Genomic DNA, 55,118 nt, shown 5'->3' with positions numbered 1-55,118 from the left:
GCCGAGGTCGCCGCCGCCTGGGCCCGGATGACCGAGCGGCTCGCGCCCGGGGGCCTCCTCGTCGAGGGCACCTGCGACGAGCTCGGGCGCATCTCGAGCTGGGTCGGCGTCGATGCCGACGGGCCGCGGACGCTCACGATCAGCCTGCGCCTCCGCGATCTCGACCGCCCGTCCGTCGTCGCGGAGCGGCTGCCGAAGGCGCTCATCCACCGGAACGTCCCCGGCGAGCGGGTCCACGAGCTCCTCGCCGCCCTCGACCGGGCGTGGGCGCAGGCCGCTCCTCTGGGGGTCTACGGGCCGTCGCAGCGCTGGATCGACGTCGTCGGCCGCCTCCGCGCCGAGGGCTGGCCCCTCCGCGACGGGGTGCGGCGGTGGCGGCTCGGCGAACTCACGGTCGACTGGGCCGCGGTCGCCCCGCTCCCCTGAGCCGGCGGGAGGAGAATCGCGCACGCGGAGGATGCCGCACGGCGCAGAGGCCTCCGCAGCGGCAGTTCTCCTCCGCCGCGGCGGCCGGGGTCGGGCGCCGGGACCGGGCGCCGGAACCGCTCCCCCGAGCCGGCCGCTAGGGGCGGACGCCGAGGCGGGGCAGACGCGGCACGTCCACCGCGGAGCGCGCGTCGGCCGGGACGATCTCGACCTGCGCGGCCGCCACGTCGATGCCGTGGCTCTCCACGATGAGCTCGAGCTCGGCGGGCACGGCCCGCTTCACGACCGCGAGCGCGATCGGGCCGAGCTCGTGGTGCATGGCGCTCGAGGTGATGCGGCCGACGACGCGCCGCTCGGGAGCCTCGCCCTCGGCGGGCTCCGGCCGCACCTTCAGCGCGACGACCTCGTCGCCCGCGGCGGGCAGCACGGTGTCGCTGCCGTCGAGGTGCAGCAGCACGAGGCGGCGCGGCGGCCGGCCGAGGTTCAGCACCTTGGCGACGGTCTCCTGGCCCTTGTAGCAGCCCTTGCCGAGGTCGACCGCGCTGCGCAGCCAGTCGAGCTCATGAGGGATCGCCTTCTCGTCGACCTCGGTCGCACGTCGCGGACGCCAGGCGGCGATGCGGAGGGCCTCCGCGGCGAGCGCGCCGGCGGCGGCCACGCGGCCCGCGGCGACCGACGCCGCGGCATCCGCGAGCGCGGCGCGCGGGACGATGCGCTCGACCCAGGTCCAGGATGCCGCGGGGTGCCCGGCCTCGGGCGCGTAGCGGTGCCCGCCCGCGCTGCCCGCGGCCCAGGGGTCGCGCCAGTCGAGCGCGACGCCCGCCGGCGCCGCGGCAGGCACCGCGGCGTCGAGCGCCTCGGTGGACAGGGCGCCGAGCACGGCGAACTCGGCGCTCGCGTCGGCGACCTCGACCCGCAGCATGAAGCGCATGCGGTCGAGGAACGCGGCGAGCGCGGCGGCCTCGTCGCCCTCGACGACGAGCCAGGTGCGCTCGCCGTCGTCGAGGACGTGCGCGACGTGCTCGATGTGGCCGTTCGCGTCGAGGAACAGGGCCTCGGCGCTGTCGCCCGGCGCGAGCCGGTCGAGCGCCTGGCTCGCCATGGAGTGCAGCCAGCTCAACCGGTCGGGGCCGGCGACGGTCACGACGCCGCGGTCGCCGAGGTCGACGACGGCCCGGCCCCGTTCGAGCGAGCGCTGCTCGCGCATGGGCTCGCCGTAGTGGCCGGGGACGCCGGCGTCGACGCCCTCGGCGACGACCGCGCCGGGCAGCGAGAGGAACAGATCGCCCATCACTCCGCCTTCGCGAGGCGGGCGGACGCGTGGGTGCGCAGGTCTTGACCGAGGGCCGCGATGTCCCACGCCCAGAGCAGGTGCCCGTCGACGAGCCCGTAGAGCCGGGTCGCCGCGGCGTACGGCTTCGCGCCGCTCGTGCGGATGACGGCGTCGGTCGCGAGGTCGATGCGCGGCCCCTTCACCTGACCGAGGTACAGCTCGGCGACGCCGTCGGGATGCACGATCGGCACCTCGAGGTCGAAGCCGCCCTCGGCGTTGCGGAGCTGCTCGACCTGTTCGGCATCGGTGTAGGCGGCCTCGGCGGACGCCGGCAGCATCGCCGGCCCCGGGTCGCCCTCGCCGCGCGGCCTCGCGAGGCGCCAGTAGCCGGACTCGGTGGTGAGCGGGACGGGGTCGCCGCCCTCCTCCTCCGGGAAGAGCCAGGTGTAGGAGGTGTAGTTCAGGTGCGGCAGGCCGTCGTGGCTGAAGCTCACGCGCTGGCCGAACTCGCGGGTGACCGACTCGTCGCCGATCTTGTAGTCGATGACGCCCGAACCCTCCCAGACTCCGAGGAGCCAGGAGAGCGGGACGAGCTCGGCGGGCAGGCCGACGGGCAGCTCGATCATCGCGATGCCTCGGCGCCTAGCGCTGGCCCTTGAAGAGCTTGTAGACGACGACGCCCGAGATCCACGCGATCGTGACGGTCGCGAGGCCGAGCAGACCGATGAAGAGGAGTTCGAGAGCGACCAGCTGATCCATGCGTCGAAGTCTACCCGCTGAGACCGACCGCGAGGGGCACGACGGCGATGCCCGCGAGGGCGATGAGCACGGCCGCCCCGCCGACCGAGGCGCTCGCCCGGGCGACGTAACCGGCCGGGCGCCGGGTCGCGAGCTGCACGAGCAGGGCGCCGAGCACGGATGCCGCGAACACGACGCCGAGCGCCCGGTACACGCCGAGGGCGCCGCCGTCGCCGAACCAGACCCGCTGGCCGCTGTACGCGAGCGCCACGACGAGGATCGATCCGGCGAGCGCGACCGCCCAGATCAGGACGATGCCGAATCGTCCGCCCTCGGCTTCGCTGGTGTCCATCCCGCTCCGTCTCCCGCTCGCGACGACCGCTCGCCGTTCCCCGTAGTATTGACCGCACCTTACTACTGGAGGGTGTGCGTGGCGCAGCTGCTGATCTTGTCGCCGGCCGCCGACGATGACGTTCTTCCGGCCCTGGCGCTCCTGGCGCATCGGACGAGGGTGATCCCCGCCTCGCCCGAGCAGCTGGTCAACGCGCCCGAATGCGACCTCATCCTGCTCGACGCGCGCACGAACCTCGCCGGCGCGAAGGCGCTCGCCCAGATCCTCCGCACCACCGGGCTGTCGGTCCCGCTCATCCTCATCGTGACCGAGGGCGGCCTCATGGCCGTGACGCCGGAGTGGGGCGTCGACGACGTCGTCCTCGAGGGCGCCGGCCCCGCCGAGGTCGACGCGCGCATCCGGCTCTCGCTCGGCCGCAGCCGGGACGCGCTGCCGAACGAGAAGATCCAGACCTCGGGCGTCATCATCGACGAGGCGAGCTACTCGGCGAAGGTCCACGGGCGCCCGCTCGACCTCACCTACAAGGAGTTCGAGCTGCTCCGCTTCCTCGCCGCGCACCCCTCGCGGGTGTTCACCCGCGAGCAGCTGCTCAGCGAGGTGTGGGGCTACGACTACTTCGGCGGCACGCGCACGGTCGACGTGCACGTCCGGCGGCTGCGGGCGAAGCTCGGCGAGCTCGAGAGCCTCATCGGCACCGTGCGCAACGTCGGCTACCGCTTCAACGTGCACGAGGACGACGAGCCCGCCGGCGAGCAGGTCACCGCCCGTTGACCCGCGGGATGCCTGGCGGACACCGCCCGGTGGCATGATGGCGGGATGACGGACATGATCGACGAGGACCGGACGTCGAGCGACTTCGACGACGACTTCGAACCGTTCGACCTCGAGGGCGCCCCCGAGCTGCCCGCCGAACGCTACCTCGATCGCGAGCTCAGCTGGCTCGCCTTCAACCAGCGCGTGCTCGAACTCGCCGAGGACCCGCTGGTGCCGGCGCTCGAACGGGCGAACTTCCTCGCCATCTTCGCGTCGAACCTCGACGAGTTCTTCATGGTCCGGGTCGCCGGCCTGAAGCGCCGCATCGACACCGGACTCGCCGTGCCGACGAACGTCGGCCGCTCCCCCGTCGACGTGCTCGACGACATCTCCCGCGCCGCGCACGAGCTGCAGGAGCGGCACGCCGCGGTCTACCAGGAGCTCGTCCGCCCCGCGCTCGCCGAGCACGGCATCCGCGTGGTGCGCTGGACCGAGCTCGCCGACGACGAGCGGGCGCGCCTGCGCGAGTACTTCTCGCAGCAGATCTTCCCCGTGCTGATGCCGCTCGCGGTCGACCCGGCGCATCCCTTCCCCTACATCTCCGGCCTCTCGCTGAACCTGTCGGTTCGCGTGCGCAACACGAAGACGGGCCGGCAGGAGTTCGCCCGTGTGAAGGTCCCCCAGATGCTGCCGCGCTTCGTCGCGATCGGCACCGGGGACGGCGCCGACGACGGCCGCTACCTCACCCTCGAGGACCTCATCGCGAACCACCTCGGCGACCTCTTCCCCGGCATGGAGATCGTGGAGCACCACGTCTTCCGGGTCACGCGCAACGAGGACGTGGAGGTCGAGGAGGACGAGACCGAGAACCTCATCCAGGCCCTCGAGAAGGAGCTCCGCCGCCGCCGCTTCGGGCCGCCGATCCGGCTCGAGGTCACCGACGACATGGACGAGGTCACCCTCGGGCTCCTCGTCCGAGAGCTCGACATCACCGACCGCGAGGTCTACCGGCTGCCCTCGCCGCTCGACCTCGGCGGCCTGTTCGACCTCGCCCGCATCGACCGCCCAGAGCTGCACTACCCGCCCCGGGTGCCGACGACGCATCCGCAACTCCAGCCGACCGAGCCGAACCGGCCCGCCGACATCTTCAAGGCCGTCGCGAGGCGCGACGTGCTCCTGCACCACCCGTACGAGTCGTTCTCGACGAGCGTCGTCGCCTTCCTCGAGCAGGCCGCGACCGACCCCGACGTGCTCGCCATCAAGCAGACCCTCTACCGCACCTCGGGCGACAGCCCGATCGTCGAGGCGCTCATCGACGCGGCCGAGGCCGGCAAGCAGGTGCTCGCCCTCGTCGAGATCAAGGCCCGCTTCGACGAGCAGGCCAACATCAGCTGGGCGCGGAAGCTCGAGAAGGCCGGCGTGCACGTCGTCTACGGGCTCGTCGGGCTGAAGACGCACTGCAAGCTCGCCCTCGTGATCCGCCAGGAGAAGGGCGGGCTCCGCCACTACAGCCACATCGGCACCGGCAACTACAACCCGAAGACGAGCCGGCTCTACGAGGACCTCGGCCTCCTCACCGCCGACGACCAGGTCGGCAAGGACCTCACCCGCCTCTTCAACGAGCTCTCCGGCTACGCGATCGAGAAGAAGTTCAAGCGGCTCCTGGTGGCGCCGCTGCACCTGCGCAAGGGGCTGCTGAAGCTCATCGCGGCCGAGACGAGCGCGGCGGAGGCCGGCCGGCCCAGCCGCATCCGCATCAAGGTCAACTCGATGGTCGACGAGGCCATCATCGATGCGCTCTACCGGGCCTCGAACGCCGGCGTCCCCGTCGAGGTCTGGGTGCGCGGCATCTGCAGCCTCCGCCCCGGCATCCCCGGTCTCAGCGAGAACATCACGGTGCGCTCGATCCTCGGGCGCTATCTCGAGCACTCGCGGATCTTCTCCTTCCTCGGCGACGGCGACCCGCAGGTCTACATCGGCTCGGCCGACATGATGCACCGCAACCTCGACCGGCGCGTCGAGGCGCTCGTGCGGCTCGTCGACCCCGAGCACCTCGTCGAGATCGAGTCGCTCTTCGACCGCGCGATGGACGAGCGCACGAGCTCCTGGCACCTCGACGGCGAGGGGGTGTGGACGCGCCACTCCCTCGACGCCGACGGGCGACCGCTCGAGGACCTGCAGAATAGCCTCATGCAGCAGATGGCCCAGCGTCCCCGCTCCGGGAAGCGCCGGTGAGCCCGGCCGTGCAGACGGCGGTGTACGCGGCGGGCGCCGTGTGCTGGCGCCTCATCGACGGCAAGGTGCACGTGCTCGTCATCCACCGCACCGTCTACGGCGACGTCACGATCCCGAAGGGCAAGGTCGACCCCGGCGAGACGCTGCCGCAGACCGCGGTGCGCGAGATCGCCGAGGAGACGGGGCTCGGCGTCGCGCTCGGCGTGCCGCTCGGGATCTCCCGCTACCCGCTGCCCTCCGGCCGGGAGAAGATCGTGCACTACTGGGCGGCGGAGGTCACCGAGCGCGCCGTCCAGCGCTCCACCTTCCGGCCGAACGGCGAGGTCGCGGCGCTCGAATGGGTCACCATCAAGCGGGCGCGCGGCTACCTGAGCTACCAGCCGGACGTCGAGATCCTGGATGCCTTCGCCGCACTCGTCGAGCAGGGCGTGCTCGGCACCGTGGCGCTCACGGTCCTGCGCCACGCGAAGGCGATCGGACGCGGCGACTGGGACGGGGCCGACGAAGCCCGACCCCTCGCGGAGCGCGGCGTGCAGCAGGCGGCGGGACTCGCCGAGACCCTCGCGGCCTGGGCGCCGAAGCGGATCGTGTCGAGCCCCGCGGTGCGCTGCGTCACGACCGTCGCCCCGCTCGCCGCGGCGACGGGCGTCCCGATCAAGCGCGAGCCCGGCCTCAGCCAGGACGCCTGGGAGGCGGGCACCGCCGAGATCCGCCGCGTCGTCGGCAAGCGGGTGCGCGTCGGGAAGTCCGCGGTGCTGTGCACCCATCGGCCGCTGCTGTCCGAGGTGCTGCGCGAGCTCGCGCTCGCCACCGGCACGCCGATCGGCAGCTACGCGAGCGACGCCGCGCAGCTGGAAGCCGGCGCGTTCAGCGTCGTGCACCTCTCGGCGACGAACCCGTCGTCGGGCATCATCTCGATCGAGACGCACACGCCGCGCGCCTGAGCCGCGACGTGCGTTGAGGTCCCGTTCACCTGCCGTTCACCAATGGGGCGGATGCTCGTCATCCGAGGCGCTTAGCGTCACCAGCATCGGGCCGGAGCACCGACCCGGAACCTGCAAACGATCCCTGAAGGGAACACAGTGAACGTCTCACGTCTCGGCCGCGCCGCGGTCGTTGCCGCTGTCGCCGCCGTTGCGCTCAGCTCCTGTGCCGCGAACGAGGGCGGCTCCAGCGCCCCCTCCGAGTCGGCCTCGTCGCTCTCGGGCACCATCAACGCCGCGGGCGCCTCGTCGCAGGGTTCGGCCCAGGAGGCATGGGTCGCCGCCTTCCAGACGGAGAACCCCGACGTCACCATCAACTACGACCCCTCGGGCTCCGGTGCCGGCCGCGAGGCCTTCATCGCCGGCGGCGTCGACTTCGCCGGCTCGGACTCGTTCCTGAACGACGACGAGCTCGCCGGCACCTTCGCCGCGTGCGCCCCCGACACCAAGGCCATCGACCTGCCGGTGTACATCTCCCCGATCGCCGTGATCTACAACGTGGAGGGCGTCGACGAGCTGAACCTCGACGCGGCCACCCTCGCGAAGATCTTCAAGGGCGAGATCACCACCTGGAACGACCCGGCGATCGCCTCGCTCAACCCGGGCGCCACGCTCCCGGCCGGCAACATCACCGCCGTGCACCGCTCGGACGACTCGGGCACCACGAAGAACTTCGCGGACTACCTGAACCAGAACGCCCCCGAGGTGTGGGACCAGAAGCCCGCCGACACGTTCCCGTACCAGGCCGGTGAGGGCGCCCAGGGCACCTCGGGCGTCGTCGACGCCGTCACCAACGGCGTGAACACCATCGGCTACGCGGACGCCTCGCGCGCCGGCGACCTCGGTGTCGCGAAGATCAAGGTCGGCGACGAGTTCGTCGGCTACACCGCCGAGGCCGCTGCCGCCGTCGTCGCCGAGTCGCCCCTCGTCGAGGGTCGCGAGGCGAACGACCTCGCCATCGCGCTCGACCGCAAGACCACGGACCCGAGCCACTACCCGCTCGTGCTCGTGAGCTACGCGATCGTCTGCCAGGAGTACGCGGACGCCGAGAAGGGCGAGCTCGTGAAGAGCTACGTCGGCTACCTCGCCAGCGAGGCGGGCCAGTCGACGGCCGCCGAGCAGGCCGGTTCTGCCCCGCTCTCGAGCGAGCTGGCCGACAAGGTCGCCGCCGCTCTCGAGTCGGTCAAGTAACGCCACAGCCGGTCCGGCCGGAGCAGACGCTCCGGCCGGGCCGGCTCGCCGCGGTCACGCGGCACCTCCCCCGACGGCCCACATCCTGGAAAGAACCCGGCCATGACGACAGCCCCCGCGGCCCCCGCCATCGCAGCGAAGCAGCGCCCCGGCGACCGTGTGTTCTCCACCGCGACCGTCGTGTCCGGCAGCCTCATCCTCGTCACGCTCGCCGCCGTGGCGATCTTCCTCGTCGCCCAGGCGCTCCCCGCCTTCACCGCGGAGCCCACCGCGTTCAAGGGCGACGCCGAGAACTTCTGGCAGTACGTCGGCCCGCTCGTCTTCGGCACGATCTGGGCGGCCGCGCTCGCACTGCTCATGGCGGTGCCGGTCGCGATCGGCATCGCGCTGTTCATCTCGCACTACGCGCCGCGCCGGCTCGCGCAGGCGCTCGGCTACGTCATCGACCTGCTGGCCGCCGTGCCCTCGGTCGTGTTCGGCCTCTGGGGCATCACCGTCCTCGCCCCGGCCGTGCAGCCGTTCTACACCAGCCTGACCGAGTGGTTCGGCTGGTTCCCGCTCTTCGCCGGCCCCGTCTCGGGCACCGGCCGCACCATCCTCACCGTCGCGATCGTGCTCGCGGTGATGATCCTGCCGATCATCACCGCCCTCAGCCGCGAAGTCTTCCTGCAGACCCCGGTCCTGCACGAGGAGGCGGCGCTCGCGCTCGGCGCGACCCGCTGGGAGATGATCAAGCTCGCGGTGCTGCCCTTCGGCCGCCCCGGCGTCATCTCGGCCTCGATGCTCGGACTCGGCCGGGCGCTCGGCGAGACGATGGTCGTCGCCATGGTGCTCTCGCCCGCCGCGGTCATCAGCTTCGCGGTGCTGCAGTCGCAGAACCCGACGACGATCGCCGCGAACATCGCCCTGAACTTCCCCGAGGCCCACGACATCGGCGTCAACATCCTCATCGCGACGGGCCTGATCCTCTTCGTCATCACCCTCGCCGTCAACATGCTCGCGCGATACATCGTCGAGCGCCGCAAGGAATTCTCGGGAGCCAACTGATGAGCCTCACCGTCACCCCGCAGCAGGCGCCGACGGGCCGGAGCACCGGCCCCATCGCCAACACCCTCACGGCGGGCAAGCTCCCCCGGTTCGCCCCCCTGTGGGTGCTGATCGGCTGCCTCGCGGTCACCACGGCGTTCTTCGTCATCATCGCCGCGGCGAGCGGCGCCGACTTCAACATCGCCGCGGCCGTGTTCCTCGGCGTCGTGCTCTACGGCATCGTCATCTGGGTGCTGTCGCGCGTCGTGGAGGGAACGCGGAAGGCGAAGGACCGCCTCGTCACCGCGCTCGTCTCCACCGCGTTCACGATCGCGCTGCTGCCGCTCATCTCGGTCGCGTACACGACGATCGCGAACGGCCTGCCCCGCTTCGACGTCCAGTTCTTCAGCGAGTCGATGCGCAACGTCGTCGGCGCCGGCGGCGGGGCGCTTCACGCGATCACCGGAACCCTGCTCATCACCGGCATGGCCGCGCTCATCTCGGTGCCCGTGGGCCTCCTCACTGCGATCTACCTCGTCGAGTACGGACGCGGCAAGCTGAAGCACGGCATCACCTTCTTCGTCGACGTCATGACCGGCATCCCCTCGATCGTCGCCGGCCTCTTCGCCTTCGCCCTCTTCGCCCTCTTCACCGGCGACCCCGGCATCCGGATGGGCTTCGGCGGCGCGGTGGCGCTGTCGGTGCTGATGATCCCGGTGGTCGTGCGCTCCTCCGAGGAGATGCTGAAGCTCGTGCCGAACGAGCTGCGCGAGGCCTCCTACGCGCTCGGCGTGCCGAAGTGGCTGACGATCCTGAAGGTCGTGCTGCCCACCTCGATCGCCGGCATCATCACCGGCGTCATGATCGCCATCGCCCGCGTCATCGGCGAGACCGCGCCGCTGCTCATCATCGCCGGCTTCACCACGAGCATGAACTACAACCTGTTCGACGGCCGGATGATGACGCTCCCCGTCTTCGTCTACACCCAGTACATGAACCAGGGCACCGACGTGCAGGCGTACATCGACCGCGCCTGGGCCGGCGCCCTCACGCTCATCCTGATCGTCGCCCTCCTGAACATCATCGCCCGCGTCGTGTCGAAGTTCTTCTCGCCGAAGACCGGCCGCTGACCGACCGCCCGCAGCCCTCCGCCCGAGCCACAGAGAGAATCGAAGCCACGTGTCCAAGCGCATCGAAGTCAACGACCTGAACGTGTACTACGGCAGCTTCCGCGCCGTCGAGGGCATCACCCTCGAGATCGAGCCGCGCACCGTGACCGCGTTCATCGGCCCGTCGGGCTGCGGCAAGTCGACCTTCCTCCGCACCCTGAACCGGATGCACGAGGTCATCCCCGGCGCCCGCGTCGAGGGCGAGGTGCTGATCGACGGCAACAACCTCTACGGCCCGGGCGTCGACCCGGTGCTCGTGCGCCGCCAGGTCGGCATGGTGTTCCAGCGGCCGAACCCGTTCCCGACGATGTCGATCAAGGAGAACGTGCTCGCGGGCGTGCGCCTGAACAACCGCAAGATGAGCAAGTCCGACGCCGACGAGCTCGTCGAGAAGTCGCTGCAGGGCGCGAACCTGTGGAACGAGGTCAAGGACCGCCTGGACCGTCCGGGCTCCGGCCTCTCCGGCGGCCAGCAGCAGCGCCTCTGCATCGCCCGCGCCATCGCGGTGTCGCCCGAGGTCATCCTCATGGACGAGCCGTGCTCGGCGCTCGACCCGATCTCGACCCTCGCGATCGAGGACCTCATCGAGGAGCTGAAGCAGGAGTACACGATCGTGATCGTGACCCACAACATGCAGCAGGCCTCGCGCGTGAGCGACAAGACCGCGTTCTTCAACATCGCCGGGACCGGCAAGCCGGGCAAGCTCATCGAGTACGCCGACACCACGACGATCTTCTCGAACCCGAGCGTCAAGGCGACCGAGGACTACGTCTCCGGCCGCTTCGGCTGAACCGGCCGGCAGGACGAGCGAACGGATGCCCCGGTGCGAATCGCACCGGGGCATCCGCCGTCTGCGGCCGCGCTCCGCTCAGTCGCGCGGGCTCAGCAGATAGGCGTTGAACGCCCGCGTCTCCTCCGCGTCGAACGCGACGGGCGCGCCGTCGAGCGCGGTGACGCCGGCGGCGAGGCGGACGCTGGACACCAGCCAGATCGCGTCGGCCGTCGCGAGCTCGGCGACGGGGATGTCCCGGTACTCGGTGCGGTGGCCGAGCTCGCCGAGGTGCTCGAAGAGGCTCAACTGGGTCGTGCCGTGCAGGATGGCCCCACTCGGCGCCGGGGTCGAGTAGACGTCGCCGTGCCGGAGGATGACGCTCGACGTCGGCCCCTCCATGACGAAGCCATCGGAGGAGACGAAGATCGCGTCGTCGGCGCCGCGACGCCTCGCCTCGCGGAGTGCGGCCATGTTCGTCGCGTAGCTCAGCGTCTTCGCCCCGAGGAGGAGCCACGGGGCGGTCGCCGCCGCGTCGTGCGCGAGGCCGCGGTCGAGGGTGACGGCGCGGATGCCCTGCTCGCGCGGGACGGTGAAGTCGGCCGCGGGCGATGCGGAGAGCCAGGCGGTGGGCGCCGGACCGCGCTCGACGCCCCGGCTCAGGACGAGCTTCATGGCGAACTCGCCGGTGCTGGGGAGCGCCGCGGTCGCCCGCTCGACGGCCGCGTGCCACTGGGCGAGGTTCGGCTCGGGGAGCTCGCAGATCGCCGCGGAGTTGCGGAGTCGCTGCAGGTGCGCCTCGGCCTCCTGCGCGTGCCCGTCGACGACCGCGAGGGTCTCGAAGATGCCGTCGCCGCGCTGCGTCGACAGCTCGCCCACGCGGAGCGCGGGCGCCGAGGCGTCCACTTCGCGGAACGTCGAGGCGAGGTCGGAACTGAGGTCGTCGGCGGCGAGCGGCTCGATGAGGAGCGTCACGGTGGCGGGCATGCTCCGATCGTACGCGCGTCGCCGCCGCCCTGGACGCGGACATGAGAATGCCGGGCCGCAGAAACGCCTCTCGGCGCGAGGCCGCTCGAAGCGGCGAATATTGGAGCCCGGGGTTACTGCGGCCCGGCATATCGAGTGTAACGGACCGCCCGGGGTGGATATTCCGTGCGGCCGCGCGCTCGCGTCGGATCCCGCGCGGGCTCAGTCGAGGGCGTCGCGGCGCCAGAGCTTCGCGCACGCCGTCAGCTCGTCGGCCAGCTCCGTGAGCCGGAGGGCGCGGCGGGTGAACGACGCCGGGCGGTCGGGATGCACCGCGTCCGCGGCATCCGCGTCGTCGGCGAGACTCGCGAAGCCCGCGGCAGTGACGCGCGCGAACGCCGCCGCCCGATCGAGCGCGACCGCGAAGTCCCCCGCGAAGACGCCGTGCAGGATGCGGTCCGCGAGTTCGATGACCTCGCTCGGTCCCGCCGGGACCGCGGCACCCGCGACCACCTGGTCGATCGTGTGGGAGACCTCGGTGCCGCGACGGTAGGCGAGGCTCAGCGCCTCGGGATCCTGCCGGATGAGGGTGCGCAGCAGGTAGATGCGCCAGAGGGCGCCGGGCAGGCTCTTCGCCGAGGATCGCGACCAGAGCTCGGCGATCGCCTCGATGCCGTGCCGGTCGGTGTACGCCACGAGCCGCGCGACGATCTCGGGGTCGGGGTCGCTCCGCACGCGGGCGAGGATCGCCGCCGCGGTGTCGTGCGCGACCCGGTTCAGCTGCGCCGGATCTTCGCCGCCCATGAACCCCTCGAACATGCCGGGAGGGAACTTCGTGGGGCGGTGGAAGCTGGAGGCCATTCCGGCAAGGATACCCGCCGGCCTCGGCCGCTCACCCGGATTCGGCGAAGTCGCCCGGCCCGGATTCCGCGACGCGGCGCATCAGCGCGGTGCGCCAGTCGGTGCCGAGCCGCTCGTAGGTGATCTTCGCGTGGCAGTTGCGGCACCGCACCTCGCACATCGCGACCTCGACCATGACCCGGGCGACGGAGTAGCCGTTGCGCACCAATCTCATGACCTCCGCCGATTTGCCCGAACCCGGGCGATGATCGAAGTCGAGGACTCGGACGTCGCCTTCGCCGCAATCGACGCACGGGTTCGCCAGCAGATGCTGCCCCACCACCAGCACCGCCGCACGCCGGGCCTCGGCTCGCCGGCGGACCATGAGCTGCACATGCTCGTCGCGATGCTCGCGGTAGTACCGCTTCGCCCTCGCACGATTGCAGGCACGGCAGACGTTCTGGAGGCCGTCGCGGGAGGCACGCCGCACGTTGAACTCGGCGAGCGGCAGCTCCGCCCGACACATCGTGCACCGTTTCATGACCCGACGCTCTCAGCAACCACTGACAGTCCCGAGCGGCCGAATCGACCGTCGGATCGGCGTGCGGAGTCCGCCTGATAGGCTGGCCCGGCCCCCATAGCTCAGTTGGTTAGAGCAACGGACTTCAACAGAAAATAGGAGCGCCGGCGCCGAAATGCGCCGGATGAACGCCGCTGTATGCTGGGACACCCTGAGAGCCCGAGGTACTCGCCGAGAGGCAGTGACAATCCGAGGGATTGGGCAATCAGCAGGTAACCGCAAGGGAACCTCAGAGACTATACGCGGCGCACCTGACCGGCTCGGCCGAAGGTGGTGAGATAGTCCAGACTGCAAGCCGCGCGAGCGGTGGCTGGGGAAACTCAGTGCAGCAGGTTAATCCGTGGGTCGAGAGTTCGAGCCTCTCTGGGGGCACCACAGCACCGCTCGTCGGCGACCACCGCGCGAGTCCGCGACTGGCGGGGCATCCGTGCCCGACGGGGTACCCGTGCCCGACGGGGCATCCGTGCCCGACGGGGCATCCGCGCCCGCCGAGGCGTCGCTAGTCGACGAGGCGCCGGAAGCCGGCCATCAGCGCGACGCGCTCGGCGGAGTCCCGCGCCAGCGGGGTCACGGTGAGCGTCGTCACCCCGGCCTCGGCGAACGCGGCCACCCGCTCGGCCACGTAGGACGCCGGCCCGATGAGCGAGATTGCGCGGACCAGTTCGTCGGGCACCGCCGCGACCGCCTCCTCCTTGCGCCCGGCGAGGTAGAGCTCCTGGATGCGCGCGGCCTCCTCACCGAAGCCGTAGCTCGCGACGAGGTCGTTGTAGAAGTTCTTGCCCTTGGCGCCCATGCCGCCGACGTAGAGCGCGAGCTGCGGCTTCACGAGGGGCAGCACGTCGTCCGGCCGGTCGGTGATGGCGAGCGCGGGGCTCGCGAACACGTCCAGCTCGCCGAGCTCCGCAGCCCGGCGGGCGCGCCCCGCGGCGAGCGCCTCGCCCCAGACGGCCGCCGCCCGCTCGGGGTGGAAGAACATCGGCAGCCAGCCGTCGGCGATCTCGGCGGTCTGCTCGACCGACTTCGGGCCGAGCGCGGCGACGGTGATCGGGATGCGCTCGCGCACCGGGTGGTTGATGAGCTTCAGCGGCTTGCCGAGCCCGGTGCCCTCGCCCGCCGGAAGGGGGATCCGGTAGTGGCGCCCCTGGTGTACGACGGGCTCGCGGCGCCACGTCGCCCGGCAGATCTCGATGATCTCGCGCGTGCGGCCGACCGGGGCGTCGTAGCGCACCCCGTGGAAGCCCTCGATGACCTGCGGACCGGAGGCGCCGATGCCGAGCTCGAAGCGACCGCCGGACACGTAGTCGAGCCCGGCGGCGGTCATCGCGGTGAGCGTCGGCGTACGGGTGTACAGCTGCAGGATGCCGGAGGCCAGCGTGATGGTCGAGGTGCGCGCCGCGAGGAAGCCGAGCTGGCTGACCGCGTCGAAGGAGTACGCCTCGGGCACCGCCACGAGGTCGACGCCCGCCGCCTCGAGCGCGCCGACCTCATCGGCCGCCTCCGCGAACCCGCCCGCGTAGTTCAGGAACATGCCGACCCGCATCGAAGCCTCCTCGCCGCTCGCCCCGGTCGCTCCGGCGCGCGCCCGCCGCACCGGGCGCGGGCATCACGACGATAGCCGAGCGGCCCGGGCGGGGCATCCGTGTTGTCGACCGCCGCGTCCTCAGCGGTTCCCGAGGCGGGTGCGAGAGGGTGGAATCCACAAACGCGCCGTGCGCGCAACGGAGGTGTCGAATGGGCTGGAGCCTGGTGCTCGACGTGCTGCTCGTCGTGATCGGGATCGGTGCGCTCGTGAACGGCTGGCGGGCGGGGCTCCTGCGCACGGCCGCGGGGCTCGTCGGGCTCGTGGCGGGCGGCGTCGCCTCCTGGTTCGCGATGCCCTGGGTCGGCTCGCTCGTCCCGGCGCCCGAGTGGCGGGCGCCCGCCGTGATCGCGACGGCGGTGCTGCTCCTCGCGATCGGCGCCTCGCTCGGCGCGGCGCTCGGCCGGCTGCTCCGCCGGGGCGCCAGGGCGGTGAAGCTCGGCGTGATCGACCGCATCCTCGGCGCCGTCGGCAACCTCGTCGTGACGGCCTTCGTCGTCGCGCTCATCGGCTCGAGCGTGCAGTCCATGGGCGTGCCCGTGCTCTCCCCCGCCGTCGCGGGCTCCCAGCTGCTGCGCGGGCTCGAGCGGGTCACCCCGGAGCCCGCCCGCGCCCTGCTCGCCGAGATCCGCACCGCGGCCCTCGGGCAGGGCGTGCCGTGGCTCGTCGACGTCATCGGCGGACCGACGGCCGCTCCGGCGCTGCCGAGCGACGGGCCCTCGGGCGACGCGGTGACGGCCGCGACGGCCTCCGTCGTGCGCATCACGGGCACGGCGTTCCAGTGCGGCAGCACGCTCACCGGCTCCGGTTTCGTCGTCGCGCCGGACCGGGTCGTGACGAACGCCCACGTCGTCGCCGGCATCGACGAGCCCATCGTGGAGGCGCCGGGCCGCGGCGCCGTGGCCGGCCGGGTCGTCGCCTTCGACGCCGAGGCCGATCTCGCGCTCATCGCGACCGATCCGCTCGACGTCGCCCCGCTCCCGCTCTCCGGCACCCCGTCGCCGGGCACCGCGGTCGGCGTCGCGGGCTACCCCTTCGGCGGCCCGTTCACGCTCCGCTCGGGCTCCGTCATGTCCACCGGGCCGCTCACGATCGTCGAGGGCGACCGCACCGCGACCCGCGAGGTGACGACCTTCGCGGCGCAGGTCGACCACGGCAACTCCGGCGGGCCGCTGCTGACGGAGTCGGGCGAGGTCGCCGGCGTCGTCTTCGCGAAGTCGGAGTCGGTGCAGAACGTCGGCTTCGCGGTCCCGATCGACGTGCTCGAGCCGCTCGCCGACGCCGCGCCCGCTCTCGACCAGGCCGTCTCGACGGGCAGCTGCGCCCGCTGAGGCGGGCGGCGGACGCATCAGCGCCGCACGCGTCAGTCGGCGGTGAAGCCCCGGAAGCGGATGCCCCAGCTGAGCTCCCACTGCTCGCCCGGCCCGAGCCAGCGGAGCCCGCGGCCGGAGTTGAACGCCTCCGCCGGGGCCGTCATCGGCTCGATGGCGATGGCGAGCTCCTCGCCCGGGAACCGGTCGGTCGTGTACGCCTGCACGTAGGCGAAGTCGTCGTCGGCCCAGACGGCGACGCTCCGGCCGTCGGGGGCGGTGAGCACGTGCTCGATGACGCCGTCCTCGTCGGAGGCGAGCTCGCCGAAGGCGTCGTCGAGCGAGAGCTCGCCGACCCGGCGCCCGTCGCGGAGATCCCAGACCGTGCCGTCGACCGGCACCTCGCCGGTGGGGAGCTTCCGCTCGTCGACCTCGATGTGGCTGTCGGCCTCGATCCGCAGCTCGAGCTCGGCCGTGGGCACGCCGCCGATCTTCACGTACGGGTGGGTGCCGAGCGCGACCGGTGCCGGCTCCGCGCCGACGTTCTCGAGCCGGTGGGTCACCCGCAGCCCGTCGGAGACGAGCTCGTAGTGCACGGCCGTCTCGATGAGGAACGGGTATCCGGTCTGGGGGAAGATCGTCGCCTCGAGCGTGACCGAGTCGCGCTCCTGCGCCACGATCCGGTACTCGGTGAAGCGCAGGAGGCCGTGGATGGCGTTGCCGAGCGCGGGCTCGGTGATCGCGAGCTGGTGGTCGACGTCGCCGTGGCTCCACCGGCCGTCGCGGATGCGGTTCGGCCAGGGGGCGAGCACGATGCCCGCGGCGGCCGGCGGCGTGCGGTCCTCCGCGAAGGCGGGGACGAGGTCGACGCCGTCGATGCTGAGGGCCCGGAGCCCGGCCGCGACGGTGGTGACGACGGCGGTGAGCTCTCCGCTCGACGTCGAGGTCTCGAGGACGAGCTGCGCGCCCGTGGGGAGGGTCATGCTTCCACCATATGCGGAGCCGCCCGGCCGCGCCCGATCGTTCCGCCTCCGCCGAGCCGCTCAGCCGGCGAGCTGCACCGGGAGCCCCGTCTCCTCGAGCTCCGCGACGAGCGCGGCCGGCGCCGACGCATCCGTCACGAGCGCATCGAAGGCGTCGAGCGGCGCGATGCGGCCGAGGTGCACCTCGCCGAGCTTCGAGGCGTCGGCGAGGAGGATGCTCCGGGCCGACGCCCGCACCATGAGCATCTTCACCTCGGCCTCGGGCAGGTTCCGGTTCGTCGCGCCGCGCGCCGGATGCACCCCGTTGCAGCCGACGAAGGCGAGGTCGACGTGGACCTCGTCGAGCATGGAGCCGGCGAGCGGATGCACGAGCGAGTGCTGCCGCGGCCGGAGCGTGCCGCCCGTGACGACGACCGAGAAGCGCGGGATCTCCGGCTCGAGCTCGAGCGCGATCGCGAGGCCGTTCGTGAAGATCGTGACGTCCTCGAGCTCGCGGCGGGCGCGGAGCGCGCGGGCGAGCTGGAGGCCGGTCGAGCCGACGTCGACGATGATGCTCTGGCCGCTCGCGACGAGCGCCGCGGCCGCCGCGCCGATGCGCTGCTTCGGCCCGATCGAGGTCTCGAGCGCCTCCTCGAGGCTCGGCTCCCGCGCGGGCCGCGCGGCCTCCCCGCTCGGCACGGCCCCGCCGTGCACCCGGCGCAGTGCGCCGCCGCGCTCCAGCACGTCGAGGTCGGTGCGGGCGGTGACGCTCGTCACCCCGAAGGCGGCGGCCAGATCGGCCACGCCGACGAAGCCGCGCTCCTCGACGAGGGCGCGGATCAGCTCGCGGCGCTCGACGGCGTCGTGCCGGGCGGCCACCTCGTGCCGGGCGGCCGCGTCGGGGCGGAGGCCCGGATCGGGGCGGGTCGCGGCGTCGGGGCGGGTCGCGGCGTCGCTCGGCTCGGCAGGCATGGAGGCATTCTCCCGCCCGCGGCATCCCTTTGCAATACGAAAGCTGCTTGTTTGCCGAACGAAAGTCTCGTAGGGTGGCGCTGTGACCCCCCTTCCCATCGCCGAGCCGCGCATCGCCGTGCGGCGCAGCACCCTCGCCGACGGCCGCGAACTGCTCTACTTCGACGACGCCGACACGACCCTCCCGCCCGGCCGGGCGATCGACGAGCGCGAGCTCGCCCCGCGCCCGCCCACCGCCGAGATGCGCCAGGACCCGCTGAGCGGCGAGTGGGTCTCGATCGCCGCGGCGCGCCAGCACCGGGTCGTGCTGCCGCCCGCCGAGCTCGATCCCCTCGCCCCGCAGACCCCGGGGAACCCCTCCGAGATCCCGAGCCGCTACGACGTCGCGGTCTTCGAGAACCGCTCCCCGTCGTTCGGACCGGCGCTCGCCGGTCCCGACGTCGACCCGGCCGCCGCCCTCGCCGCCACCCGGGACGTCGGCATCGAACGCACCCTGCCCTCGCTCGGCCGTTGCGAGGTCGTCTGCTTCAGCCCCGAGCACGAGGGCTCCTTCGGCACGCAGACCGTCTCCCGCGCCCGCACGGTGATCGAGGCCTGGGCGCACCGCACCGCCGAGTTGTCGGCCCTGCCCGGCGTGCAGCAGGTGTTCCCCTTCGAGAACCGCGGCGAGGCGATCGGCGTGACGCTCGGGCATCCGCACGGCCAGATCTACGCCTACCCGTACGTGACCCCGCGCACCCAGCGACTGCTCGACGCCATCGCGAGCGCCGGCCCCGGCCACCTGGCCGACGTCGTCGCGCGCGAGCTGGACGGGCCGCGCGTCGTCCTCCGCGGCGCGCACTGGAGCGCCTACGTGCCGTTCGCCGCGCGCTGGCCGATCGAGGTGCACCTCGTGCCGCACCGGCACGTGCCCGACCTCGCCGAGACCTCCCTCGCCGAGCGCGACGAGCTGGCCGTGCTCTACCGCCGGCTCCTGCGCGGCGTCGACGCCCGCTACGAGACACCGACCCCGTACATCGCCGCCTGGCACCAGGCGCCCGTGCACGAGCACCGCGACGAGGTGCGGCTGACGCTCCAGCTCACGAGCCCGCGCCGCGCGGCCGACAAGCTGAAGTTCCTCGCCGGCTCGGAGGCGGCGATGGGAGCATGGATCGGCGACGTGCCGCCGGAGGCGCAGGCGGAGGCCCTGCGCGCCGCGATCGAGGGAGTGGATGCATGACCGGGACCGATCTCGCCGAGCGCGCCGCCGCCAGACTGAAGGACCGCTCCGGCCGGCTGCCGGCCGGCGTCTGGAGCGCGCCGGGCCGCGCGAACCTCATCGGCGAGCACACCGACTACAACGACGGCTTCGTGTTCCCCTTCGCGATCGACCGGCGCACCGCGGTCGCGCTCGGCGACCGCGACGACCGCGTCGTGCGGGTGTCGAGCGCGTTCGCCCCGGACCCGGTCGCGGTGCACCTCGACGAGCTCGACCCCGACGCGATCGGCGGCTGGTCCGCGTATCCGCTCGGTGTGGTGTGGGCGCTCCGCGAGTTCGGCGCCGACCTCGCGCACGCGCGGGGCGTCGACCTGCACCTCGAGTCGGAGGTGCCGGTCGGGGCCGGCCTCAGCTCCTCCGCCGCGATCGAGTGCGCGGTCGCGCTCGCCCTGAGCGAGCACTGGGGGCTCGGCTTCGACCGCCCCACGCTCGCGAAGGTCGGCCGGCTCGCGGAGAACCGGGTGGTCGGCGCACCGACCGGCATCCTCGACCAGTCCGCCTCGCTCCTCGCGGAGGCCGACGCGGGGGTCTTCCTCGACTGCCGCAGCCTCGACGCCGAGGTCGTGCCGCTCCACTTCGCCGCCGCCGGGCTCGCCGTGCTCGTCGTCGACACCCGGGTCGAGCACGCGCACGCGACCGGCGGCTACGCGGCCCGGCGCGCCTCCTGCGAGGCCGGAGCCCGCGCCCTCGGGGTGCCCACGCTGCGGGAGCTCGGCCCGGGCGAGCTGGACCGGGCGCGCGCGATCCTCGACGACGAGACCTTCCGCCGGGTGCGGCACGTCGTGACCGAGAACCAGCGGGTGCTCGACGTCGTCCGCGCCCTGCACGAGGGCGGACCGGCCACGATCGGCGGGCTCCTCGACGCCTCGCACGCCTCGATGCGCGACGACTTCGAGATCTCGACGCCCGAGCTCGATCTCGCGGTGGAGACGGCCAGGGCGGCCGGCGCGATCGGCGCGCGGATGACGGGCGGCGGCTTCGGCGGCTCGGCGATCGCGCTCGTGCCCCTCGCCTCGGTCGACGCCGCGGCCGGCGCGGTGCGCGGGGCGTTCGCCGCCGCCGGGTTCGGGGAACCCGGCGTCTTCACCGTGGTGCCCTCCCCGGGCGCTCGGCGCGACCGCTAGCCGGAAGACCGGGCACGACCCCGCGCGACCGCCGGGGCCGCGGGGCCCGGCGCGGCCGCTCGGCGGATGACCCGGCGCGACCGGTGGCTCAGCCCGCGGTCGGCTCGACGGCGTGCGGGGTGCCGCCCGTGATCCGCACGAGCTCGTCGAACGTCGTCGGGAAGACGGTCTTCGCGTGACCGGCGGCCGCCCACACCTCCGGGTACTCCGCGAGGTGCACGTCGACGACCGTGCGCACCGGCGCCGGGTGCCCGACCGGGGCGACCCCGCCGATCACCTGCCCGGTGGCCTCCTTCACCGTCTCCTTCGAGGCGCGCCGGATGGTGCCGCCGAGCGCCTCGCCGAGCCACTCGGTGTCGACGCGGTGCGCCCCCGAGGTGAGCACCAGGATGGGCTCCTCGTCGATCGTGAAGACGAGCGAGTTGGCGATCTGGCCCACCTCGATGCCGAGGGCGTCGGCGGCGAGCTGGGCGGTGGTGACGGCGTCGTCGAACCACTGGATGCGCGGCTCGACGCCCTGGGCGGCGAGCGCGGCGGCGACGCGGTCGACGGCGGGATGCGTGGGGTCGGTCATGGCACGATCCTACGGACGCCGGACATCCCGTGGACACCCGGGTGCACTAAGGTGCGAGCGTGACCGCCCCAGCCCCACTCGCCCGCCGGCTCGGCCTCCGCGACGCGGTCGTGATCGGGCTCGCCTCGATGATCGGCGCCGGCGTCTTCGCCGTCTGGGGGCCGGCCGCCCGCGCCGGCGGCGACTGGCTCCTCCTCGGGCTCGCGCTCGCGGCATTCGTCGCCTACGCGAACGCGACTTCCACGGGGCGGCTCGCCGCCCGCTACCCGGAGTCGGGCGGCGCCTACCGCTTCGGGCGGGAGGAGCTCGGCGCCTGGCCGGGCTTCCTCGCGGGCTGGGGCTTCGTCGTCGGCAAGACCGCGAGCTGCGCGGCGATGGCCATGACCGCCGCGGCGTACCTCGTGCCGCTCGACTGGCAGAAGCCGGCGGCGATCGGCGCGGTCGTGGTCCTCTCGGCGCTCAACCTGCTCGGCATCACCCGCACCGCGCGGGCGGCGACGGTGATCGTCGCGGCCGTGCTCCTCGTGCTCGGCGTCGTCGTTGCCGCGGGCCTCGCCGGACTCGTCGCCGGCGACGCCGCGCCGCTCGCCGCCGCGCCCGCCGGGCCGTACGGGGTCCTGCAGTCGGCGGGGCTGCTGTTCTTCGCCTTCGCCGGCTACGCCAGGATCGCGACCCTCGGCGAGGAGGTGCGCGCCCCGGCGCGGACCATCCCCCGCGCCATCGCGATCGCGCTCGGCCTCGTCGTCGTGCTCTACGCACTGCTCGCGCTCGTGCTGCTGCAGGTGCTCGGCGCGGGCGGACTGGCCGCGGGCGACGCCGCTCCGCTCGCGGCGCTCGTCGTGGCGGGCGGCTGGGAGTGGGCGGCGCCCGTCGTCGGGGTGGGGGCCGGACTCGCCGCCCTCGGCGCCCTGCTCGCCCTCATCGCGGGAATCGGCCGCACGGCGCTCGCGATGGCCCGCGACGGCGAGCTGCCGCGCCGGCTCGCAGCGGTGCACCCGCGGACGCAGGTGCCGTACCTCGCGGAGCTCGTCGTCGCCGCCGCGATCGTCGTCGTCCTGCTCCTCGCGGACCTCCGCGAGGCCATCGGCTTCAGCTCCTTCGGCGTGCTCGTCTACTACCTCGTCGCGAACCTCGCCGCGCTGCGGCTCGACGCCGCCCCCTCGGTCACCGCGGGCGCCACCGGCTCCCCGGCCGCCCGCCGAGGCCGCCGCGGGCTCGCGATCGCGGGCGCGATCGGCTGCACCGTGCTCGTCGCCACCCTGCCGCCGCTCGCCGTCGCGGGCGGGGTCGCGGTGTTCGCGCTCGGGGCGCTGGTGCGCGGCATCCGGCTCCGTCTCGCGCGCCCGGCCCCGTAGGATTCGAGCATGCCCGTCGACGCCGCAGCCCACATCCGCCCGCTCGCCGGAATCGGCAGCCCCTCGATCGACGAGACGGCCTTCGTCGCCGCCGGCGCCGTGATCGTCGGCGCCGTGCACCTCGAGGCCGAGTCGAGCGTCTGGTACAACGCGGTGCTCCGCGCCGAGGCCGAGCCGATCGTGCTCGGCGCGCGCGCGAACCTCCAGGACACGGTCGTCTGCCACGTCGACGCCGGCTTCCCGCTCACCGTGGGCGAGGGCGTCTCCGTCGGCCACGGCGCGGTGCTGCACGGCTGCACCATCGAACGCGACAGCCTCATCGGCATGAGCGCGACCGTGCTGAACGGGGCCGTGATCGGCGAAGGTTCGCTCGTCGCCGCCGGCGCCGTCGTGCTCGAGGGCACCGTGGTGCCGCCCGGCTCGCTCGTCGCGGGCGTGCCGGCGAAGGTGCGCCGCGAGCTCAACGAGGCGGAGCGCGCCGGCATCCGCCGGAACGGCGCGGCCTACCTCACGCACCTCGCGGAGCACACGGCGCCGACCGCGTGACCGCCGCGCGGACGCGTCTGACCCGACGCAGCAGCCACCGCGCCGGCAGCGCCACGACCATCGCCACCGCGCCCGCGGGCGTCCGGTCGTAGTCGCCGAGCATCCGCTTCCGCTCGTACGCCCGGCGCAGCGCGCCCCCGACGAGGTTGTGCCGCCGCACCGGCGCCGGGAGCGGTGCGCGCGCCCGCGCGTCGACGAGCCGGGCGAGCTCGGCCTCCCAGTCGTCGTGCTCCTCGCCGTGGAAGTAGTTGTCGCCGAGCCATCCGGGCGCCGGCTCCCGCCACCGCCCGGCGACGAGATCCGCCGCGCCGCCGAACAGCCCGCTGCCCTCGAACACGGTGTTGATCTGCTTCGGCCCGATGCCGAAGTCGTCGAGGAGGAGCACCGGGACGCCGACCGCGATGGCTTCGAGCACGGCCGTGGAGCTCACGGTCACGAGGGCCGCCGCCGACTCGAGGTGGCCGGCCATCGGGCCGTCGCGGACGACGAGGTTCGCCGGCAGCTCGCCCCCGGTCATCGCCAGGAGCTCCGGAGGCGGGGCGGCGACGAGCTCGCCGAGGTCGAACTCCTCCGCGTGCGTCTGCGCCTCCCCCGGCCGCGCCCGCACCTTCAGCACGACGCGGTGGTCGGGGTGGGCGCGCGCCGCCCGCGCGAGCATGCCGAGGAGTCGCACCCGATCCTCGAACCCGGCCGGCACCTTCGCCTGCGCGGCGAAGACGAGCTCGTCGCGCTCCGGTCCGACCCAGGCGCTCGGCGGCACGGCCGCGAGGAAGGGCAGCGTCGCGAGGCCGAAGCGCACGCCGACGTCGAGCGCCGCCGCGTTCGCCCGGAACTCCCGCACCTCGCGGCGGCTGTGCAGCACGACGAGGTCGACGAGCTCTCGGTAGACGACCGCCTTCGGCTCCGCCGGGATGGTGAGCCCCGGGAACCCGGAGACGAGCACGGGGCGGTTCGGGAGGCCGGCGATGCGGCCCGCGACGACCCGCACGAGGGGCCCGCGGAGGGCCAGCAGCACCGCGTCGGGCGGGTCGGCCGCGAGCTCGGCGAGGAGCGCGTCGAGCTCGATGGTGCGCACCTCCGCGGGGACGAATCCGGAGCCGGCGAGTGCGGCGTCGAGCTGGCGGGCGCTCGGCAGCACTGGCGAGGCGAGCAGCGCGAACTCCGTGTCCCAGGCTCCGGCGACGCGGCCGGCGAGGGCCGCGCCCCACTTCGCGTAGGAGTCGCTGTCGGCGACGACGAGCAGCCGGCGCCCGGGCGCCGTCCCCTCGTCGCGGCTCACACGAGCACCCGGCGCAGCTTCGCCTTCGGCGCCTCCTCGCCGGGGAAGACGCGCTTCACGCCGTCGCCCATCGCGGTCTCGATGATGCGGATGTCTCGGACGAGGTGCTCGAGCCCCTGCGGCTCGAGCGACGCCGCGTGGTCGCTGCCCCACATCGCTCGGTCGAGCGTGATGTGCCGCTCGACGGCGACCGCGCCGAGCGCGACCGCGGCGAGCGAGATCTGCAGACCTCGCTCGTGCCCCGAGTAGCCGACCGGCACCGGGTAGCGCAGCGCGAGCGTGTCGATCGTGCGGAGGTTCGCCTCCTCCGCGGGCATCGGGTAGCTCGAGGTGGCGTGCAGGAGCAGCAGCTGCGAGGTGCCGAGCGTCACGACGGCCCGGTCGATCTCCTCCAGCGTCGACATGCCGGTCGAGAGGATGACGGGCTTGCCGGTCGCGGCGATCGCGCGGAGCAGCGGCAGGTCGGTCACGGATGCCGAGGCGACCTTGTAGGCGGCGACGTCGAGCTCCTCGAGGAACGCGACCGAGGGCTCGTCCCACGGCGAGGCGAACCAGTCGAGCCCGCGGAGGTCCGCGTAGCGGGCGATCTCGAGGTAGTCGTCGCGCGACAGCTCGACCCGGCGCCGGTAGTCGAGGTAGCTCATGGTGCCCCACGGCGTCTCCCGCGGCACGTCCTTCATGTGCTCGGGCGTCGCGAGCTCCGGTGTGCGCTTCTGGAACTTCACGGCCTGGCAGCCGGCCTCGGCGGCCACGTCGATGAGGCGCTTGGCGAGATCGAGCTCGCCGTTGTGGTTCAGGCCGATCTCGGCGATGACGTAGACGGGCAGGCCGCTGCCGACCTCGTGACGACCGATGCGCACGCTCATGCCGGGACTCCTTCGGTGACGGTGACGGTGACGGGCTTGGCCTCGGCGGCCGCCGCGTCGGGCGGGATGGACGGGGTGGGCGGGGCGGCGGGGGCGTCGGCGGCCGCCCCCACGGCCGCGCGCCCAGCCAGGACGGCGTCGGCCAGCTCGCGGACCGCGCCGTCACCACCCCGCCGGCTGAGGACGAGGCGCGCCCGGCGGCGCACCTCGGGGATGGCGTCGGCGACCGCGACCGGCCAGCCGGCGAGGGCGAGGGCCGGCAGATCGCCGAGGTCGTTGCCGAGGTAGGCGATGCGGTCGAGGCGGATGCCGCGGCGCTCCGCCCAGTCGGCGAGCGCGGCGCCCTTGTCGGCGATGCCCTGGAGCACCTCGACGCCGAGCTTCGCGGCGCGGGCGCCGACCACGGGGTGCCGCTCGGCGGAGAGGATGAGCACCGGGATGCCGGCCGCCCGGAGCCGGGCGACGCCGGCCCCGTCGCGGCGGCTCACCCGCACGAGCTCGACCCCGTCGTCGCCGACGATCGCGGTGTCGTCGGTGTGCACGCCGTCGAAGTCGGTGACGACCGCGTCGACGTCGAGGAGGGGCTGCCAGGCCCGGCCGTCGAGGGTCGGCGCGAGCGCCTCGGCGATGGCGAGGTCGGCGGGCCGGTCGATCTCGAGCGCGTGCGCCTCGGGGACGAGCTGCACCTCGACGCGGCCGAAGAAGCGGTGGCCGGCCTCGCGGAAGCCGTCGACCCGCAGCACGTAGAACGCCCCCGTCTCGCGGTACTCGGGCTCGCGGTCCTGTCGGCGGGGCCGGTGGGCGGCGTCGTGGTTCACGCCCGTCGTGCCGGCCGAGGCATCCCGCCGCCAGAGGAAGGCGTGGCTCTCCACCGCGGAGAAGACGACGTCCGCCTCCCCGTCGAGGACGCGGGCGACGGCGAGGTCGAGGTCGCGCGGGTCGATGAACGGCGAGGTCGCCTGGAGGAAGACGAGCACCTCGGGGTCGCTGCCGGCGAGGGCGAGCTGCTCGAGGGCGTGGAGGAGGGCGCTCTCGGAGCTCGCGGCGTCGCCGGAGAGCTCGATCGGCCGGGCGATGATCTCGGCTCCGGCGTCGCGGGCCGCCTCGGCGATCGCCTCGTCGTCGCTCGTCACCGCGACGCGGTCGATGCGTGCGGCCGCGCGGGCGGCGCGCACGGCGCGGGCGATGAGCGGGATGCCGCCGACGGGCGCGAGGTTCTTGCCCGGGACCCCCTTGGAACCCCCGCGCGCCGGCACGACGGCGACGACCGGCTGGCGGCCGGCGGGGTCGTCGGGGTGGCTGCGCTCGGGGTCCATGGGGCGACCGTACGTCGCCGTCGTGGCGCAGGGGTGGCCGCCGGGTGAACACTCCGCGCCGGTGGCCCGCTGAGGTCGTGGTTCGCTGAGCCCGTCGAAGCGGGCCGCCGCCCTCAGCCCGTCGGCAGGCTCCGCTCGACCGCGTCGAGCACGGCGTCGTACACCTCGTCCCAGGAGGTGCCGTGGCCGGCCATGCCGGTGAGCTCGAGGCTCACGGCGCCGTGCACCTGCGCCCAGACGGCGACGACGCTCACGCCGACGTCGGCGGCGCCGCGCGCGGCGATCGCCGCCTGGAGCGGTGCGAGGGAGGCGGATGCCGAGGCGGGGTCGGGCTCGCAGTCGGCCACGGCCTCGAGCGCCCCGCCGAACATCAGCCGGTAGAGGGCGGGGTGGGCGAGCGCCCAGTCGCGGTAGGCCACACCGAGCGCCCGGAGCCCGGCCGGAGCGGCCGCGTGCTGGGCGGCGCCGAACGAGGCGAAGCCGTGCTCGATGACGGCGGCGAGGAGTTCGCCCTTGCCGCCGAAGAGGGCGTAGACCGCGGAGGTGGAGGTGCCGGCGGCGCTCGCGATGTCGCGGAGCGCGGCGCGCGAGGCGCCGTCCCGCGCGACGATCTCGGCCGTCACGTCGAGCAGCCGCCCGCGGAGCGCCTCGTCGTACACGGGGGGTCTTGCCATGCCGCCAGTCTAGTCATAACATCGTTTCGTAACGACGTTATGGAGTAGACGATGACACGAACGGTGTTCCCCGGGCGCTACACGGCCGCGCCCGAGCGGGAGACGATCACGGTCTTCCTCATCGGCATGCGGGCGAACCGCTGGTGGCGCTTCGCGCGGGTCCAGCGCGTCGCGAAGCAGATGCCCCGCATGCTCCGGCACCTCGCGACGCACCCGGAGTCGGGCATGCTCGGCTTCGAGAGCTGGGTGGGCCGCACGACGATCCTGCTGTCGTACTGGGAGAGCCCCGAGCACCTGCAGCGCTTCGCCGCCGACCGCGACGCCCCGCACCTCGAGCCCTGGCGCGAGTTCATGCGCACCGCGCTCGGCACCGGCCACGTCGGCGTCTGGCACGAGACCTACGAGGTGCCCGTCGCGGACGCCGAGGCCGTCTACGCCGACATGCCCGCGTTCGGGCTCGCGAAGGCGACCGTGCACGTGCCCGTCGGCCCCGGGCAGAACACCGCCAGGCAGCGGCTCGGCCGGAACGGGCAGCGCGCGGCCTGACGCCGTGGGCGCTTCGACGGGCTCAGCGAACCACGACGCCCGCCAGGTTCGGTGAACCACGACGCCCGACGGGCTCGGCGAACCACGACGCCCGACGGGCTCGGCGAACCACGACGCCCGACGGGCTCGGCGGACGACGGATGCCCCGGGGCGCACGGCCCCGGGGCATCCTCGTCGTTCCCGCCTCAGCCGGCGATTCGCAGCTCCGCCGCCTTCACGACGTTCGCGAGCAGCATGGCCCGGGTCATCGGACCGACCCCGCCGGGGTTCGGCGACAGGTGCCCGGCGACCTCGGCCACGGCCGGGTCGACGTCGCCCGTGAGCCGGCCCTTGCCGGTCTCCTCGTCCTGCACCCGCGTGATGCCGACGTCGAGCACGGCGGCGCCGGGCTTGATCCAGTCCGGCTGCACGAGGTGGGGCACGCCCACCGCCGCGACGACGATGTCGGCGCGGCGCACCTCGGCGGCGAGATCGGCCGTACGCGAGTGCGTCAGCGTCACCGTGGCGTCGAGGCCCTTGCGCGTGAACAGCAGCCCGAGCGGCCGGCCGACCGTGAGCCCGCGGCCGATCACGGTCACGTGGCGCCCGCGGATCGGCACCTCGTACCGGTGCAGCAGCTCGACGATGCCGGCCGGCGTGCACGGCAGGGGCGAGGCGAGCTCGCCCTCGATGCCGAGCACGAGCCGCCCGAGGTTCGTCGGGTGCAGGCCGTCGGCGTCCTTCGACGGGTCGATCGCCTCGAGCGCGGCGTGCTCGTCGAGGCCTGCCGGCAGCGGCAGCTGCACGATGTAGCCGGTCACCTCGGGAGCGTGGTTCAGCTCCCGGATGGCCGCCAGCACGTCGGCCTGCGACGCGGAGGCCGGCAGCTCGACGCGGATCGACTCGATGCCGACCTCGGCGCAGTCCCGGTGCTTGCCGGCGACGTACGAGCGCGAGCCCGGGTCGTCGCCGACGAGCAGCGTGCCGAGTCCGGGCACGATCCCGTGGCTGCGCAGGCTCGCGATGCGGCCGGCGAGCTCCTGCTTCACGGCCGTCGCGGTCGCGACGCCGTCGAGGGTGATGGCGGTCATCCCGTGCCCCGTTACTGCTGGAGGCCGGGGTACAGCGGGAACGCGGCGGTGAGCTTCTGCACCCGCTCGCGCAGCGCGGCGACGTCCGCGCCGCCCATCAGCACCTCGGCGATGACGTCGGCGACCTCGGTGAACTCGGCGTCGCCGAAGCCGCGGGTGGCGAGCGCGGGCGTGCCGATGCGCAGGCCCGAGGTGACCATCGGCGGGCGCGGGTCGAACGGCACGGCGTTGCGATTCACCGTGATGAGCGCCTCGTGCAGCAGGTCCTCCGCCTCCTGGCCGTTGATCTTCGAGTTGCGGAGGTCGGCGAGCACGAGGTGCACGTCGGTGCCGCCCGTGAGGACATCGATGCCGGCCGCGCGCGAGTCGTCGGCCGTGAGCCGGTCGGCGAGGATCGCGGCGCCGCGGAGCGTGCGCTCCTGGCGGTCCTTGAACTCCTCGGATGCCGCGATCTTGAACGCCGTCGCCTTGGCGGCGATGACGTGCATGAGCGGGCCGCCCTGCTGGCCGGGGAACACGTTCGAGTTCAGCTTCTTCGCGAGCTCCGTGTCGCGGGAGAGGATGAAGCCCGAGCGCGGGCCGCCGATCGTCTTGTGCACCGTCGAGGAGACGACGTCGGCGTAGGGCACGGGCGAGGGGTGCAGCCCCGCGGCGACGAGGCCCGCGAAGTGCGCCATGTCGACCCAGAGCTTCGCGCCGACCTCGTCGGCGATCTCGCGGAACGCGGCGAAGTCGAGGTGGCGGGGGTACGCCGACCAGCCGGCGATGATGACCTGCGGCTTGTGCTCGAGGGCCTTCTCGCGGACGACGTTCAGGTCGACGCGGAAGGTCTCGGGGTCGACGCCGTAGGAGACGGCGTTGTAGAGCTTGCCCGAGAAGTTCAGCTTCATGCCGTGCGTGAGGTGGCCGCCGTGGGCGAGCTCGAGGCCGAGGATGGTGTCGCCGGGGGTCGCGATCGCGCCGAGGACCGCGGCGTTCGCGCTCGCGCCCGAGTGCGGCTGGACGTTCGCGTACTCGGCGCCGAAGAGGCTCTTCGCGCGCTCGATCGCGAGCGACTCGGCGATGTCGACGAACTCGCAGCCGCCGTAGTAGCGGCGGCCGGGGTAGCCCTCGGCGTACTTGTTCGTGAGCACGGAGCCCTGGGACTGCAGCACCGAGACCGGCACGAAGTTCTCGCTCGCGATCATCTCGAGGTAGTCGCGCTGGCGACCGAGCTCGAGCTCGAGCACCTCGGCGATCTCGGGATCGACCTCGGACAGCGGGGCGTTGAAGACGGATTCGGCCAAGACTGGCTCCTTCATGACAGGTACGGACCAAACGAGGGTGCTGCCTCGCGCGACTCGCGCCACGAGGCATCCGTACCGGCCCAGGCGTGCGGTCGATGCGTGCCAGTCGCTCCCCGATGGTGACCATCTCAACGCCAGTCGCGACGGAGCAAGCATAGCAACGGATGGCTCGTCGCTGTGGGTGTTGCTCCGGGCGTCGTCGTGGCAGGATGGATGCCGGGAGTAAAGATCCCTCACAAATGGCCGGTGCGTGCCGGCCGCTCGACGACGAGGACCCGCGCATGAGCATCGCCGCCCGCACCGCACGCCTCGTCGCCGCCGCCCTGACCATCGCGCTCGGATCGGCCGCCCTGGCCGGCTGCGCGCCGCAGCCGAACGGAGCCGACGTGCCCCGCATCATCCCCGCCCCCGCCTCCGTCGCGGAGCTCGACGCCGCCCCGTTCCGGCTCGACGGGACGAGTCGCGTGCTCGTGGCCGGCGACGCAGGCAGCGCCCCCGAGCTGCTCGCCGCGCAGCTGCGCCTCGCGACCGGCGCCGAGGTGCCCGTCGTCGCGGGCCCCGCCGACGGGGCCGGCCCGGCGGACGTCGTGATCGTCGTCGACGCGGATGCCGAGGCAGCCGACCCCGCCCCGGCCGGTTCCCCGGCCGGTTCCCCGGCCGACGCCCGGGCCGCCGCGCCGGCCGACGAGCGGTACACCCTCACCACCGGCGCCGACGGCGCCCGGATCGAGGCGGCGAGCGCGGCCGGCGCGTTCTGGGCGACCCGGAGCCTGTTGCAGCTCCTGCCGCCCGGCGTCCTCGCCCCGGAGCCGGCGGAGGCCCCGGAGGCGGGCTGGACCGCCCCGGCGGTGCGCGTCGACGACGTCCCGCGCTTCGCCTACCGGGGCGCCATGCTCGACGTCGCGCGCCACTTCCTGCCCGTCGCCGACGTCGAGCGCTACGTCGACCAGCTCGCGATGCTGAAGCTCAACGTGCTGCACCTGCACCTCACGGACGATCAGGGCTGGCGGCTGCGGATCGACTCCTGGCCCGAACTCACCGGCATCGGCGCCGCCACCTCGACGGGCGGAGACGGCGGCGGATTCTACACGAAGGACGACTACCGCCGACTCGTCGCCTACGCCGCCGAGCGCCACGTGACCGTCGTCCCCGAGTTCGACCTGCCGGGGCACACGAACGCCGCCCTCAGCGCCTACCCCGAGCTGAACTGCGACGGCGTGGCCCCCGCACCGTACGAGGGCACCGAGGTCGGCTTCTCCTCGCTCTGCGCCTCCCCCGAGCGCGCCGAGGCCACCGATCGCTTCCTCGCCGACGTCACGCGCGAGCTCGCCGAGCTCACCCCCGGCCCCTGGATCCACCTCGGCGGCGACGAGTCGCTCGCGACGAGCGAGGCCGACTACCTCGACCTCGTGCGGCGGATGACGCGGGCGGGCGCCGCGACCGGCAAGACGATCATCGGCTGGCACGAGCTCGGCGCCTCGCCCGAGCTGCCGCCCGGCACCATCGGGCAGTACTGGGACTACGTGACCCCGCGGGAGGAGACCGGCTCGGCGGCCGACGTGCGGTCCTTCCTCGCGCAGGGCGGGCGCATCGTCTTCTCCCCCGCCGATGCCGCCTACCTCGACATGGTCTACCCCGACGGGCCGAGCTTCGAGGGCCGCGAGCTCGGCCAGGACTGGGCCGACGGCGCGACGTCCATCTCGGAGGCGTACGCCTGGGATCCGGCGGCGATCGTCCCGGGCGTCGGCGACGCCGACATCCTCGGCGTCGAGGCGCCCATCTGGACCGAGACGATGCGCACCCTCCCGGAAGTCGAGTTCATGGCCTTCCCCCGCATCCTCGCGATCGCCGAGATCGCCTGGTCCCCCAAGGCGCCCGACGGCCGCGACGAGGCCGCCTTCCTCGCGGGGGTCGCCCGCTACGGCGAGCGGCTCGACGCGATGGGCGTCGCCTACCACCGCGTCCCGGAGGTCGCCTGGCGCGATTGACGCGGGGCGCGGCGCGGCCCCCGTGCCCGGCCCCGGCCTGCCCTGCCCCGCCCTCCCTTGCCCCGCGGGAGGAGAACTGCACCGCCGGAGGTGCCGTCGAGGCATCCTCTCGTCCGCGCCGTCGCATCTCCTCCCCCGAGGCACCGACGAAACCGTGGAGCCCGCTCCTCCACTGCCCTGCCCTGCCCTGCCCGCCCTGCCCCTGCTCTGCCCCGCGGGAGGAGAACTGCACCGCCGGAGGTGCCGTCGAGGCATCCGGCCCTCCGCGCCTTCGCACCTCCTCCCCCGAGGCACCGTCGACACCGTGGAGCCTGCTCCTCCACAGCCGGCCCGTGCGAAGCCCGATCCCCCGATCTCCCGAGCGGCCCCGTTCTCGGGCCCGCCGCCCGGGATGCTCGATGGATGGACCTCGCCGACTGGCTCCGCAGCAACGACGGCATCGCGCACCGCAGGCGGGTGGATGCCGCCGGCTTCACCCGCACCGCGATCACCCGGGCGATCGATTCCGGCCGGATCGTCCGGATCCGGTCGCGCTGGCTGGCGACCCCGGACGCCGCACACTCCCGCAAGGCCGACGCCGCTCGAGCGGGCGGCCGGTTGAGCTGCGCCAGCGCGGCGCAGGAGCTCGGCCTCTGGGCGTTCCCCGATCCGCGCCTGCATCTCGCGGTGCCCCCGCACTCGGGCCGGAGCAGTCCCGCGGCCACCCGGCACTGGAGCCTCGGGCCCCTCGCCGCTCACCCGCACGAGCTCGTCGAGCCGCCCGAGAACGTGCTCGTGCACGCCGCGGAATGCCTGCCGAGCGAGCAGTCGTTGGTGATCTGGGAGTCCGCCGTACGCACGGGCCTCGTGAACCTCGCGGCGATGGCCCGGCTTCCGATCCGCTCACGACGCGCGACGGCCCTGCTCGAGACGTGCTCGGAGCTCTCCGATTCCGGGCTCGAGAGCCTGTTCGTCGCGCGCCTCCGGAACGGGGGCATCCGCGTTCGCCAGCAGGTGCCGGTGCTCGGGCACCGGGTCGATGCACTCATCGGCGATCGGCTCGTCTGCCAGCTCGACGGCTTCGCCCATCATTCCGGCGCGGCCGACCGGCGTCGCGACCTCGACCACGACCGCCGCTTGACGCTCGCGGGCTACACCGTCCTGCGCTTCGACTACGCGCGGATCATGTTCGAGTGGCCCCTCGTCGAGCAGCAGGTCCGGCTGGCGCTCGCGCAGACGACGGCGGGCCGATGAGCCGGCGGCGGGGCAACGACGGGAGGAGAACGCCGCGGAGGGAGGATGAATCGGGGCGATTCGTCCTCCCTCCGTGCGAATATCCTCCGCGCGCGAGCGGCTGGCCGGGGGCCAAGGGCCTGGGGCCCCCGGGCCAGGCCAGGGGCTGGGCCAGGCCAGGGGCCCGGCCGGGGCTACTTCACGCTGCCGGCGGTGAGGCCCCCGACGAGGCGCTTCTCGATCAGCATGAACAGGATGACGACCGGCACGATCGCGACGATCGAGACGCCGAACACGTACTGCCAGCTCGTCTCGTACTGCCCGACGAACTTCGTGAGCGCGACCGAGAGCGGCTGGTTGCCCGCGGTCGAGAGGATCACGAGCGAGGCCGCGAACTCGTTCCAGCAGGCGACGAAGGTGAACACGATCGCCGTGACGATGCCCGGCCAGACGAGCGGCAGGTTGATCCGGAACAGCACGGTGAGCCGGCCGGCGCCGTCGATCTGGGCCGCCTCGTCGACCTCCTTCGGGATGCCCGCGAAGAAGGAGTGCATGATCCACACCGCGAACGACAGGTTGAACGCCGCGTTGATGAAGATCATCGCCGCCCAGGTGTCGATCAGCCCGAGCGTCGCGAACTGACGGAACAGACCCGAGGTGAGCACCGCGGGCTGCAGCATCTGCGTGACGATCACGAGGAAGAGGAACACCATCCGCCCCGGGAAGCGGAACCGTGCCGTGTAGTAGGCGGCCGGCAGCGCCACGAGCAGCACGAGGAGCGTCGCGAACACGGCGATCACGATGGTCGAGATCAGGTTCTGCGGCAGCGGGGTCTCCGGGGTCGACCACATGTTGATGTAGTTCTCCCAGTGCCACTCCGTTGGGAAGTAGGTGGGGTCGACCGAGCGGATCTGCGCCTTCGTCTTCACCGAGCCGAAGAACATGATCGTGTACGGGAGGATGAAGATCGCGAGCACGACGAGGCCGGCGAGCATGCGCAGCAGCACGCGCCCCATCGGCACCTGGTCCTCGGTGTAGCGGCGCTTGCGCGCGGGCCCCCGGTCGCGGCCGCCGCTCGAGCGCTCGGCGTCGACGGACAGCATCGCGCGGGTTTCGGTGACGGTCATCGCTCAGACCTCCCTGGTGGGCTTGACGACCTTCACGTACACCGCGACGATCACGATGACGATGAGGAAGGCGACGACCGACAGCGCCGAGGCGACGTCGACCTTGTGCTGGTTCTGGATGTACTTGAAGATCATCGTCATGATCGTGTCCGCGTCGTAGCCGGGGATCGAGCCGGTCATCACCTTCAGGATCGGCAGCGAGTTGAACACGTTGATGATGTTGATCAGCACGGCGACCGAGAGCGCGCCGCGCAGCTGCGGCAGCACCACGGTGAAGTAGGTGCGCGCCGGGCTCGCGCCGTCCATCTTGGCGGCCTCGATCGTGTCGCTCGGCACCGTGGCGAGGCCCGCGAGGATCGTGTAGGTCGTGAACGGGAGCGACACGAAGATGGCGATCACGATCGACCAGATGAAGGCGGTCGTGGGGTTGCGCGTCCAGCCGTAGCCCTCGGGGGTGTCGATGAGACCGACGTCGACGAGGAACTTGTTGATCACGCCGAAGTACGGCTCGAGCCCGTAGTAGACGACCATCGTCGTCATGACGACCGAGGCCGCCCAGGGGATGATCACGACGAGGCGCACGATGCGCCGCCCCGGGAACGCCTTGTTCAGGATCTGCGCGATGCCGAGCGAGATCAGCACGGTGAACACGACGACCACGACGACCCAGACGATCGTCCGCATGAAGATCGGCCAGAAGTAGGGGAAGGAGAACACCTCGACGTAGTTGTCGAAGCCGACGGACCCCTTGTCGAGGCCCGAGATCGAGATGTCGCGGGTGGAGTTGTAGAACATCACCCCGGCGGGGAACAGCACGACGCCGAGGATGAGGACGAGCGCGGGGGCGATCCACGGCAGCGACTTCAGGAGGTCGCGCCCGCCGGGCTTGCCGCGCGCGGCGCCGCCGGCGGCGGTCCCCCCGCGGCCCGCGCCCCCGGGACGGGGGCGGCCCGAGGCCGCCCCCGCAGGGTTCGATGACGTATCGGTTGTGGAGCTCATGGTGCGGTGGTCACCGAACCCTTCCGTGGTGAGTCGGGGCTCAGCCCGCGTCGGCCTGCGCCTGGATCTCGGTCAGGACGTCCTGCGCCGACTTCGTCTGGATCTGACCGAAGAGCGACTTGAACGCACCGTCCGTGGCGGACCACTTCGGGTTCGTCGACGGGTAGAACTGCGCGTCCGGCAGCACGTCGAGGAACGGCTTCAGCGCCTCTTCGCCCGAGAGCTTCTCGGCGCCCGACTTCGTGACCGGCAGGAAGCCCTCCGTCTGCACCCACGGCACGTACACGTCGGCCGAGTAGTAGTAGTCGAAGAACTTCGTGATGGCGTCCTTCTTGGTGTCGTCGTTCTTGAAGGCCATCAGCTGGTCCATGACGCCGAGGGTGAACGCCGAGCCGTCCTTGGTCGGGATCGGCACGATCGAGTAGTCGAGCTCGGGGTTGTTCTCCGCGATCTGGCCGACGGTCGGCGGGAGGCCGACCTGCATGCCGATCTTGCCCTGGACGAAGATGTCCATGAGCGGCGAACGGTTCGTCGAGCCCGGGTCGGCCTGCGTCGCACCGGCGTCGATCATCTTCTTGATCTGCTCGGCGCCCGGCAGGTTCGCCGGGTCGTCGACGGTGATCTTCGAGGCGTCGCCGAAGCTGCCCCCGCCGCCCCAGAGCCACACGGCCGCCTCGGCCTGCGCCTCCTCGGAACCGAGCGGCATGCCGTAGCCCGCGACACCGCCGCCGAGCTTCGAGACCTTCGTCGCCGCGTCGAGCAGCTCGTCCCAGGTCTTCGGCGGCGCGGTGACGCCGGCCTGCTTCAGCAGCGCGTTGTTCACGAACAGCGCGCGGGCCGAGGCGATGAGCGGCAGCGCGTAGGCGGTGCCGTCGACCTCCGCGTTCGCGAGGAACGCGTCCTGGAAGTCGGAGTACGTGTCGGACGACACGACGTCCTTCGCCGGGTAGAGCAGTTCGTCGGCCGCGAAGCCGGCGAAGGGCCCGCCGTTGTAGATGTCGGGCGCCTCTCCACCCTGGATCTTCGTGGCGATGACGGACTCGAGGTTGTCCCAGGACTGGACCTCGAGCTCGACCTTGATGTCGGGGTTCGCCTTCTCGAAGCCCGAGATGACGTCCTCCCAGAGCCCCTGGGTGTTGTCGGAGTAGCTCGGGACGAGCAGGTTCAGCGTGGTCTCGCCGGAGGCGTCGCCCCCGCTCGATCCGCCGCCGAAGCCGCACGAGGCGAGCGTCAGCGTCGCCGCGGCGGCCAGCGCAACCGCGCCGAGCCGGTGGGACTTCTTCATGTGTGCTTCCTCACTGTGTTGGTGGTGCACAGCCGCAGAACGCTTCACGCGACGGTGCGTGCATTCAGTCCGTCGGATGACGGGTGGTGAATGTCCCTCCGGAGAACCGATCAGTTCCACCCAGACGGTGCTCGAAATGATGGCCGCGGCCGTCGGCACCCGTCAAGAGGCGTCCCCGGATCGTTATCCGAATTTGTTTGGAAACTATACATACCGGCTCAATCAGCCACAACACCTCACTTGCTTGCGTTGACATGATTGCAACATGCATGAAACGATCATCCGCGAGCATCAATGCGTCGCCAGCTGCGCCGAAACCGACGCGGCCGACGACCGAGCACGGAGGAGCGACACGGTGACCGACCCCACCACCCCCCAGCCCGTCGGCGGCGCGCACATGGCCGCCGAACTCGCCTCGCAGCCGGAGACCTGGGCGCGCGCCGCCGGCCTCCGCGCCGAGCAGGCGCTGCTGCCCGGTGCGGGTGCACGGATCGCCGTCGTCGGCTGCGGCACCTCGTGGTTCATGGCCCAGTCCTACGCCGCGCTCCGAGAGTCCGGCGGCCACGGCGAGACCGACGCGTTCGCCGCCTCGGAGGCCTTCGTCGACCGCGGCTACGACGCCGTCGTCGCCCTCACCCGCTCGGGCACCACCACCGAGGTCCTCGAGCTCGTCGATCGGCTGCGCGGCCGCGTCCGCACGATCGGCGTCATCGGCGACGCCGATTCGCCCCTCGTCCCGCTCGTCGACGACGCCGTGCTGCTCCCCTTCGCCGACGAGCAGTCCGTCGTGCAGACCCGCTTCGCCACGACCGCGCTCGCGCTCTTCCGCGCGAGCCTCGGCGAGGACCTCGACGGCGCGATCGCGGACGCCGCGACCGCCGTCGACGTCGAACTCGACGCCGAGCTCGTCGACGCCGAGCAGTTCAGCTACCTCGGCCGGGGCTGGACGATCGGACTCGCCCACGAGGCCGCGCTGAAGATGCGCGAGGCCTCCCAGTCGTGGACGGAGTCGTACCCCTCGATGGAGTACCGTCACGGTCCGATCGCGATCGCCGCCCCGGGCCGGGTGACGTGGCAGTTCGGCCAGGCGCCGGACGGGCTCGCCGGCGACGTCGCGGCCACCGGCGCGCGTTTCGAGACGAGCACGCTCGACCCGATGGCCGACCTCGTCCGCGCGCAGCGCGTCGCTCTGGCTCGGGCCCGGGCGAAGGGACTCGACCCCGACCGCCCCCGGAACCTCTCGCGATCGGTCATCCTGAATCCGTGAACCGTTCCTCCGACCTCCCCGCCGTCGGCCCGGCCCCCGTGGGCGCCGGGCCGGCGGTGCTCGCCTTCGACGTCGGCGGCACCGACATCAAGGCGGCGCTCTTCGACGACGCCGGCCGCGTGCTCGGCCTGAGCCGCACGCCGACGCCGCTGGAGCCCGGCAGCACGGCCTCCTCCGTCACCCGGCGCCTCGGCGAGCTCGCGCGCGAGCTCCGCGCCCGCTTCCCCGACGTCGCCCCGGTCGCCGCGGGCGTCGTCGTCCCCGGCATCGTCGACGCCGAGCGCGGCGTCGGCGTCTTCGCGAGCAACCTGGGCTGGACGGACGCCCCGATCCGCGAGCTCGCCGCCCGCGAGATCGGGCTCCCCGTCGCCTTCGACCACGACGTCCGGGCCGCCAGCTGGGCCGAGCACCGGCTCGGCGCGGCGCGCGCCTTCGACGACGTCGTCGTGCTGGTGATCGGCACCGGCATCGCCGGATCGCTGATCCTCGACGGCCGCCCGCACACCGCCGGCGGCTACGCCGGCGAGATCGGGCACTCCCCCGTCGCCGACGGGCCGCGCTGCGCGTGCGGCGCGGTGGGATGCCTCGAGGCGATCGCGTCGGCCGGCGCCATCGCCCGCCACTACACCGAACGCTCCGGACGACCGGTCGACGGCGCCCGCGAGGTGCTCGCGCGCGCCGCGGCCGGCGACCCCGCGGCATCCGCAGTCTGGTCGGAGGCCCTCGACGCGCTCGCCTTCGCGATCGCCCAGCTCGCCGCGGTGCTCGCCCCGCGCGCCGTCGTCATCGGCGGCGGGCTCTCGCGCGCGGGCGATGGGCTGTTCGGGCCGCTCCGCGAGCGTCTCGACGCGCGGTTGAGCTTCCACCGCAGGCCCGAGCTCGTGCCCGCGGAGCTCGGCGAGGACGCCGGGCTCCTCGGCGCGGCGCTCATCGCCCGCGAGCTCGACGGAGCCGCCACGACGGCAGGGCGCGCGACGGACGGCGCGACGGACGAGGCGGATGCCGAGGCCGCCGGATGATCGTCACGGTCACCCCGAACCCCGCGCTCGACCTCACCTGGCGGGCGGCGCACGTCGAGCCCGGCGGCTCGCACCGCGTCGACGCCGCCCTCGTGCGCGCCGGCGGCAAGGGCCTGAACGTCGCCCGCGTCGCCCACGCCCAGGGCGAGCCGGTGCTCGCGATCACCACCGCCGGCGGGGCCGTCGGCGCGGAGTTCGCGCGCGAGCTCCGCGAGAGCGGCGTGCCCCACCGCCTCGTGCCCGTCGCCGCGGCGACCAGGCGCAGCGCCGCCATCGTCGACGAGTCGCTCGGCGACACGATGATCTTCAACGAGCGCGGCGAGAACCCGGCTCGGGCCGAGTGGGACGCGCTCGTCGGCGCGGTCGAGGACGCCGCGGCGAGCGCGCGCGTGCTCGTCGTGTCGGGGAGCCTGCCGTCCGGCGCCGACCCTGGCGTCGTGTCCCGACTGGCGGCGGTCGGCGCGCGGAACGGGGTCCCCCTCGTCGTCGACGTCTCCGGGCCCGGGCTCCTCGCGGCCGCGGATGCCGGCGCCGCGCTGCTGAAGCCGAACCGGGCGGAGCTCGCCGACGCCACCGGGCTCGACGACCCGCTCGCCGGCGCCCGGCTCCTCGTCGAGCGCGGGGCCCGCCGAGTGCTCTGCTCGCTCGGCGCCGACGGCATGCTGCTCGTGACCGCCGCGCCGACGGTGCTGCGCGCCCGCCTCCCGGAGCCGCTCGCGGGGAATCCGACCGGGGCCGGCGATGCCGCGGTCGCCGCGGCCGCGGTGCTGCTACGGGCCGACCCCGAGGTCGCCGACGAGCGGCTGCTGGTCGCCGCGGCCTCCTGGTCGGCGGCCGCCGTGCTCGCGCCCGGCGCCGGCGAGATCTCGCCGCGGCATCCGGAGCTCGCGGCCCGGCTCCTCCTCGACCGCCCCGCGCGGCTCTGACCCCGCCCCGCCCACCGAAAGGCCCCGCATGCCGCTCGTTCCCACCGCAGCGCTCGTCCGCGCCGCCGCAGCCGCCGGCACCGGCCTCGGCGCCTTCAACGTCATCCACCTCGAGACGGCCGAGGCGCTCGTCGCCGCGGCCGAGCGGGCCGGACTCCCGGTCATCCTGCAGATCTCCCAGAACTGCGCCGACTACCACGGCGCCCTCGAGCCGATCGGCCTGGCGACGCTCGCGGTCGCGCGGCGCGCGGCGACCCCCGTCGCCGTGCACCTCGACCACGCGGAGCGCGAGGAGCTCGTCGACGAGGCGATCGCGCTCGGCTTCGGCTCGGTCATGTTCGACGGCGGGGCGCTCCCCTACGACGAGAACGTCGCAGTCACCGCGCGGGTCGCCACGCGCGCGCACGCGGCCGGCGTGTTCGTCGAGGGCGAGCTCGGCGAGGTCGGCGGCAAGGACGGCGCGCACGCGCCGGGCGTCCGCACCGATCCGGCCGAGGCGGTCGCGTTCGTGGCGGCGACCGGCGTGGACGCCCTCGCGGTCGCCGTGGGCTCCTCCCACGCCATGACCGACCGTACGGCGGCCCTCGACCTGGAGCTCATCGCCCGGCTGCACGCGGCGCTGCCGGTGCCGCTCGTGCTGCACGGCTCCTCCGGCGTCGCCGACGAGGAGATCGCCCGCGCGATCGCCGCCGGGATGACGAAGATCAACGTCTCGACCCACCTGAACGGCTTCTTCACCTGCGCCGTTCGCGAGGTCCTCGACGCCGGTCCCGATATCGTCGATTCCCGGAAGTACGTGCGCGAGGGCCGCGAGGCCGTCGCCGGCGAAGCGGCCAGGATGCTGCGGAACTTCGCGCTGATCGAGGGGTGACCATGAATCGTGCCGAGCGGCTGAACGCGGTGCTCGACCTGCTCGCCGACGGCGGGCGGGTCGAGGTGGACGAGCTCGTCGAGCGGCTCGGGGTCTCGCCCGCGACCGCCCGTCGCGACCTCGACACCCTCGCCGAGCAGCAGCTGCTCACCCGCACACGGGGCGGGGCCGTGGCGCAGACCGTCGCCTACGACCTGCCGCTGCGCTACAAGAACCACCAGCACACCGACGAGAAGGAGCGCATCGCGCAGGCGGCGAGCGCGCTCGTGCCGGCCGGCGCGGTGATCGGGCTCTCGGGCGGCACGACGACGACGGCCATCGGCAACGCGCTCGCGAGCCGGCCGGACATCATGGAGTCCTCGCCCACGCCGAACCTCACCGTCGTGACGAATGCGGTGAACATCGCCACGCAACTCGCGACGCGCCCGCAGATCAAGCTCGTCGTCACGGGCGGGGTGCTGCATCCGCGGAGCTACGAGCTCGTCGGCAGCTACGCCGAGCAGGTGCTGAACTCGGTGACGGTCGACATCGCCTTCATCGGCGTGAACGGCATCGACCCGGTCACGGGCCCCACGACGCACGACGAGCGCGAGGCGGCCGTGAACCGGCTGATGGCGACGCGGGCCGGCCGGGCGGTGATCGTGGCGGACTCCTCGAAGATCGGGCGGACGGCGTTCGCGTCGATGGGCGGCTCGCGACTGTTCCCGCTCGTCATCACCGATGCGGGCATCACGGCGGAGCAGCGCGAGGCGCTCGCCGAGCAGGGCTACGAGGTGCTGGTCGCCGAATGAGCGCGATCCGAGCCGCGGCTAGGCTGAGCGCGTGAGCACCGCGCCCGTCGTCATCCACTCGGCCCGCCTCGTCACCGATGCCGAGACCACCCCCGACGCGTGGGTCCGGCTCGACGGCGGCGTCGTCGCCGCGCGCGGGCTCGGCGAGACCTGGCGCGAGGCGCTGCCCGCGGATGCCGAGCTCGTCGACGCGGCGGGCGGATGGCTCGCACCCGGCTTCATCGATCTGCACTGCCACGGCGCCGGCGGCGCCTCCGTCGACGACGGGCCGGACGGGATCGAGCGCACCCTCGCGGTGCACACCGCGCACGGCACGACCCGCTCGGTGCTCTCCCTCGTCACCGCGCCGGTCGAGGCCCTCGCCGAACGGCTGCGGGTGATCGCGGAGCGCGCGGAGCACGATCCGCGCATCCTCGGCTCGCACCTGGAGGGCCCGTTCCTCGACCACGAGTTCCGCGGGGCGCACGACCCCGAGCTGCTGCGGCGGGCGACGCTCGGCGACGTCAATCGACTCCTGGATGCCGCGAACGGCACCCTCCGTCAGATCACGATCGCCCCGGAGCACGAGGGCGCCCCCGAGGCCATCGCCCGCTTCGTCGACCAGGGCGTCGCGGTCGCCGTCGGGCACACGGGCGCGGGCTTCGAGGAGGCCCTCGCGGCGTTCGACGCCGGCGCCTCGATCCTGACGCATGCCTTCAACGGCATGCGCGGCATCCATCACCGCGCTCCCGGTCCGGTGGTGGCCGCGATGCACGCCGACCACGTCACGCTCGAGATCATCAACGACGGCGTGCACGTCCATCCGGACGTCGTGAAGCTCGCCTTCTCGGGGGCGCCGGGCCGGCTCGCGCTCGTCACCGACGCGATGGCGGCGACGGGCGCGGCCGACGGCGAGTACATCCTCGGCTCGCTCGAGGTGGTCGTGGCCGACGGGGTCGCCAGGCTGAAGCACGGCGGCTCGATCGCGGGCTCCACCCTCACCCAGGACGTCGCGCTCCGCCGGGCGGTGCTCGACTGCGGCATCCCCCTGAACGAGGCGATCGGCGCCCTGACCTCGACGCCCGCCGCCGCGATCGGGCGGGCGCACGAGCTCGGTCGTCTCGACCGTGGCTTCGCGGCCGACGCGGTGCTGCTCGACGATGAGCTCGCCGTGCGCGCCGTGTGGGGCGCCGGGCGCGCCCTCGTGCCGTTCACCGACTGACACACCGTCCTCGCCGGCCCGGCGCAGCGGCCCGGCTCGGCCGAGTCGTGCGATCTTCGCGCCGTCGCGGACGTTCTCCCGCCCTGCGGACATGTACAGGTGACGGTCCGAGACGACGTGAGGATGGACACGATGGATGACTCGCAGCTCGATTCGCTGCTCCGGGACGGCGCACCGGCGATCGCGGCCCGCTCCGCGCGACTGCACGACGCGCTCGGCGCGGTCGGCGCCGAGGCCCGGCGCACCCGGGCGCGCCGCCGGAGCTGGGCGCTGACCGCGGGCCTCACCGGTGCGCTCATGGTGGCGGGTACGGGCGCCGCGGTGGCCTCGCCGGAGGTCCGGCAGTGGCTCGGCTGGGAGCCCGATCGCACGATCGAATACCTGAGCACCACGGGCGACGCGTGCACGGCCGCGTTCCGGCTCGGCTACCAGCAGAAGCACAACGGGCTCCTGCACACCGAGGCGGAGGTGTACGCGGTGGCGATGGCCGCCGCCGACCGGCTCGATCTGACCCCCGGGAGCATCGCCCGGCTGGTCGCGGCCGAGCGCGCCGAGCTCGAGACCGCCGACCCGGAGTCGCCGTGGCTCGCGCTCGACCCCGAGCAGTTCGAGGACTGGACGGTCGCGGAGGCGCTGCGCGCCGCGCTCGACCGGGGCTTCGCCGACGCCGGGATCGTCCGGGTCGACTTCGATCTCTCGGTCGTGTGCGACAGGTCCGGGCGGTGAGCCGTCGTTCCGAGCGCGAGCGGCGGGTCGAGGCCGCCGTCGCGACGAACCTCGACGATCTCCTCGCCTACGCGGAGCGCCGCGTCGCGAACCGCGCGGATGCCGCAGACGCGCTCGGGGACGCGCTCGAGATCGTGTGGCGGCGCAGCGCGAAGCTGCCCGCGGAGCCGCTCGCGGCCCGCAAGTACCTGTTCGGCGTGCTGCGGAACGTCATGCTGAACACGAATCGGGCGAACCGGCGCGGCAGCGTCGCCGTGCAGCGGCTCCGGGCGGAGCTCGCCGTCGCACCCCGGCCGGACTTCGAGGTCCGGCTCGACGTCCAGGCGGCGGTCGCGGCGCTGCCGGCGGCGCAGGCGGAGCTCGTCCGGCTCGTGCACTGGGACGGGTTCTCGCTGGCGGATGCGGCGGAGCTGCTCGGGCTGAACGCCTCGACCGCGCGGGGGCGGTACGCGACGGCGCGCGCGGCGTTGCAGGCCGCCCTCACCGAGCAGGACCGCCCGCTGGTCCGCTGAGCCCGTCGAAGCGCGCCGGGCTCCCCTCGACGAACTCCGGGAACCACGGCCGGGGGCGCACCCGGTGGACCGGGTTCGGAGGCGTGTTCCCCATCGCCTCCGAAGCCCGGCCGGGTACCGGACCGGGCTTCCCCCGCCCGGTCCAGAGCCTCCGCGCGGTGGGGATCTCGCCGGGGTTCGGGTCTCCCGGCGCCGCGATCCGTGCGGATGCCTTCGCTGAACAGATGCGATCCTGACGCGATCATGACGCGGTTTTCAGAGAAATCTGCTGAAATGCTGTGACCCGATCATTTTCCGCGTCATGACGCGGCTGCTTCACCATCTCTCGATCGGGCCTGCATGCGATGCGCCCGGGAGGAGGATGACGATGCGGAACGCAGTGAGCGAGGTCTCGGACCTCGACCTCGTCGACCAGACGAGGCAGGGCGACTCGGCCGCCTACGCCGAGCTGTGGCAGCGGCACGCGGCATCCGGCCGCACCGTCGCGCGCTCGTACAGCAGCCTCGACCCGGACGACCTCGTCTCCGAGTCCTTCACCAAGATCTACGACGCGATCCTCGCGGGCGGCGGCCCGCGCGGCGCGTTCCGCCCGTACCTGTTCACGACGATCCGCAACACCGCGGCCGGCTGGGGCCGCGCCCGCCAGGAGACGAACCTCGAGACGCTGGAGTCGTTCGAGGATCCCGACTCGAGCGAGCAGGCCACGCTCGACGCGCTCGACCGCGGCACCACCGCGCAGGCGTTCCGCTCGCTCCCCACGCGGTGGCAGGAGGTGCTCTGGTACTCCGAGGTCGAGCAGATGACCCCGGCGCAGATCGCCCCGCTCGTCGGCATGAGCGCCAACTCCACGGCGGCGCTCGCGTACCGGGCCCGGGAGGGGCTCCGGCAGGCTTGGATCCGCGCGCACCTGAAGTCCGCGAGCGAGCCGGAGTGCCGCTGGACGATCGACCGTCTCGGCGGCTACGCGCGCGGCAAGCTCGGGCGTCGTGACACGGCGCGACTCGAGCAGCACCTCGACGGCTGCGCGAAGTGCACGATCGTCGCCGCGGAGGCGAAGGACGTCGGCTCGCGCCTCGCGCTCGTGCTGCTCCCGCTGGCCGCGGGGATCGGCGGCGCCACCGCGTACTCCGCGTGGCTGCAGCAGCACACCCCGATCGCCGACGTCGCGATGGGCGTCGGCGGGGCGGGGCTCGCGGCGGGCGTCGCGAGCACCGGGGCCGGTGCGAGCGGCGCGTCCGCGGCCGCTGGCGGTGGCACTGCCGGCGGTGGCGCGGCGGGTGGCGGCGGAGCGGCAGGCGGCGGGGCCGCGGCCGGCGGCGTGGGAGCCGCGGGCATCGCGGTCGGCGCCGGAGTCGGCGCGCTCGTGCTGACGGCGGCGGTCGTCGCCGCGGCGGTCGTGCTGCCCGGGCTCACCGCCGGAACCCCCGAAGGGCCGCCCGTGGCGGAGGCGCCGGCCGCGGCCGCGCCCGTCGACGGCGGCGACGCGCCGCCGCTCGTCTCCGACCCCCAGCCGCCCGCCGTCGTCCCGCCCGTCCCGCCCGCCGTCGACGCTCCGCCCGCGGACGACGAGCCGCCCGTCGCGGATCCGCCGGCGACGGTCCCGGCCGAGCCATCCGCGCCGCCCAGCCCGAAGCCGACGCCAACGCCGAAACCGACGCCGAAACCGACCCCGACGCCGACTCCGACGCCTGAACCGCCGGATCGGGTCGCGCTCCCGCCGTCGGTCGACGACGACGTGGACACGGGCGACGGGCTCGTCTTCCCGCGCCTGCGCGGCACCGCCGAGCCCGGGGCGACCGTGACCGCGACGCCCGTGCGCCAGGAGATCGCCGTGTTCGCGAGCGGCGGCGACGGTGCGGCGCCCGCCGCGGACGGCTCGGTGAGCACCGTCGCGGGCCCGGACGGACGCTGGATGCTCGAGCTCACGACCCTCCCCGCCGGCGACAGTCAGGTCGCGGTCACCCAGCGCGACGTCGCGGGCAACACCTCCGAACCGACGACGGTCCCGATCTGGCTCGACGCCCCCGCGCTGTTCTACAGCGACCTCGTCGGGATCGTCTGGTTCGCCCTCTTCAACGGCCGGCCCGACGCGACGATCGAGGTGCTCGCCGACGGACGCGTCGTCGACCGGCTCGTGCTCGGCGAGGGCGGCTGGACCGAACGCCGGTACGAGGGCCTCGTCCAGGATCCCTCGTCGATCGCCGTGCGCTACGTCCTCGACGACCGCTCCGGCGCCCTCGCGCCCGGGGTCCGCGCGTGGGGCGAGGCCGGCGGTCTCGCCGCCGACGGGGCCCTTCCCGAGTCGGGCGCCGTCGATCCGATCGTCCCCGAGGAACCCGGTACTCTGGCCGGATGACCTCCGCCGCCGACCTTCCCCCCGCGCACCTGCACCACTGGGTGCTGACCCTCGTCTGCGTCGACGGACCGGGCATCGTGCACGCGGTGAGCGGGGCGATCGTCGCGGCGCGCGGCAACATCACGGAGAGCCAGCAGTTCGCGAGCCTCGACACCGGTCGCTTCTTCATGCGGCTGCAGGTGGAATCGCCCGCCGACCGCGCCGAGGTCGAGCGGGCCATCCTGCCGGTCACCGAGCGCTACGGCATGGAGTGGCACCTCGACGAGGTGGCGCGCCCGCTGCGCACCCTCGTGCTCGCCTCCACGGCCGGGCACTGCGTGAACGACCTGCTGTTCCGCCAGCGGGCCGGGCAGCTGCCCGTCGACATCCCGCTCGTGCTCTCGAACCACGGCACGCTCCGCGACCTGGTCGACTTCTACGGCGTCCCCTTCGAGTCGCTCGCGGTGACGAACGCCGCGGAGAAGGCGGCGTTCGAGCGCCGCGTGCTCGAGGCCGTCGAGGAGCACGACATCGAGCTCGTCGTGCTCGCCCGGTACATGCAGATCCTCTCGCCCGAGCTGTGCGAGGCCCTCGCGGGTCGGTGCATCAACATCCACCACTCGTTCCTCCCTGGCTTCAAGGGCGCGAACCCGTACCGGCAGGCCCACGCGCGCGGCGTGAAGCTCATCGGCGCCACCGCGCACTTCGTCACGAGCGACCTCGACGAGGGCCCGATCATCGAGCAGAACGTGGTCCGGGTCGACCACTCGCGATCGGTCGCCGAGCTCGTCGCGATCGGCCAGGACGAGGAGAGCCGAACCCTGAGCCAGGCGGTCAAGTGGTTCGCGGAGCGGCGTGTGCTCGCCGACGGGGCGCGCACGATCATCTTCCGCTGAGCCCCGGGCCGGGCTGCGCGGGCCGGGCTGCGCGGGCCGCGCGGCGCGGGCCGCGCGGCGCGGTGGGAGGAGATTCGGACCGTGGGAGGCCTCCGGCCGGGCCTCGGGCCTCCCGCGGCGCGAGTCCCCTCCCGCGGCGCGGGGTCGGGGCCGGGGCCGTGGCCGCCTCGTGGCGCGACTAGGCTTGATCGACGTGAACGCCCCCAGCTCCGCCCAGCCGAAGATCGGCTTCAACGACCTCCTCCGATTCGTCCTCGAGCTCTTCGCGATCGTCACGCTCGGCATCTTCGGATTCGTCGCGTTCCCGCTGCCCTGGCCCGGGGTGCTCATCGGCATCGGCGCGCCGCTCTTCGCCATCCTGCTGTGGGCGCTCTTCCGCTCCCCGAAGGCGGTCTTCGCCGTCGACCCGTTCGTGAAGGCGCTCGTCGAGATCGCCGTCTTCTCCTCCGCCGCCGTGGCGTGGTGGCTCATGGGTCAGCCGATCGTCGCGATCGTCTTCGCCGTCGTCGCCGCGGTGAGCGGCGTGATCAACGGCCGCCGGGAGTTCTCCGCCTGATCCGGCCGAGGCCGCACGGGTCGTGCGCCCGAGCGCGCCACGACGGCGGGTCCCGGGCGCAGCGCTCCCGCCGCGCCCGGATCCCGTCTCAGCGCGCGTCGGCGGCGATCCGGGGCTCCGGCTCGTCCGCCAGCGCGGCCTCGGCATCCGGCTCCGCGCCGCCGGCGGTGCGGAAGTGGCCGAGCACCGACAGGAGCACCCCGCCGAGGGCCCAGGTGCCGAGGACGAGCCAGGGGAAGCCGGTGTCCGCGGCGGGGAAGTACGAGAGCTCGCGCACGAGCGTCGCGGCCGCCCCCGGCGGGAACCATTGGCCGACGTCGCCCCAGGGAGCGGGCAGGAACTCCTTCGGCATCGCCGCTGCCGACATCGGGTTCGCGATGAGCAGCATCACGACGGGCCCCACGGCGATGCCGGCGCGGCCGATGAGCGCGACGAAGCCCGTGATCGGCGCGGCGATCGCGGCGAGGGCGAGCCCGATCGCCGCCGCGTTCGCCCAGTAGTCGCCCTGGAGCGAGCCGAACCAGCCCTGGAGGATGCCGGCGAGCACGGCGCCGCCGACCACCGCGTAGAGCAGCACGGCGTAGACGCGGCGGATGGCGCCGATGACACCGAGCGAGATCGCGATGCCGCCGAGCATGCCGCCGAGCACGAGCGGGAACATCGCCGCGGTGAGCCCCGTGCCGCGCGGATCGGCCTCGGCGAGCGGCACGACGTCGGTCACCGGGACGTCGATGTGCGCGGGGGCGGCCGGTGCGCCCGCCGCGGCCGCCGCGGCAGCGGCCTGCGCGTTCACGCCCTCCTCGAGGGTGCCGGCCACCCCGCCGAGGAGTTGCGCGACCACGGGGCTCGCGGCGGAGGAGGTGAGCACCTCGGGCGACGCGCCGAGCACGATCGCGCCGTACGCCTCGCGGTGCTCGATGGCCTCGACGGCGGCTGCGCGGTCGTCGACCTCGGTGAACGCGATCGCGCCGGGCTGCGCCTCGTCGACCGCCTGCTCCGCCGCGGAGACGGCCTCGGCGGGTCCGGCGACAGCGATCGGCAGCTAGTGCGGGTCGGCGGTCACCGAGGGCCAGGAGAAGGCCAGGACGATGACGGCGACGACCGCGGCGAGGGCGAGCCCGATCGCCGTGGCACGGCCGATCGAGGTGGGGTGGACGGCGGGGTGCGCCATGATGCCTCCATGAAAAACGAATGTTCGTTCTTTATGGTGCGCTCGCTTGCTAGGGTTGTCAAGAACGAACGTTCTGTATGCGCGGACCGACCTTCCGGCGCCGCCGCGGACGAGCACGGGGCGCGGCGGACGAAGGGGTGCAGATGCCGAAGGTCAGCGAGGAGCACCGCACGGCGCGCCGCGACGAGATCCTCGACGCCGCGCTCCGCACCTTCTCGGCGAAGGGGCTCGAACGCGCCTCGATGGCCGACATCATCGCCGAGTCCGGTCTCTCCGCCGGGGCGATCTACGGGCACTTCGCGGGCAAGCGCGAGCTCATCGCGGCGGTCGCCCAGCGCACGCTCGGCGCCCGGCGGGCCGAACTCGAGGCTGCGCAGGCCGGTGGAGCGCCGCTCAGCCCGGCGGAGGTGCTCGGGCTGCTCCTCCGCGGCATGCGCGCCTCGTTCGACACCGGGCTCCTCGTGCAGCTCTGGGCCGCGGCCGCCACCGACACCGAGGTCGGCGAGGCCGTGCGCGGCCCCGTCGCGAGCATCCGGGCGACGTTCACCGAGGCGATGCGCCCGTGGTTCGAGGCGCACGCCGACGCGCACGGAGCATCCCCAGCGGAAGCCCTCGCCCGCTGCATCCCGCTCGCGATGGCGCTCGGCCAGGGATTCATGATCCAGCGGCAGCTGTTCGACGACTTCGACGAAGAGCGCTACCTCGCGATGGTCGCCGAGGTGCTCCCGCACTGACCCGGCGCCGGACGGCTGCGCCGACGCCCGCCGGGCGCCCGGCGCCCCGAGCCGCCCGGGCGGCTCGCTCCGGCTAGATGCCCTGCCAGGCGGGCTTGTTCGCCCACGCGTGGCGGTAGTACGCCGTCTGCTGGAGCTTCGACGCCGCAGCCTCGTCGACGACGACTGTCACGTGCGGGTGCAGCTGGATCGCGGAGCCCGGCTGGCTCGCCGAGACCGGCCCCTCCACCGCCGCGGCCACCGCATCGGCCTTCGCCTCGCCGAAGGCGAGCAGCACGAGGTGCTTCGCCCGGAGGATCGTGCCGATGCCCTGGGTGATGCAGTGCATGGGCACGTCGTCGGGCGAGTCGAAGAAGCGGGCGTTGTCGGCCCGCGTCGGCTCGGTGAGCGTCTTCACCCGGGTCAGCGAGGCGAGCGAGGAGCCCGGCTCGTTGAAGCCGATGTGCCCGGTGCGGCCGATGCCGAGGATCTGCAGGTCGACGCCGCCCGCCGCGGTGATCGCGGCCTCGTAGTCGGCGCCGGCGTGCTGGACCTCCGCCGGGTCGCCGTTCGGCACGCGCACGAGCTCGGGGGTGAGCCCGAGGGGCTCCACGACCTCGCGGGTGATCACCGCGCGGTAGCTCTCGGGATGCCCGGCCGGGAGCCCGACGTACTCGTCGAGCGCGAAGCCGCGCACGCCGCGCACGTCGATGCCGTCCTCGGCGATCCGGCCGGCGAGGGCGCGGTAGCTCGCGAGGGGGGTGGAGCCGGTCGCGAGCCCGAGCACCGCGTCGGGCTTGCGGCGGATGAGCTGCACGATGGCATCGGCGACCAGGGCGCCCGCGGCGTCCTGGTCGGAGACGATCACGACTTCGGCCATAGCTGTTCTCCTACGAGCGCGGCGCCGACGGCGGCCGCGGGGAATCCGAGGGGGATGACCCGCACCCGTCGGGCGAGGTCCAGAGAGTCGAGGAACGCCGATTCGGCGGACCACTCCCCCAGGATACGGTGCACCCCAGCCTCCAGCCGGCCACCGAGCGCGGCGAGCCCGCCGCCGATGACGAGCTGCTCGACGTCGGCGGTGAGGACGAGCGCGCGGACCGTCGCCGCGACCCCCTCGAGGAAGCGCTCGCGCACCGCGAGGGCGCGCTCGTCGCCCGCGTCCGCGGCGTCGAAGAGCTCCTGCGCGGGCAGCGGATGCCGGCTCGGCCACATCCGCGCGATCGCGGAGCCGGAGGCGATCGTCTCGAGGCATCCGCGCTGCCCGCAGGCGCAGCGGACGCCCGCCGGGTCGACCGGGAGATGACCGACCTCGCCGGCGACGCCGCTCGCGCCGCGCAGGAGCACGCCGCCCAGCACGATGCCGGCCGCGAGTCCGGTGCCGAGGTTCACGTACGCCATCGACGACGCGGACTCCCCCGCGGCGGCGAGCAGGTGCTGCGCGCCGAGCGCCGCCGCCTTCACGTCGTTCTCCACGCGCACCTCGACGCCGAGCCGGTCGCTCAGGCGCGGACCGAGGTCGAGCCCCTCGACGCCGAGGTTCACGGCGTGGGCGACCCGCCCGGTCGCGGTGTCGACGGCCCCGGGGATGCCGATGCCGATCGAGCTGAAGCCACCCGCCGGGGCGCCGGCGAGCTCCCGCATCCGCTCGGCCGTCGCGAACGCGGTCTCGAGCACGCCCTCGGCGCCGATCGCCGTCGGGATGCGGAGCATCTCGCTCAGCGCGTCCGCCTCGTCCAGGGCGATGGCGGCGGTCTTGGTGCCGCCGATGTCGATGCCGAGCCTCACGCGAAGCTCGCGGGGGTCGCCCGGCCCGCCTCCTCGACGAGCCCGATCACGGCGTCGCCGACGAGACGCGAGGCGCCGAAGGTCGCGACGTCCGCGTAGCGCCGGTCGTCCGAGGGCCAGCCCATGTCGAGCGCGACGACGTCGGGTCGCACGGAGCGGAGCGCGTCGATCGCCGCGCGGGCGAAGCCGTGCCGGTGCAGATCCTTGCCGATGACGAGGACCGGTCCGGGGAGCGCCGCCCAGTCCGGCTGGGCCTCGCCCTCGGCGAGCCGCTCCCGGCGCGCGAGGCTCACCCAGCCCGGCTGCGCGGCCTCCGCCTCCGCGGCGAACACGCCCCAGGGCGCCTCGCCGATCGCGATGTTCGCCTCCGTCTCGACGCGCACCACGCTGCCGACACCGCCGGCGAGCACGGTCCGCGCGGCGTCCGAGACCTCGAACGCCGGCACGAGCTCGGCCGCGCTCGGCATCCGCCCGATCGCCGCGCCGGCCGCGACGGGCGCCGCGAGCGACAGCTCCGCGAGGGCGCGGACGCGCGCGGCCGCCTCGGCGACGCGGGCCGCGTCGAGGCGCCCGTCGGCGACGGCCGCCTCGACCGCGACGACGATCGACTCCAGCTCGGCGTCGTCGTTGTCCGAGCCGATGCAGAGCAGGTCGCAGCCGGCGACGAGGGCGCGCACGGCCGCCTCGGGGATGCCGTGCACGCCGCTCGCCCCCTGCATGTCGAGGGCGTCGGTGACGATGACGCCCTCGAACCCGAGCTCCCCGCGGAGCAGGCGATGCAGGATGTGCGGGGAGAGGGTGGCCGGGTTCTCCGCGTCGAGCTGCGGCAGCAGGATGTGGCTCGTCATGATCGTCGCGGTGCCCGCCGCGACGGCGGCGCGGAACGGCACGAGCTCCCGCGTGCGGAGGGTCTCGAGGTCGACGTCGACGACCGGGAGCGCGAGGTGCGAGTCGGTCGCGGTGTCGCCGTGCCCCGGGAAGTGCTTCGCGCTCGCGGCGACGCCCGTCGACTGGATGCCGCGCACCCACGCCGCCGTGTGCCGCGCCACGAGCTCGGGGTCGCTGCCGAAGCTGCGCACACCGATCACGGGGTTGTCGGGGTCGGAGTTCGCATCGGCGTCCGGCGCGAAGGTGAGCGTGCACCCCGTCGCCGCGAGCGCCTCGCCGACGGCCCGCGCGACGCTCTCGGTGAGCGCGACGTCGTCGAGCCGGCCGAGGAGCGCGTTGCCCGGGTAGGGCGCCCCGCGGTCGTAGAAGAGTCGCGTGACGTCGCCGCCCTCCTCGTCGATCGCGATCACCGCGGCGGGGTTCGCGGCGCGGAGCGAGGCGTTCAGCGCGGCGAGCTGCTCCGGGGTCTCCACGTTCATGCCGAAGAGGCATACGCCGCCGAGCCCGTCGGCGAGCCTGCGGAGCAGCCACTCGGGCGCCACGGGGCCGTCGAAGCCCGGCAGCAGGGTCGTCAGGATGTCCCGGCGCAGCGTCTCGGCCGCGGCGGGACGGATCTGCTCGCTCATCCCTTGACGGCTCCGCTCACGAGCCCGCTCGTCATCCGGCCCTGCACGATGAGGAAGAAGACGATGACGGGGATGGCCATGAGGGTCGAGCCGGCCATGATGGCCGCCCAGTTCGTGGTGCCGTTCGCGACGAGGAAGGTGCGCAGCCACACGGGCAGCGTCATCATCTCGGGGCGGGCGTTCAGCACGAGGGCCATGATGAACTCGTTCCAGGCCTGGATGAAGCCGAAGACGCCGGTGGCGATGAGGCCGGGGGCGAGCAGCGGGAAGGTCACCCGCCAGAACGCGCCCGCCCGCGAGCAGCCGTCGATCATGGCGGCCTCCTCGAGCTCGACGGGCACGCCGTTCACGAATCCGCGGAGCGTCCAGATCGTGAACGGGAGCACGGTCGCGATGTACACGATCGTGAGGCCCGCGATCGTGTTCAACAGCTGCCAGCCGTCGATGACCCGGAAGACCGAGACGATCATCGCCTCGCCCGGGATCATCTGGATGACGAGGATCGCGAGGATGAAGGCGCGCCGGCTCTTGAACCGGAAGCGGGTGACCGCGACCGAGGCGAGGAAGGCGAAGAGGAGCGCGATGATCACGGTGAGGAGCGTCACGATGAGCGAGTTCGCCGCGGCGGGGAGGAAGGGCGTGCGGCCCGGATCGAAGATCACCGTCTCGTAGTTGCGGAGGGTGAAGTTGTCCGGGAAGAAGTGCACGTCGGAACCGCGCACCTCGTTGTTCGGCTGGAAGGAGGTGTTCACCATCCAGTAGACCGGGAACACGAACAGCACGAAGAGCACGACGGAGAGCGCCGAGAGCAGCCACGTCGTGACCCGGCGGCGGCCGCCGCCGCGGCGGGCGCGGTCCACCGAGCCGGGCGCGGTGACCGCGCGGGTGGTGGGGGTGACGGCGGCGCTCACAGCTCCTCCTCCTTCAGAACCTGGCGGATGTAGTAGATCGAGATCGCCATCAGGAGGACCGCGGTGATGACGGCGATCGCGCCGCCGTGCCCGAAGTCGCCGCCGGCGATCGAGGTCTGGTAGATGTACACGCCGAGCGTGTTGGTCTGGGAGCGGATGCCGCCGATGTCCTGCAGCGCGAAGATCTGCGTGAACACCTTCAGGTCCCAGATGACCTGGAGCATCGTGACGATCATGAAGATCGGCTTCAGGTACGGGAAGATGATCAGCCGGAAGCGGGCGAAGCCGCCGGCCCCGTCGAGCTGGGCCGCCTCGAGCACCTCGCCGGGCACCTGCGTGAGCCCCGCGTAGAGGGTGAACGCCGCGAAGGGCACGGCGCCCCAGACGATGATGATGCCCGCGACCATGAAGAAGCTCAGCGGGTCGATGAGCCACTGGTGCTGGTGAAACTCCTCGAGCCCGAAGACGTTCACGAGCGTGTAGTTGATGACGCCGTAGGCGGTGTCGAACATCCAGCCCCACACGATGGTGGCGGTGAGCGCCGGCATCGCCCAGGCGAGGAGCATGCCCACGGTGAGGAGCATCCGGAAGCCCTTCGGCAGCCGGACGAGCATGAGCGCGATCAGGGTGCTGAGGGTCATCGTGACGATGACGCAGGCCGCGGCGAAGGCGATCGTCCGTAGCAGGACGCCGTAGAAGACGGGATCGGTGAAGACGTCGACGTAGTTGTCGAACCACACCCAGTTCGGCGGGGCGCCGAACACCTGGGCCCGGCCGAACTCCTGGAAAGAGGTGATGATCAGCTGGACGAGCGGCCAGCCGACGATCGCGGCCAGCACGATGATGGCCGGCGTGATGAGTGCGTACGGGGTGAGGCCGCCGCCGCGGCGACCGCGCCGCTGGGGTTTGCCGCCGCCCGGTGCGACGAGTCGCTCCCCCTCGACGGCGCTCGGGGCGGCCGGGTCGAGGTCCTGATCGACCGTGGTCATGCTGGTACTCCTGAAAGATCGAGGGATGTCCGGGGGCGGGTTCGGGTCTCGCCCCCGGGATCGGGGCCGGCGTCGTGTGTGGTGGACCCCGGCCCCCCCCCGGGTGGGGGGGGGCGGGGGGTTTTGGGGCCCCCCCCCCCCCAAAAAGCGGGGTTTCAAAAAAAACCTATGTTTGGTTTTTCAAATATTTTTTTTTTTTTTATATATTATTTTTTACCAACAAATCGACTCTTAAAAAAAAAAAAAAAACAAAAAAAAAAAAAAAAAAAAAAAAAAAAAAAAAAAAAATCTTTTTTCTTTATT

General features: G+C 73.2%; 55 protein-coding genes and 1 riboswitch (1 of these 56 running past the window's edge). Of the genes, 29 read left to right on the top strand and 26 right to left on the bottom strand.

Features of this window, described 5'->3' with window-relative positions:
- Positions 1-426 carry the 3' portion of a class I SAM-dependent methyltransferase gene (locus ROT00_RS14310; RefSeq protein ID WP_404775704.1) on the top strand. It extends 420 nt beyond the left edge of the window, so only the last 426 of its 846 coding nucleotides appear in the window; the start codon falls outside the window, past its left edge; it ends in the stop codon at positions 424-426.
- Between the two features lie 136 nt (positions 427-562).
- Here the strand turns inward: ROT00_RS14310 and ygfZ are convergent, their stop codons facing one another.
- The 3 genes from ygfZ to ROT00_RS14295 form a co-directional block, all read right to left on the bottom strand.
- Positions 563-1,717 (bottom strand): CAF17-like 4Fe-4S cluster assembly/insertion protein YgfZ, encoded by a 1,155-nt coding sequence (ygfZ, locus tag ROT00_RS14305; RefSeq protein WP_404775703.1) that lies wholly within the window; start codon positions 1,715-1,717, stop codon positions 563-565.
- Positions 1,717-2,325, bottom strand: coding sequence for a nitrobindin family protein (locus tag ROT00_RS14300; protein ID WP_404775702.1), 609 nt, complete (start codon positions 2,323-2,325; stop codon positions 1,717-1,719). Before ROT00_RS14300 ends, ygfZ begins: the two co-directional genes overlap by 1 nt.
- Positions 2,326-2,468: 143 nt before the next feature.
- A complete protein-coding gene (locus ROT00_RS14295; protein WP_404775701.1) occupies positions 2,469-2,789 on the bottom strand; it encodes a hypothetical protein in 321 nt (106 codons plus the stop codon).
- A gap of 78 nt (positions 2,790-2,867) precedes the next feature.
- Here ROT00_RS14295 and ROT00_RS14290 point away from each other — a divergent pair, with 78 nt between their 5' ends.
- From ROT00_RS14290 to pstB, 7 genes are all read left to right on the top strand, one after another.
- Positions 2,868-3,560, top strand: coding sequence for a winged helix-turn-helix domain-containing protein (locus ROT00_RS14290; protein ID WP_404775700.1), 693 nt, complete (start codon positions 2,868-2,870; stop codon positions 3,558-3,560).
- A 45-nt stretch (positions 3,561-3,605) separates the two neighbouring features.
- Positions 3,606-5,777, top strand: coding sequence for an RNA degradosome polyphosphate kinase (locus tag ROT00_RS14285; RefSeq protein WP_404775699.1), 2,172 nt, complete (start codon positions 3,606-3,608; stop codon positions 5,775-5,777).
- On the top strand, positions 5,774-6,721 hold the full coding sequence (locus ROT00_RS14280) for an NUDIX hydrolase (protein WP_404775698.1): 948 nt from the start codon (positions 5,774-5,776) through the stop codon (positions 6,719-6,721). Before ROT00_RS14285 ends, ROT00_RS14280 begins: the two co-directional genes overlap by 4 nt.
- 138 nt (positions 6,722-6,859) lie before the next feature.
- Positions 6,860-7,951, top strand: coding sequence for a phosphate ABC transporter substrate-binding protein PstS (gene pstS / locus ROT00_RS14275; RefSeq protein ID WP_404775697.1), 1,092 nt, complete (start codon positions 6,860-6,862; stop codon positions 7,949-7,951).
- Positions 7,952-8,053: 102 nt separating this feature from the next.
- Complete coding sequence (gene pstC / locus ROT00_RS14270; RefSeq protein ID WP_404775696.1) at positions 8,054-8,998, top strand: phosphate ABC transporter permease subunit PstC; 945 nt, start codon at positions 8,054-8,056, stop codon at positions 8,996-8,998.
- Complete coding sequence (gene pstA, locus ROT00_RS14265; protein ID WP_404775695.1) at positions 8,998-10,107, top strand: phosphate ABC transporter permease PstA; 1,110 nt, start codon at positions 8,998-9,000, stop codon at positions 10,105-10,107. Before pstC ends, pstA begins: the two co-directional genes overlap by 1 nt.
- A gap of 49 nt (positions 10,108-10,156) precedes the next feature.
- Entirely contained in the window at positions 10,157-10,936 is a 780-nt protein-coding gene (gene pstB, locus ROT00_RS14260) for a phosphate ABC transporter ATP-binding protein PstB (RefSeq protein WP_404775694.1), read from the top strand.
- A 78-nt stretch (positions 10,937-11,014) separates the two neighbouring features.
- Here pstB and ROT00_RS14255 read toward each other — a convergent pair whose 3' ends face one another.
- The 3 genes from ROT00_RS14255 to ROT00_RS14245 form a co-directional block, all read right to left on the bottom strand.
- The gene (locus tag ROT00_RS14255; RefSeq protein ID WP_404775693.1) at positions 11,015-11,902 is read right to left on the bottom strand and encodes an aminodeoxychorismate lyase; all 888 of its coding nucleotides are present in this window, start codon (positions 11,900-11,902) and stop codon (positions 11,015-11,017) included.
- A gap of 201 nt (positions 11,903-12,103) precedes the next feature.
- Complete coding sequence (locus ROT00_RS14250) at positions 12,104-12,742, bottom strand: DNA-directed RNA polymerase subunit beta (RefSeq protein ID WP_404775692.1); 639 nt, start codon at positions 12,740-12,742, stop codon at positions 12,104-12,106.
- Positions 12,743-12,773: 31 nt separating this feature from the next.
- A complete protein-coding gene (locus ROT00_RS14245; protein WP_404775691.1) occupies positions 12,774-12,956 on the bottom strand; it encodes a hypothetical protein in 183 nt (60 codons plus the stop codon).
- 30 nt (positions 12,957-12,986) lie between these two features.
- On the opposite strand from ROT00_RS14245, the gene ROT00_RS14240 reads away from it, so the two are divergent.
- Positions 12,987-13,340, top strand: a complete 354-nt coding sequence (locus ROT00_RS14240) for a hypothetical protein (RefSeq protein WP_404775690.1) — start codon at positions 12,987-12,989, stop codon at positions 13,338-13,340.
- A 460-nt stretch (positions 13,341-13,800) separates the two neighbouring features.
- On the opposite strand, the gene ROT00_RS14235 is transcribed toward ROT00_RS14240, so the two are convergent.
- Positions 13,801-14,841: an LLM class F420-dependent oxidoreductase gene (locus ROT00_RS14235; RefSeq protein ID WP_404775689.1), complete on the bottom strand. Its 1,041-nt coding sequence runs from the start codon at positions 14,839-14,841 to the stop codon at positions 13,801-13,803.
- A gap of 191 nt (positions 14,842-15,032) precedes the next feature.
- Here ROT00_RS14235 and ROT00_RS14230 point away from each other — a divergent pair, with 191 nt between their 5' ends.
- A complete protein-coding gene (locus tag ROT00_RS14230; RefSeq protein WP_404775688.1) occupies positions 15,033-16,211 on the top strand; it encodes a MarP family serine protease in 1,179 nt (392 codons plus the stop codon).
- Between the two features lie 32 nt (positions 16,212-16,243).
- Here ROT00_RS14230 and ROT00_RS14225 read toward each other — a convergent pair whose 3' ends face one another.
- A complete protein-coding gene (locus ROT00_RS14225) occupies positions 16,244-17,173 on the bottom strand; it encodes an aldose 1-epimerase family protein (protein WP_404775687.1) in 930 nt (309 codons plus the stop codon).
- Positions 17,174-17,233: 60 nt separating this feature from the next.
- Positions 17,234-18,124, bottom strand: a complete 891-nt coding sequence (locus ROT00_RS14220) for a DeoR/GlpR family DNA-binding transcription regulator (protein WP_404775686.1) — start codon at positions 18,122-18,124, stop codon at positions 17,234-17,236.
- Between the two features lie 82 nt (positions 18,125-18,206).
- Between ROT00_RS14220 and galT the strand changes: the two genes are divergently transcribed.
- Both galT and galK read left to right on the top strand, forming a co-directional pair.
- Positions 18,207-19,343, top strand: coding sequence for a galactose-1-phosphate uridylyltransferase (galT, locus tag ROT00_RS14215; RefSeq protein WP_404775685.1), 1,137 nt, complete (start codon positions 18,207-18,209; stop codon positions 19,341-19,343).
- Complete coding sequence (gene galK, locus ROT00_RS14210; protein ID WP_404775684.1) at positions 19,340-20,506, top strand: galactokinase; 1,167 nt, start codon at positions 19,340-19,342, stop codon at positions 20,504-20,506. The genes galT and galK overlap by 4 nt, the downstream gene beginning before the upstream one ends.
- A gap of 88 nt (positions 20,507-20,594) precedes the next feature.
- On the opposite strand, the gene ROT00_RS14205 is transcribed toward galK, so the two are convergent.
- On the bottom strand, positions 20,595-21,080 hold the full coding sequence (locus ROT00_RS14205) for a YbaK/EbsC family protein (RefSeq protein WP_404775683.1): 486 nt from the start codon (positions 21,078-21,080) through the stop codon (positions 20,595-20,597).
- 59 nt (positions 21,081-21,139) lie between these two features.
- Here ROT00_RS14205 and ROT00_RS14200 point away from each other — a divergent pair, with 59 nt between their 5' ends.
- Together ROT00_RS14200 and ROT00_RS14195 are read left to right on the top strand one after the other, a co-directional pair.
- Positions 21,140-22,435: an APC family permease gene (locus tag ROT00_RS14200; protein WP_404775682.1), complete on the top strand. Its 1,296-nt coding sequence runs from the start codon at positions 21,140-21,142 to the stop codon at positions 22,433-22,435.
- Between the two features lie 9 nt (positions 22,436-22,444).
- Positions 22,445-22,981 (top strand): gamma carbonic anhydrase family protein, encoded by a 537-nt coding sequence (locus tag ROT00_RS14195; RefSeq protein WP_404775681.1) that lies wholly within the window; start codon positions 22,445-22,447, stop codon positions 22,979-22,981.
- Here ROT00_RS14195 and ROT00_RS14190 read toward each other — a convergent pair.
- The 4 genes from ROT00_RS14190 to ROT00_RS14175 form a co-directional block, all read right to left on the bottom strand.
- Positions 22,944-24,260, bottom strand: a complete 1,317-nt coding sequence (locus ROT00_RS14190) for a DUF6716 putative glycosyltransferase (RefSeq protein WP_404775680.1) — start codon at positions 24,258-24,260, stop codon at positions 22,944-22,946. The genes ROT00_RS14195 and ROT00_RS14190 overlap by 38 nt on opposite strands.
- Positions 24,257-25,126, bottom strand: coding sequence for an N-acetylneuraminate synthase family protein (locus tag ROT00_RS14185; protein ID WP_404775679.1), 870 nt, complete (start codon positions 25,124-25,126; stop codon positions 24,257-24,259). The genes ROT00_RS14190 and ROT00_RS14185 overlap by 4 nt, the downstream gene beginning before the upstream one ends.
- A complete protein-coding gene (locus tag ROT00_RS14180; protein ID WP_404775678.1) occupies positions 25,123-26,442 on the bottom strand; it encodes a cytidylyltransferase domain-containing protein in 1,320 nt (439 codons plus the stop codon). Before ROT00_RS14180 ends, ROT00_RS14185 begins: the two co-directional genes overlap by 4 nt.
- Before the next feature lie 113 nt (positions 26,443-26,555).
- Positions 26,556-27,116, bottom strand: a complete 561-nt coding sequence (locus ROT00_RS14175; RefSeq protein ID WP_404775677.1) for a TetR/AcrR family transcriptional regulator — start codon at positions 27,114-27,116, stop codon at positions 26,556-26,558.
- A 51-nt stretch (positions 27,117-27,167) separates the two neighbouring features.
- Between ROT00_RS14175 and ROT00_RS14170 the strand changes: the two genes are divergently transcribed.
- Positions 27,168-27,662, top strand: coding sequence for a DUF4188 domain-containing protein (locus ROT00_RS14170; protein ID WP_404775676.1), 495 nt, complete (start codon positions 27,168-27,170; stop codon positions 27,660-27,662).
- Positions 27,663-27,847: 185 nt separating this feature from the next.
- Here the strand turns inward: ROT00_RS14170 and ROT00_RS14165 are convergent, their stop codons facing one another.
- Together ROT00_RS14165 and glyA are read right to left on the bottom strand one after the other, a co-directional pair.
- A complete protein-coding gene (locus tag ROT00_RS14165) occupies positions 27,848-28,732 on the bottom strand; it encodes a bifunctional methylenetetrahydrofolate dehydrogenase/methenyltetrahydrofolate cyclohydrolase (RefSeq protein WP_404775675.1) in 885 nt (294 codons plus the stop codon).
- A gap of 11 nt (positions 28,733-28,743) precedes the next feature.
- Positions 28,744-30,033: a serine hydroxymethyltransferase gene (gene glyA / locus ROT00_RS14160; protein ID WP_404775674.1), complete on the bottom strand. Its 1,290-nt coding sequence runs from the start codon at positions 30,031-30,033 to the stop codon at positions 28,744-28,746.
- Positions 30,034-30,089: 56 nt separating this feature from the next.
- Positions 30,090-30,170: riboswitch (ZMP/ZTP riboswitch) on the bottom strand.
- A gap of 129 nt (positions 30,171-30,299) precedes the next feature.
- On the opposite strand from glyA, the gene ROT00_RS14155 reads away from it, so the two are divergent.
- Positions 30,300-32,006: a family 20 glycosylhydrolase gene (locus ROT00_RS14155; protein ID WP_404775673.1), complete on the top strand. Its 1,707-nt coding sequence runs from the start codon at positions 30,300-30,302 to the stop codon at positions 32,004-32,006.
- Between the two features lie 402 nt (positions 32,007-32,408).
- Positions 32,409-33,239 carry a DUF559 domain-containing protein gene (locus ROT00_RS14150; RefSeq protein WP_404775672.1) on the top strand — a complete coding sequence of 277 codons (831 nt, stop codon included), beginning with the start codon at positions 32,409-32,411 and terminating at the stop codon, positions 33,237-33,239.
- A gap of 173 nt (positions 33,240-33,412) precedes the next feature.
- Here ROT00_RS14150 and ROT00_RS14145 read toward each other — a convergent pair whose 3' ends face one another.
- From ROT00_RS14145 to ROT00_RS14135, 3 genes are read right to left on the bottom strand one after another with little or no spacing between them, the layout of a single operon-like run.
- The gene (locus tag ROT00_RS14145) at positions 33,413-34,345 is read right to left on the bottom strand and encodes a carbohydrate ABC transporter permease (protein WP_404775671.1); all 933 of its coding nucleotides are present in this window, start codon (positions 34,343-34,345) and stop codon (positions 33,413-33,415) included.
- A gap of 3 nt (positions 34,346-34,348) precedes the next feature.
- Positions 34,349-35,344: a carbohydrate ABC transporter permease gene (locus tag ROT00_RS14140; protein WP_404775670.1), complete on the bottom strand. Its 996-nt coding sequence runs from the start codon at positions 35,342-35,344 to the stop codon at positions 34,349-34,351.
- A gap of 40 nt (positions 35,345-35,384) precedes the next feature.
- The gene (locus ROT00_RS14135) at positions 35,385-36,629 is read right to left on the bottom strand and encodes an extracellular solute-binding protein (RefSeq protein WP_404775669.1); all 1,245 of its coding nucleotides are present in this window, start codon (positions 36,627-36,629) and stop codon (positions 35,385-35,387) included.
- Between the two features lie 397 nt (positions 36,630-37,026).
- Between ROT00_RS14135 and ROT00_RS14130 the strand changes: the two genes are divergently transcribed.
- The 11 genes from ROT00_RS14130 (at position 37,027) to ROT00_RS14080 (ending at position 47,729) form a co-directional block, all read left to right on the top strand.
- Positions 37,027-37,896: an SIS domain-containing protein gene (locus ROT00_RS14130; RefSeq protein WP_404775771.1), complete on the top strand. Its 870-nt coding sequence runs from the start codon at positions 37,027-37,029 to the stop codon at positions 37,894-37,896.
- Positions 37,893-38,915 (top strand): ROK family protein, encoded by a 1,023-nt coding sequence (locus ROT00_RS14125; protein WP_404775668.1) that lies wholly within the window; start codon positions 37,893-37,895, stop codon positions 38,913-38,915. The genes ROT00_RS14130 and ROT00_RS14125 overlap by 4 nt, the downstream gene beginning before the upstream one ends.
- Entirely contained in the window at positions 38,912-39,841 is a 930-nt protein-coding gene (locus ROT00_RS14120; RefSeq protein ID WP_404775667.1) for a 1-phosphofructokinase family hexose kinase, read from the top strand. Before ROT00_RS14125 ends, ROT00_RS14120 begins: the two co-directional genes overlap by 4 nt.
- A 28-nt stretch (positions 39,842-39,869) precedes the next feature.
- On the top strand, positions 39,870-40,712 hold the full coding sequence (locus tag ROT00_RS14115) for a class II fructose-bisphosphate aldolase (protein WP_404775666.1): 843 nt from the start codon (positions 39,870-39,872) through the stop codon (positions 40,710-40,712).
- Between the two features lie 2 nt (positions 40,713-40,714).
- On the top strand, positions 40,715-41,503 hold the full coding sequence (locus ROT00_RS14110) for a DeoR/GlpR family DNA-binding transcription regulator (RefSeq protein WP_404775770.1): 789 nt from the start codon (positions 40,715-40,717) through the stop codon (positions 41,501-41,503).
- Positions 41,504-41,534: 31 nt separating this feature from the next.
- The gene (gene nagA / locus ROT00_RS14105; protein ID WP_404775665.1) at positions 41,535-42,704 is read left to right on the top strand and encodes an N-acetylglucosamine-6-phosphate deacetylase; all 1,170 of its coding nucleotides are present in this window, start codon (positions 41,535-41,537) and stop codon (positions 42,702-42,704) included.
- 132 nt (positions 42,705-42,836) lie between these two features.
- Positions 42,837-43,430 (top strand): hypothetical protein, encoded by a 594-nt coding sequence (locus ROT00_RS14100; RefSeq protein ID WP_404775664.1) that lies wholly within the window; start codon positions 42,837-42,839, stop codon positions 43,428-43,430.
- A complete protein-coding gene (locus tag ROT00_RS14095) occupies positions 43,427-43,942 on the top strand; it encodes a sigma-70 family RNA polymerase sigma factor (RefSeq protein WP_404775663.1) in 516 nt (171 codons plus the stop codon). The genes ROT00_RS14100 and ROT00_RS14095 overlap by 4 nt, the downstream gene beginning before the upstream one ends.
- Positions 43,943-44,309: 367 nt before the next feature.
- Entirely contained in the window at positions 44,310-46,298 is a 1,989-nt protein-coding gene (locus ROT00_RS14090) for a sigma-70 family RNA polymerase sigma factor (RefSeq protein WP_404775662.1), read from the top strand.
- Positions 46,295-47,173 carry a formyltetrahydrofolate deformylase gene (gene purU, locus ROT00_RS14085; RefSeq protein ID WP_404775661.1) on the top strand — a complete coding sequence of 293 codons (879 nt, stop codon included), beginning with the start codon at positions 46,295-46,297 and terminating at the stop codon, positions 47,171-47,173. The genes ROT00_RS14090 and purU overlap by 4 nt, the downstream gene beginning before the upstream one ends.
- Before the next feature lie 193 nt (positions 47,174-47,366).
- The gene (locus ROT00_RS14080; RefSeq protein WP_404775660.1) at positions 47,367-47,729 is read left to right on the top strand and encodes a YrdB family protein; all 363 of its coding nucleotides are present in this window, start codon (positions 47,367-47,369) and stop codon (positions 47,727-47,729) included.
- Positions 47,730-47,817: 88 nt separating this feature from the next.
- Here ROT00_RS14080 and ROT00_RS14075 read toward each other — a convergent pair whose 3' ends face one another.
- Complete coding sequence (locus tag ROT00_RS14075) at positions 47,818-48,618, bottom strand: hypothetical protein (protein WP_404775659.1); 801 nt, start codon at positions 48,616-48,618, stop codon at positions 47,818-47,820.
- Between the two features lie 153 nt (positions 48,619-48,771).
- Positions 48,772-48,900: a hypothetical protein gene (locus ROT00_RS14070; protein WP_404775658.1), complete on the bottom strand. Its 129-nt coding sequence runs from the start codon at positions 48,898-48,900 to the stop codon at positions 48,772-48,774.
- A 143-nt stretch (positions 48,901-49,043) separates the two neighbouring features.
- Here ROT00_RS14070 and ROT00_RS14065 point away from each other — a divergent pair, with 143 nt between their 5' ends.
- Positions 49,044-49,634: a TetR/AcrR family transcriptional regulator gene (locus ROT00_RS14065; protein WP_404775657.1), complete on the top strand. Its 591-nt coding sequence runs from the start codon at positions 49,044-49,046 to the stop codon at positions 49,632-49,634.
- Between the two features lie 73 nt (positions 49,635-49,707).
- Here ROT00_RS14065 and nagB read toward each other — a convergent pair whose 3' ends face one another.
- From nagB to ROT00_RS14040, 5 genes are read right to left on the bottom strand one after another with little or no spacing between them, the layout of a single operon-like run.
- Complete coding sequence (nagB, locus tag ROT00_RS14060; protein WP_404775656.1) at positions 49,708-50,493, bottom strand: glucosamine-6-phosphate deaminase; 786 nt, start codon at positions 50,491-50,493, stop codon at positions 49,708-49,710.
- Positions 50,478-51,401, bottom strand: coding sequence for an ROK family protein (locus ROT00_RS14055; RefSeq protein WP_404775655.1), 924 nt, complete (start codon positions 51,399-51,401; stop codon positions 50,478-50,480). The genes nagB and ROT00_RS14055 overlap by 16 nt, the downstream gene beginning before the upstream one ends.
- Positions 51,398-52,915, bottom strand: coding sequence for a glycoside hydrolase family 3 protein (locus ROT00_RS14050; RefSeq protein ID WP_404775654.1), 1,518 nt, complete (start codon positions 52,913-52,915; stop codon positions 51,398-51,400). Before ROT00_RS14050 ends, ROT00_RS14055 begins: the two co-directional genes overlap by 4 nt.
- Positions 52,912-53,826: a carbohydrate ABC transporter permease gene (locus tag ROT00_RS14045; protein WP_404775653.1), complete on the bottom strand. Its 915-nt coding sequence runs from the start codon at positions 53,824-53,826 to the stop codon at positions 52,912-52,914. Before ROT00_RS14045 ends, ROT00_RS14050 begins: the two co-directional genes overlap by 4 nt.
- Complete coding sequence (locus ROT00_RS14040; RefSeq protein WP_404775652.1) at positions 53,823-54,815, bottom strand: carbohydrate ABC transporter permease; 993 nt, start codon at positions 54,813-54,815, stop codon at positions 53,823-53,825. Before ROT00_RS14040 ends, ROT00_RS14045 begins: the two co-directional genes overlap by 4 nt.
- Between the last annotated feature and the right edge of the window lie 303 nt (positions 54,816-55,118).

The sequence above is a fragment of the Agromyces mediolanus genome (assembly GCF_044917495.1).
In the GTDB taxonomy this organism is placed as follows: Bacteria; Actinomycetota; Actinomycetes; order Actinomycetales; family Microbacteriaceae; genus Agromyces; species Agromyces mediolanus_B.
This window is presented reverse-complemented; position numbering and strand designations above follow the sequence as displayed.

Excerpts from the sequence above, each read along its gene's own strand:
- ROT00_RS14230 (WP_404775688.1), top strand. The coding sequence starts at position 15,033 with ATGGGCTGGAGCCTGGTGCTCGACGTGCTGCTCGTCGTGATCGGGATC.
- ROT00_RS14150 (WP_404775672.1), top strand. The coding sequence starts at position 32,409 with ATGGACCTCGCCGACTGGCTCCGCAGCAACGACGGCATCGCGCACCGC.
- ROT00_RS14070 (WP_404775658.1), bottom strand. The coding sequence starts at position 48,900 with ATGGCGCACCCCGCCGTCCACCCCACCTCGATCGGCCGTGCCACGGCG.
- purU (WP_404775661.1), top strand. The coding sequence starts at position 46,295 with ATGACCTCCGCCGCCGACCTTCCCCCCGCGCACCTGCACCACTGGGTG.
- ygfZ (WP_404775703.1), bottom strand. The coding sequence starts at position 1,717 with ATGGGCGATCTGTTCCTCTCGCTGCCCGGCGCGGTCGTCGCCGAGGGC.
- ROT00_RS14135 (WP_404775669.1), bottom strand. The coding sequence starts at position 36,629 with ATGAAGAAGTCCCACCGGCTCGGCGCGGTTGCGCTGGCCGCCGCGGCG.
- ROT00_RS14140 (WP_404775670.1), bottom strand. The coding sequence starts at position 35,344 with ATGAGCTCCACAACCGATACGTCATCGAACCCTGCGGGGGCGGCCTCG.
- ROT00_RS14180 (WP_404775678.1), bottom strand. The coding sequence starts at position 26,442 with ATGGACCCCGAGCGCAGCCACCCCGACGACCCCGCCGGCCGCCAGCCG.
- ROT00_RS14170 (WP_404775676.1), top strand. The coding sequence starts at position 27,168 with ATGACACGAACGGTGTTCCCCGGGCGCTACACGGCCGCGCCCGAGCGG.
- ROT00_RS14185 (WP_404775679.1), bottom strand. The coding sequence starts at position 25,126 with ATGAGCGTGCGCATCGGTCGTCACGAGGTCGGCAGCGGCCTGCCCGTC.
- galK (WP_404775684.1), top strand. The coding sequence starts at position 19,340 with ATGACCGGGACCGATCTCGCCGAGCGCGCCGCCGCCAGACTGAAGGAC.
- ROT00_RS14120 (WP_404775667.1), top strand. The coding sequence starts at position 38,912 with ATGATCGTCACGGTCACCCCGAACCCCGCGCTCGACCTCACCTGGCGG.
- ROT00_RS14225 (WP_404775687.1), bottom strand. The coding sequence starts at position 17,173 with ATGACCCTCCCCACGGGCGCGCAGCTCGTCCTCGAGACCTCGACGTCG.
- nagB (WP_404775656.1), bottom strand. The coding sequence starts at position 50,493 with ATGGCCGAAGTCGTGATCGTCTCCGACCAGGACGCCGCGGGCGCCCTG.
- ROT00_RS14195 (WP_404775681.1), top strand. The coding sequence starts at position 22,445 with ATGCCCGTCGACGCCGCAGCCCACATCCGCCCGCTCGCCGGAATCGGC.
- ROT00_RS14100 (WP_404775664.1), top strand. The coding sequence starts at position 42,837 with ATGGATGACTCGCAGCTCGATTCGCTGCTCCGGGACGGCGCACCGGCG.
- ROT00_RS14145 (WP_404775671.1), bottom strand. The coding sequence starts at position 34,345 with ATGACCGTCACCGAAACCCGCGCGATGCTGTCCGTCGACGCCGAGCGC.
- ROT00_RS14220 (WP_404775686.1), bottom strand. The coding sequence starts at position 18,124 with ATGCCTGCCGAGCCGAGCGACGCCGCGACCCGCCCCGACGCCGCGACC.
- ROT00_RS14175 (WP_404775677.1), bottom strand. The coding sequence starts at position 27,116 with ATGGCAAGACCCCCCGTGTACGACGAGGCGCTCCGCGGGCGGCTGCTC.
- ROT00_RS14155 (WP_404775673.1), top strand. The coding sequence starts at position 30,300 with ATGAGCATCGCCGCCCGCACCGCACGCCTCGTCGCCGCCGCCCTGACC.
- ROT00_RS14115 (WP_404775666.1), top strand. The coding sequence starts at position 39,870 with ATGCCGCTCGTTCCCACCGCAGCGCTCGTCCGCGCCGCCGCAGCCGCC.
- ROT00_RS14245 (WP_404775691.1), bottom strand. The coding sequence starts at position 12,956 with ATGAGATTGGTGCGCAACGGCTACTCCGTCGCCCGGGTCATGGTCGAG.
- ROT00_RS14065 (WP_404775657.1), top strand. The coding sequence starts at position 49,044 with ATGCCGAAGGTCAGCGAGGAGCACCGCACGGCGCGCCGCGACGAGATC.
- ROT00_RS14295 (WP_404775701.1), bottom strand. The coding sequence starts at position 2,789 with ATGGACACCAGCGAAGCCGAGGGCGGACGATTCGGCATCGTCCTGATC.
- ROT00_RS14285 (WP_404775699.1), top strand. The coding sequence starts at position 3,606 with ATGACGGACATGATCGACGAGGACCGGACGTCGAGCGACTTCGACGAC.
- ROT00_RS14240 (WP_404775690.1), top strand. The coding sequence starts at position 12,987 with ATGATCGAAGTCGAGGACTCGGACGTCGCCTTCGCCGCAATCGACGCA.
- ROT00_RS14165 (WP_404775675.1), bottom strand. The coding sequence starts at position 28,732 with ATGACCGCCATCACCCTCGACGGCGTCGCGACCGCGACGGCCGTGAAG.
- ROT00_RS14090 (WP_404775662.1), top strand. The coding sequence starts at position 44,310 with ATGCGGAACGCAGTGAGCGAGGTCTCGGACCTCGACCTCGTCGACCAG.
- ROT00_RS14040 (WP_404775652.1), bottom strand. The coding sequence starts at position 54,815 with ATGACCACGGTCGATCAGGACCTCGACCCGGCCGCCCCGAGCGCCGTC.
- ROT00_RS14110 (WP_404775770.1), top strand. The coding sequence starts at position 40,715 with ATGAATCGTGCCGAGCGGCTGAACGCGGTGCTCGACCTGCTCGCCGAC.
- ROT00_RS14130 (WP_404775771.1), top strand. The coding sequence starts at position 37,027 with ATGGCCGCCGAACTCGCCTCGCAGCCGGAGACCTGGGCGCGCGCCGCC.
- ROT00_RS14235 (WP_404775689.1), bottom strand. The coding sequence starts at position 14,841 with ATGCGGGTCGGCATGTTCCTGAACTACGCGGGCGGGTTCGCGGAGGCG.
- ROT00_RS14300 (WP_404775702.1), bottom strand. The coding sequence starts at position 2,325 with ATGATCGAGCTGCCCGTCGGCCTGCCCGCCGAGCTCGTCCCGCTCTCC.
- glyA (WP_404775674.1), bottom strand. The coding sequence starts at position 30,033 with ATGAAGGAGCCAGTCTTGGCCGAATCCGTCTTCAACGCCCCGCTGTCC.
- pstC (WP_404775696.1), top strand. The coding sequence starts at position 8,054 with ATGACGACAGCCCCCGCGGCCCCCGCCATCGCAGCGAAGCAGCGCCCC.
- ROT00_RS14250 (WP_404775692.1), bottom strand. The coding sequence starts at position 12,742 with ATGGCCTCCAGCTTCCACCGCCCCACGAAGTTCCCTCCCGGCATGTTC.
- ROT00_RS14050 (WP_404775654.1), bottom strand. The coding sequence starts at position 52,915 with ATGAGCGAGCAGATCCGTCCCGCCGCGGCCGAGACGCTGCGCCGGGAC.
- ROT00_RS14255 (WP_404775693.1), bottom strand. The coding sequence starts at position 11,902 with ATGCCCGCCACCGTGACGCTCCTCATCGAGCCGCTCGCCGCCGACGAC.
- pstA (WP_404775695.1), top strand. The coding sequence starts at position 8,998 with ATGAGCCTCACCGTCACCCCGCAGCAGGCGCCGACGGGCCGGAGCACC.
- ROT00_RS14205 (WP_404775683.1), bottom strand. The coding sequence starts at position 21,080 with ATGACCGACCCCACGCATCCCGCCGTCGACCGCGTCGCCGCCGCGCTC.